Here is a 44750-nt window from a genome sequence, read left to right as displayed (position 1 = left end):
CTTGAACTGATTGGCGCGTTCACGTCCAATAAAAGAAGAAACTTGAATATACTCTTTATCTAAAGATTCCCGATAGATTTTCAGGGAATCTCGGCAAAACTGAGACTGTACCGATTCTAAATTGCTTTCACTATAATCAATTAAAACTGGGTAAAACTCAACCGGGTAAGCATCTGGATCTTCTGGTAAGCTGTCACCACAAGATTCTTTTGGGAATGACATAGATTGAAATGGGTTATTAGTTAACTGGGTATCAGTTTTTTGACGAGGATTCAAAGGCTGTAAAAATTCAAATGACTCAGCAACTTTTACGGCTTCCACAAAACTCATCGCTTCACAAGGCTCTTCGTCATAACCATAGGAAGGAGAGTTAAACATAAAATCACCAAAATCTTTATTATGTTGTTCGCCATAAAAGCCTATACTAGATACTCTATCGCCCATTTTTACTGAACTTGTATATGCAATAGGAGTCAAGCCTAATGCCCGAGAATTAGCATTTACAACTGCTGATAAACCTGCCCCACCTCCTTCTACGAGGACATGGAATCCTTGAAAGCTAAAACATTGATTATTCATTGGATTCTTATACCAAATATCATAACTGTTTCCATAATCTCCTTGTTGACGAACATCAAACCGAGTTAACTCAAATCCTTGAGGAATATAGGTTGGAACTACTACTTTGAGTGTATCTGGCTTGCTACTGACTAGAAGGCTTACTTCACTTCTATCAATTGCTAATAATTCTTGCATTTGCGCTTCACTTAACAAAGCGGCTTTGGCAATTTCTTCAGTAGTTTCAAACTTCTCTGGTGTTTCCAAATTATCTGTTCTGGATGATGGATTTTCTGATAATTCTCTAATAATTTCTGGCTCTGAAATCTGTACGTTTTCAAAATCTTGGCTGATAATTTCTTTAAATTGTTCTGCCTTTTCTCTACTGGTAAATGTAGCTAATTGCATACCGAAGCCAGGGCTTAAAAAGCCTAACACCTGTTGACAATATTTTGCTTGAATTAGTTTAAAATCGCGTTCTTCATTCCCATTAATGAAAACCGTATAAAGTTCAATGGGATATGCTTGTGGGTCTTCTGGTAGAGAATCACTACAAGACTCTAAGGGAAAATTAGTGGCATCAAACTGTTTTTTATCAGATACTGTTGAAGAACTAGATGAGCTTGGATTTTCTGGATTCGCAAGTTCTCCCCCTGGATTACACCCTGATAGCAAGAGTCCGATAAAGAGTTGAGTGGCTAAAAAGTATTTTATTTTCATGGTTTTATTGACTCCCTCAAAGCGCTTCTAATGCTGTAAAAATTAAAATGACTCAGCGACTTTTACTGCTTCCACAAAACTCATCGTTTCACAAGGTTCTTCGTCAAAGCCATAGTCTCAATTCCAATACGCGAACCCTTAAGCCGAATATCATTGGGGGCGAGAATATTAAAATAGTCTTCGAGTTGCATCGTTAGCTCCTTTTATTCAACCTTACAGCACTTTTCAGGTTTATGGAATACAAAATCATAGCTACTTGCCTGTCTGCTCAATTATGATCTGTAGTCTACTAACATGAAAACTGCTGTAAAACTAAGATGTAGCATACTACGTCTCTACAATCAAAACTCTTTCATGATTTATCCAACTTAAAATGAATGGTACTGACTTAAGTCTGGTGGGCAATGCCCACCCCACGATATATCAAGGATTTCGGCGATTCCAAACTGCAAATTTTCAGCGCCATCCAACTTAAAATTAGTCGCATTGACTTATACAAAATCTGGGTTAACGACTCCTTTTATAATCCAGTCCGCGCAGGCGAACTTGGTTTGTGTAGCAGCGATTTTAATCGCCTACTTTCCTCAATCAAACCGCCAATTAAACGGTAGACGCGCATAAATCCCTTTTGGATCATTCAGCGCCTGTAACATTGCCAAATCCTCTTTCAATTTCATGAACTCTGCCATTAATGGATCAGGCTGTCGCGTAGTATTACTATCATTCCCGACAAACTCTTCAATCAGGCGTTCTTCCAAGGTTTGGAAACGAGGATATTCTTCTAATTTCCAATCGTCGTCTAAATTTGCCTCTTTAACAGCATACTCAATCGCATCATCGAGTCCGCCAATTTCATCGACTAATCCCAACTGTTTAGCATCAATACCTGACCACACTCGCCCCTGAGCAATTTGGGCAAGTTTATCTTTGGGTAGCTGGCGAGACTCAGCAACTTTATCCAAGAATTTATAGTAAACTTGGTCAACTATTTTTTGAATCAGGGCTAACTCTTGCGGCGTTTTGGGACGAGAAACGGTTTGCAGATCAGCCAAACGTCCCGTTTTGACGACATCCCAAGTAATTCCATTCTCGTTGGCAATTTGCTGGACATTCATCAGTAGTCCAAACACACCAATCGAACCCGTGACTGTATTGGGTTCAGCGAAAATCCGGTTCCCATAGGTGGAAATCCAATATCCCCCCGATGCAGCTACATCTCCCATGGAAATAATTACAGGTTTGGAGTCGCGAGTAAGTTTAACTTCCCGTTGAATAATCTCGGACGCCGTAGCACTACCTCCCGGACTATTCACTCGTAAGACAACAGCTTTGACTGAATCATCAAGGCGCAATTTACGCATTTGTGCAGCAAAGGATTCCCCTCCCACCTCTTGGACACTTCCTTCACCATCGACGATTTCACCACTGGCATAAAGGACGGCAATTTTATTTTTAGAAGCCTGTTGATGTCTCGGTTTATCGGCAATGTCTGCATAAGTAGACATACGAATATTGCGAAAGGATTTCTCTGTTTCACTTTCACCGGTGAGTTCCTGAAGTTGGGCGATGACTTCATCGTAATAGCCTACTTTATCGACTAAGCGACGCCCGATCGCATCCGATGCTAAGACGATACCTTGAGTATCCGCGATCGCTTGTAACTCTTGGGGCGTTATTTGACGACTTTTCCCTACCGTTGTCCGAAATTCTGTCCACAAATCTCCGAGTAATGCTTGGATCTGCTGTCGGTTTTCTGGACTCAATTCTTTCAGCACAAAGGGTTCTACGGCTGACTTATATTTGCCTACCCGAATCACCTGAATTCCAATGCCAAATTTTTCTAAAGCCCCCGTGAAAAACATGGGTTGAGAACTAAAGCCATTCATTTCCACGCTTCCCATGGGATTCAGGATAATTGTATCTGCGATTGAACTCAGATAATATTCTCCTTCTCCTGAATCCACATCATAAGCAATAATTTTTTTGCCGCTTTCTTTGAACCGTTCCAAGGCTTCTCGGACTTCTTTAAGCGTGGCAAATCCTGTACCACTACTGGTGCTTGTATGTGATCCATCCAAGTAAAGCGCCACAATCCGGGAATCCTCAGCCGCCGCGTTTAAGGTATCGACAACCTTGCGTAATGTAATCGTGTCGGTTTCTTCTCCAGATATTGCTTCTTCAATCGCTCGACTGGTGCTGGATGTGGGATCAGTATCCCGAACCGTTAAGGATAAGTCAAAAACCAGTACTGATTTATCTTTGACTTGGGGTCCAGTTTCTCTGGATGCGGCGGTGATAATTAAACTAACCAGTCCAACAGTGCCAATACCGAAAAATAAGGTAAAACCAAGTAGGCTACCCAACATACTGGCAAGAGTTTGTGTAATGAATTTACGCATTTTTGGGGTTATCCGTTATTCTTTATCTGTTCTTTATGTTTAGTTGTTTTCTGAAGCGTTTCCAATGGATTTATGATAAGAGTTTAACTGAGAGTCAAGTTTCCTAGTTCATGGATTGAGTTAATTAAGCCGAAACCCTTGATATACCGTAGGGTGGGTTGAGCGAAGTCGAAACCCACCAGCATATCAGTCATTACCATTCATCCTAACTTGATTGTCAACTGAATTTAAAGTTTGTAGTAAGCGCTTTAGCGCTGATGACACTAAAGTGCCTACTACAAACATTCATTTTAGCTTTTGTAAGGCGTCAGATTGCCTGAGTTGAGACAGATTGGCATTTCCTGTACAGAAGAGTACCGTGGTTATTTCCGCGATTAATAACTCCACGAGTTCATCCACTGCCTCTGTAGACTCAGATGCGGCTTGGAGAAAGGGAAAGGCTAATCCAGCTAAATCCGCACCCAGCGCGATCGCTTTGGCAACTTCTAACCCATTGCGTAATCCACCGGAAGCGATTAGGGGAACATCAGGGGCAATGTCTCGAATACTGGTGATACAATCGGCTGTGGGTAATCCCCAGTCGGCAAAGGTTTGTCCTAAGCGACGTTGCTTGAGATTTAATGCCCGTTCACTTTCAACTTTTGCCCAAGACGTTCCCCCTGCACCCGCGACATCAATGGCGCTCACGCCTGCGTCAAGTAGTTTCTGTGTCATGGGGGCTGAGATGCCATTGCCGACTTCTTTGGCAATCACAGGTACAGGCAACTTGCAGCACAATTTGTGTATTTTGTCAAGTAAGCCGCGAAAATTGGTATCTCCGTTCGTTTGAATACATTCCTGTAAAGGATTGAGGTGCAAAATTAAGGCATCGGCGGCTAACAGTTCCACCACGCGCAAGCATTCATCCAAGCCGTAACTGTAATTAAGTTGAACCGCACCCAGATTCGCCAATAACAGGATATCCGGTGCTAGCGATCGCACGGCAAAGGTATCCGCCACTTGCGGATTCTCCACCGCGACTCGCTGGGAACCCACACCCATGGCTAATTGATACGTTTGGGCGACTTCAGCCAGACGAAAATTAATCGTTTGCGCCTGTTGGGTTCCCCCCGTCATGGAGGATATTAGCAAGGGTGCGCCTAAGGTTTTACCGAGAAACCGGGTGGAGATATCAATCTCATCGCGGTTGATTTCCGGTAAACAACAGTGGGTAAACCGATAGCGTTCTAATCCATTGGTGATTTGATTAAACTGCACATCTTCATTGAGGCAAATTCTGATGTGATCGGCTTTGCGCGTTTGGGTTTCTGTCATCGTGCTGGAAAATGAGAACAGGGTAGGAGAGTAGGAGAGTTTGCAGCAGGTTTCAGCCAACGATACACTAGAAGACTTTGATTAACTCCACAGCATCTCGTCCATCAAAATCTTGCAGGTAAACTTTCACTTGTTCGTCTCTAGAGGTGGGTAGCTGTCTCCCGGTAAAGTCGGGACATATCGGTAACTCACGATGTCCGCGATCGACCAGAACTAACAACTGAATCACTTCGGGTCTACCGTATTCATTCACCGCATTGAGGGCGGCGCGAATCGTGCGCCCACTAAAGATAACATCATCGACCAATACCACAATTTTGCCAGAAAGATCACAGGAAATCTCGGTTTTCGCTGGGGTACGAACGCCAATCTGATCTAAATCATCGCGGTAGAAGGTAATATCGATCGCGCCTACCGCTACTGATTCCTGTTCTAACATTTCAATTTGCCGTCCTAGCAGCTTGGCGAGGGGAACTCCGCGAGTATAAATGCCTAAAAGCACAAGTTTAGACACATCTCCGGCGCGTTCAATCACCTCAGATGCCAAACGAGTGACAGTGCGGCGCAGTTCTTCAGGGGAGAGAATTTCAATAGTTTGAGTTGGCATTCTCGTTGCTGGTTTGATGGCGGATGGGATAGGACTAGGGGAGAGAATTAGGGATATTGTCTAGAGTTCACGGCATATAGTTTGGAGTAGGGGCGGGTTTAGGGACTAATGTAAATTGTCTTTCCTAATTTGGTTGCAAAACCCGCCCTTTGTTTAAGTTTGGGGTTTTGTCTTTCCGAGTTGGGTAGCAAAACCCGCCCTTTGTTTAAGTTTGAGGTTTTGTCTTTCCGAGTTGGGTAGCAAAACCCGCCCTTTGTTTAAGTTTGAGGTTTTGTCTTTCCGAGTTGGGTAGCAAAACCCGCCCTTTGTTTAAGTTTGAGGTTTTGAGGTATGACCCTTCGCTGCGCTAGTGGAGAATCGGGTTTTGATGCCATATATATAAGGATGGGAATAAATGAGAAAACTCAAGTATTGCGATCGCGATAACCAGCCACATCAAACAGCAGTATCGGGTCAACTGTAACCCTTGGTCAATTTTAGTCGGTGTAATTGGCTCAACCGGATCACCTAAAAGGGGTTTATATTTGGCAACTCCCTGATACCAGTTGGTTCCCCCAAGTTGTACGCCCAGAATAGCAGCATAAGCGCATTCACTCCAACCGGAATTGGGACTAGGATCGCTGGTTGCATCTCGGTAGCATAAACTCCATACTTTTTGAGGTTTTCCTGACAAAAGCGCTAAGGTTATTACCGTGAACCGACAAGGTAGCCAGGTTAAGTAATCCTCAAGTTTAGCACTGAACCACCCTAAATCTGTATAAGGTTCGCGTCGATAACCAATCATTGAATCTAGAGTGCTAGCCGCTTTATAGGCTAAAGCCAAGGGAACGCTACCCACTATCGGAAAAAATGCGCCGATAATAGCATAGAATAAGGGCGCTGTAACACCATCCGTGGCATTTTCGGCGATAGTCTCTAGAACCGCCCGAAACATTTCAGGTGCTGTCAATTTTTCTGTATCTCGACCCACATATTGACGCAAACGAGAACGCGCTTGCTCTAACTCTCCATCAGTTAGCGGTTGTACCACATCATCAGCCGCGTTTCGCAAACTGCGACCGGCAAAACAGCTTGCCAGCAGAATACTTTCAACCCCAATCCCTACCCAAGGATGAAACCAGTTTGCTGCCAACACGATGAACCAGCCTGCCATTCCACTACCGATAATTAATCCTAACCCCAATCCAATTCCGGCGAGGCGGCGTTCCCAGGGACGATAAAGATTGTGAATTATCCATTGGCTAAAGTGAGAAATCAGCCAACCCATGACTTGGACGGGGTGAAGCCAACCCCAAGGATCACCTATCCAGTAATCTAGACTGGCGGCAAGTAATAAAACAATGGCACTTCTAGTCAATCTTGTTGCCTTTGAGCGTATCTATATTCTCTTCCCAATTCGCACCATCAAACGACACTCTGGCAAATCGAGACAGTACATCACCATCAAGACAACGTAGGTTAACATCAATCGACTGGGGATGAGAACGGGGACGATAAAAGGGGTGAATCCCACAAATACGGCAGAATGTATGTTTAGCGGTATGGGTATTAAACGTATAAGTTGTTAAAACGTCAGCCCCACTCAATAGAGTAAACCGTTCCGGGGGTACAATTAGGTGGATGAAGCCTTTTTTGTGACAAATTGAACAATTGCAATCGATTGCCTCGTGCTGGTCAACTGTCACACGGAAACGGACAGAACCACAGTGACAGCCCCCTTGATAGGTAATCAGTTGATTCATTATGGTCATTCGAGATCAAAGCCTCTATTAAATCACAAAATTGGTTTGTTCTCCTTGAGCCGCTTGCCAACTTCGAGCATCATAGTAAAGATCGGCAAGGGTTATGCTATATAGGGCATCTTTGAGTTTTTCATGAAGTCGATGCCACAAGGTTAAAGTTACCCAGTCTTCGGCTTGAGTGGCATCTGCCTGGTGGTGGTGTAACGGTTCGATTGTTTCACCAACGGCTGCTAAAATCTGACCCAGAGAAATTTTTGAAGGTTCGCGAGCTAATTGATAGCCACCTTGAGAACCCCGTACTGAATTCACTAAATTAGCACGACGCATTTCAATCAGTAGTTTCTCTAAATAGGGTGCGGGTAGATCTTGGCGCTGGGCAATCATTTTAACGGATGTTGGTCCATAACCGGGCTGTAGGCTGAGATCAAGTAGCGCTTTGACACTATAATGTCCGCGAGTTGTCAACTTCATAGGGATTGTCATCTCTCCTAGCTTGGAGTTGGTTTGAAGCTGGAGTCTAATTCAGCCAGTTTCAGGTTGGGTTGTACAGAGTTAAGAGTTGGTGCGGTTTTTTTTATTGACGTCCCCGGACGGTTGTACTGTCAACTATAACCAGGTGGGTTTTTCCTGAAGCCTGATAACGCCTCCCATCAATCCTGAGTTTTGCACATCATTGGTTTTTGTTGCTGACTCGATCAACTGGAAACGCCTCACCTTATCACTCCGTATCCATTGCTGACACGTTCTCCAGTCGGCGGTTGATTTGTTAAACAGATAAATTCAACAAATATAAGCAACTAAGTTGACAGTATCCGTGTAATATAGTTCTATAGAGGATGATACATAACCAAGATTTTGTTATCTTGGTTATGTATCAGTATAGCGAAATCGCTACCTGAGACCTCACTGTTTAGGTTTAGATTCAAGTTGATGGCTAAAAAGAAAAAAATGGAGTCCAAGATGGAACCCTTAGAGGGTCAAGCACTGCTTGAGAAAGTTAGAGAGCTAGGTAACCTCAGCAAAGAAGAAAAAGCTAGAGCCTGTGGCTACTACACCGTAACTAAAAACGATGTAGAGCGCGTTAATATGATGAAATTCCTGAATGCGCTGATTGACGCTGAGGGTATTGAATTAGATAGCAAAGCCAATGGCAATGGACGCGGGGGTAGGAGTGCGAGCTATCGCATCTCTGTGCAATCTAACGGTAATCTGCTTATTGGTTCTGCTTATACGAAACAGATGGGTTTACAACCTGGGGATGAATTTGAAATCACCTTAGGTCGTAAGCACATTCATCTCAAGCAACTTGGCGCAGAAGAGGAAATTGATGAGTAAGACTCAGGCGATGGCTAAGGAAAAGCGAAAAGCCTAAAGAGGCTGACTGTTTACCAGCATTTCAGTTGTCTTGAGTCACAGTAGCAACAACGGATAAGTCCGCGTCCCAACCATCAGGTTGGGCGATAGGATTTTTATTGGAGTTGGCAAAAAATACCCCCGTTAGAATCCAGAAGATTTAGCGGGGGATACATCGTGCTATTCATTGAAATGGCTAAGACACAATCCAATGGGGAGAGGTAATCAACAATAACAGAGACACATACATTCCCCAAAACAAAATGAAAATAAATTGTAGGTCGCGTCGAGCCACGAGGATAGCCGCGATCGCGAAGGTTAAGGCGAGGGAGCTAGAAACGACAGGTAAAAGGTTTCCAGAGGCTTCTAGTAGGAAATAAACAGTAGCGGCGATTGCCCCTAAAGACATGAGACTCAATCCCAAAACCCAGAGACGAGGATAGGACTGAGAGCGGGGCGAATTCCACACGGCGGCAAGTTGAGCGCCACCCGCTAGGGCTAAAGCGGGGTAGATGGGTAAACTATACGCCGATAAAGGAGACCCGATTAGACAAACGGCTCCTCCATAAACAGCCGTCCAAACCAATACGAATTTTGCCCAACCCCAATTACGATGAGTCCACGCCAACCCTAATCCATAAGACGCAAAGAGTAACCAGGGAACCGAGATTTTTAAGAACTCCAATACGTAATCGTAATAGCCAGTAAGAGTCCTGGGAATCTTGACAGAATGCCCAAAGGGTTGTAATGATTCTTGGATCAGATTGGCAGTGAGAAATGCTTGACCCTCAAGCCAGGGTAGAGTATACCAAACCAATCCGGGGATGATACCTAATATCCAGCCCAACCACCAATAGCCAGATCTGAGCAGTCTTGGCGTATCCCAGGCAATAAAAATCAAACCGATTGCCAGCAAAAGCAATCCGAATCCAATTCCCTGAGTCAGACAAATTAAACCGAATCCAATACCGGCTGTCAATGACCAACGCAAATCACGACGCGATCGCAATAGACATATCATCATCAGCATGACAAAGCATAACACTGCACTATCCGCGATCGCGAGACGTCCATACTGCACCACAGGTAATACAGTTAAATAAATGAAGCTCGAAAAAAGCGCATTTTGACGAGATGGGAAAATTTCTCGACCGATTCCATAGAAAAGGGGAACAGACAGAGCGCTCAGAAGGGCAGTTGGTAAGCGTGTGATCAAGGTGCTATCATTCCCTGTCTTATAAGCTAAAGCAATTAGCCAATACAGTAAGGGTGGATCTTCAACATAAGATTTGTCCCCAAACGTTGGATAAAACCATTGCCAAGATGCCAAAGGCGTGGTAGTTAATTCACCAGCGACCTGATTGATCGTTTGTTCACCCCCATTTAAGAGAGGTGGGCTATCCAGATTTAGGCAAAATAAGAGCAAAGCGGCTAAGAGTAAGCCGAACATCCACATCCGCTCAATCCAACGTTGAGTTTTGCGAATTCGACTCTCTGAGCGTCCCGAAATAAATGTTTGACGATTCATCTTTAAACGAACAAGTTAGAGTGCTGCTGGTCGCCAGTCGTTCACCTTGCTGCCATCCAACAGGTTGCCATTGCCTTCACCGTGACTCAACCCGTGGCGCGACCTAATCAAACGGTGACTTTTCAATTATGACTTTTCAGTTAAAAATAAAAAACTCTGACTACCCCGATCAGCGTAACTTTAGGAATAACTAGAGTGCGTAGTGCTATAGATAGATAGACGTAGCCGCGTTAGGATCAATGTTAGCGTCACACCCGACGGGTTAACCGAATCACTCCTGCCGCTTATTCACAGTAATATAGTTAGGCTTTATCAACTCAACTTGCTCATTTTGTTAAATAGAGCCAATCATCAGGCATCTAGACCTCAGTCGATCACCTGCGACAAGCATACCTATGGAAGGATCTTTTGAATTAACCCTACAAATGGTCATCGCTGTCTGTGCTGGAATCAGCGCTCAGGTGATTGCCGAGTACCTAAAAGTCCCCAGCATCGTCTTTCTGCTCATCTTCGGTGTTTCCCTCGGCTCCGATGGTTTGGGTTTACTACACCCCCAAGAACTGGGAGTGGGTTTAGAAGTCATTGTTGCCTTATCCGTAGCCGTGATTCTGTTTGAGGGAGGACTTAACCTCAACCTGCGCGACTTAGGCAAAGTATCCGGTTCTCTGAGAAACCTCGTCACCCTGGGAACGCTGATTACCCTGCTAGGCGGTGGGATGGCTGCCCATTGGTTAGGAGAATTTCCCTGGTCGATTGCCTTTCTCTATGCGGCTCTCGTGGTGGTGACGGGTCCGACGGTTATCGGTCCACTGCTTAAACAAGTAAAAGTAGACCGACGAGTTGCCGCCATTTTAGAAGGAGAAGGGGTGTTAATTGACCCCGTGGGGGCAATTCTATCCGTTGTTGTACTCGATACCATTCTCAACAGCGAGGCGGGCGCCTCTGCTGCCATTGTCGGTCTAGGGTTACGCCTCAGTATTGGGGGTGTGATTGGCGGTATCGGTGGCTGGCTGCTGGGTTTATTTCTCAAACGAGCCGATTTTCTCTCAGAAGACCTGAAAAACCTGGTCGTGTTAGCCGGGATGTTAGGCTTATTTGGCTTGGCACAAACTATTCGCTCCGAATCCGGATTAATGGCAACCGTCGTCGCCGGAATCGTCGTCGGTGCCTCTTCTCTACCGGAAGAACGGCTGTTGCGACGCTTTAAAGGACAATTAACCGTGCTGGGGGTTTCCGTACTCTTCGTTCTCCTCTCCGCCGATTTGTCCATTGACAGTGTTTTCGCTTTAGGTTGGGGCAGTGTCTTCACGGTTTTGGCATTAATGACACTGGTGCGCCCCGTGAGTGTCAGCTTATGTACCTGGAATAGCGGCTTAAATTGGCGACAGAAAATCTTTTTATCCTGGATTGCGCCCAAAGGGATTGTCAGCGCTTCTGTGGCATCCTTGTTTGCGATTCTCTTAACCGAACGCGGGATTAATGGGGGAGATTCGATTAAAGCCCTCGTCTTCCTGACGATTATTCTGACTGTCTTTTTACAAGGCTTAACCGCGCGTTGGGTTGCCAAATGGCTACAACTGAATCCCCAGGAAAAGGCAACAGGTGCGGTGATTGTGGGCTGTAATCCTTTGAGTCGTCTGATTGCGCGTTTGTTTCAAGAACAGGAAGAAGAGGTTGTCCTCATCGACACTGATCCCGAAGCCTGCCAAAAAGCCGAAGACGAAAATCTGCGGGTGTTCCAAAGTAGTGGTTTAGATGTTGAGGTTTTAGAAGAAGCTGGGATTGAATCGATGGGTACATTTCTGGCAATGACCAATAATGGGGAAGTGAACCTAGTCTTAGCCCAACGCGCCGTGGAAGAGTTTGCGCCGCCACGAGTGGTTGCCGTATTTCCCCGTGATCCCCAAGCCAATGCGACCAATAATAAAACCAATAAAACCAAAGTCAATCAAGCCTTTGTTCCCCAACTACCGATTAAGACGTGGAATAAGTATATTGTCGAGGGGCAAGTGAAGTTAGGTACAACCACGTTAAAAGAGTCGGGATTAGCCTTTCAGCGAGCGCATTTACAAGCGTTGATTCGGGCGGGGGAACTGGTTCCCTTATTAATCGAACGCCAAGGGAATTTACAAGTGGCTAGCGCGAATGAAACTTGGCATGCTGACGATCAAATTATTTATCTGCTGCATGATCCTAGACCTAAACTCTTGAAACGCTTATCCGGTGGCAGTTCGTCCTCTCGGCTGGCGGTAGAAAAGTTGCCAGAGGTTGAGGAGATTCCGATTTCTGAGCCTGTGGAAGAGAAAGCGGTGAAAGAAATTGCCAATAAACCTAAAGGTGAAAAAGAGGCGAAGGTTGAAGGATGAAACAGTTTTGACCCTTCGCCAAGCTTTTCGGGCATGGCGTGCGAGTGTGTAGGGGCGGGTTTAGACGCTTCCTTAGTGGGGTCTAACTTTTGTGTGTAAGCAGTGTGGATATACTCTCCATGCCGATCTAGTTGGTGCTAGGAATGTTGCACTTAGAGTGTTGCTCTCTCGCCAAGAGTGGGAGAGTACGGGGCGTCTTTCAGCCGTCCCTGATGCGTCGTCGGACGAAGCCAAAGGCGAGCGCCTCTCCAGGTACTCGCAGTTGAGGTGGACGATAGATGCAATCCCCAACTGAGCGCGAAGCGGAACCGTTAGGTGAAGCGGAGTAAGTTGGGGTAGTTGAATACTGTCTAATGATTCAGAGGAATCGCTAACTGAATAAAGGGCGCAAGCCTTGCGCCCCTACGATTTTTACCTTAAATAGGGAACCCACGATTTCATTGGTTCTGGCGAACCATACCAAAGTCCCTGTCTGCGAGGTGAATGCAGCACCCCGTCTAAGGTGAGATTCACCGCCCCCTCTAAATGAGCTGCTTCAATGGGAGTAATCCCATCTCCCCAACAATTGCCGACTCCACAGGTTTGCTGATAACTGTTATACGCTAACCATTGACCCAAGCGTCGTTGACCATAGATGGCTTTACCCGCGACACAGATATATTTAACCTGGGGATAAAACGCCCCCGGATAGTTGATTGCCACGAAATCTAGATTGCGTTTTGTCCAGCGCTCTTGGCTAGTATGAGGTGTCCCTAATGTTACCAATGTGGCAATGGTTGGATGAGCATTCCATAATCCTGAAACTGAGGGAGTCACATCGCCCTGAATATCGTAGGGTTTTTCGCCCAGGTAGATTCGGGCAATCCAGCCTCCGGCGGAATGACCAATTAGATTAACCTGATTGGCGTTGTAATCTGCCATCACCTGTTTCACGGTTTGGTCGAGTTGGCGTAAAATTGGTACAACTGAGCGACCGCCTATCGTGGGAATCCAATCGCCTTGTCGTAGCGGTACAGTAACGGTGGGAAACCCTAACTGATTTAACGCGGTTTCTAATCCTCGATATTCAGTTGCCCCGGCGAAAAAACCCGGTAAAATGACAGTCGGTAGTGGCATTTTGGATCTTATAGTTTTTAATTATTAATTAAACGTAACAAATAGTGATGGGGCAAATTGGCACGCTTTACGGTCTGAGTGTGGGTCCAGGCGATCGCGAATTAATTACGCTTAAAGCCCTGCGTATCCTCAAACAAGCACCCGTGGTGGCGTTTCCGGCGGGAGTAAGGGGAAAACTGGGTATGGCACAGCAGATTGTCGGGCAATGGTTAGACGCTCAACAGGTTCAACTGCCTTTAACATTTCCTTACGTCCAAGACCAAGACATTCTTACCCAAGCGTGGAAGAAAGCCGCCGAACAGGTGTGGCATTATCTAAACGTCGGGCAAGATGTGGCGTTTGTTTGTGAAGGGGATATCAGTTTTTACAGCACGTTTACCTATTTGGCGCAAACCTTACAACAGCAGCAATCCAGCGCCCTAGTACAAATGATTCCTGGCGTTTGTTCACCCATGGCAGCCGCCTCAGTGTTAGGATTACCGCTAACGGTACAGCGCGATCGCTTGGTGGTACTGCCAGCTCTCTATAATGTAAAGGAACTGGAAACAATTTTAGACTGGGCGGATGTCATAGTCCTGATGAAAGTGAGTTCAGTGTATGAACAGGTATGGCAAGTGTTGCATCGCCGCCAATTATTGGACACCGCCTGGGTAGTCGAACGTGCTACCCTACCGGATCAAGTGATTTATCACGATTTACGCGATCGCCCGACCCTAAAATTACCCTACTTTTCGATCATGATTGTCAACGTTACCCAGTCCCTGAGTTCCATTAGACTCTAGATTATTTTTATTAAAACCAATAGAATTCCCGACAACCCCGCAACGGAGAGCATGATAACGGCTATGTCGAATCTCTTATTTAGAACGGTTTCCGAGAAACTTAATCAGCCAACTGGAATCGCGGTGATGGCATCGGTGGGTATTCATGTCATCTTGGGGCTAACCTTACCCTCTTATGTCCCCGTTTTTTCCAATGAAGCGCCACCGACGCGGCGAACTGTACAAATGTTGGAATTAAGCGAAGCCGATTTGAGTCGCCTACCCGATTTATCGGTGCCAACGATTCCCCCCTATATTTATCAGCAAACACCATTACAATCGCCATTCCCACCACTCCCACCTCTCCCCTCTCCCCCTCCCCAAGAGTCTTTGCCTCTCGATGGCACCATCTCGGTGGCTCCTCCTTCACAATCGTTAAAAATTCCGTCATCGTCTTCGACTCGGAAACGAACCCAAACCCGAATCTCCCTGAATCAACCGAGTAGTCCATTTCCATCCATGAGGAGAAATCTAGGAATCCCAGTTTTTCCTCCCAGCCAACTTCCGCCACCGCCTCCCCCAGGAACAAGGAATCCTGAGTCGAGATCCATAGAAAAAGAGCCGACGCCGAGTATTGATGATCGTCTATTAAGGGTGTTGTCTGATCGCGACTCAGACTCGTTGACGATTCCCCACTCTAAACCACCGGAAGATCCCAAAGATAAAAAGCTTGCTTTCGATCCAGATACCGCTCCCTCCGCCAATGAAGATGAGCCAACCCCAAATCCGGAAGAATCCGCATCAGAATCCGATCAGCCCATCGCTGATCAGCCGAAGCCGGATCAAGCCGCAGATAGCACGGGCGCTCAAGCCGATAAAGTAGAACCTCCGCCTGTACTCCAAAGAACATATAGTACTGAGTATCCCAAAGCAGCTTGCCAGAAGCAGCTTAACGGAACAGCCATTTATAGTGTCGTCGTAGGTACTGATGACAAAGCGACGAATTTACAGTTAATTCAAAGTGCAGGTGACCCCATTCTTGATCGAAAGGCAGAGGGCAAAATTAACAATCAGCCTATTCTAAATCGAACAGATAAACCACAAGAGTACCAAGTATCTGTGCAGTTTTCCGGTCAAGACAAGGTGTGTCCGAAGCCAACACCTCCCGAAGCCTCGGAGCAGACTCCTGAGGGTTCTAATTCGCCAACACCCCAACCTGAGAATCCGGAGGCGGCTGAGGACTCGAATTCTCCAAGTTCTTCCTCTTCCAATCCGGAAACCTCGGATCGCGATCCAGAAAACTCTGGACAACCCTCGCCATCAGACACAACATCAGAGTCCGAACCTGAAAAAGACCAACCTGAAGAATCAGCGAATCCAGCAGAGGAAACCCCTGAAGCCTCCAATCCACCTGACGTGGTTGTACCCCCACTCTAGCCTCAGACGGGCTTTCATTATCAATTTTTGACCGGTCTCATCCTTGATCCCCAACCAGATGCTAAGATGATCGACGGTTAGAATTATCCCCCCAAGATTACAGCAAAAAGGAACCCAAGACATTATGCCTTCACGAGAACCTCGCCGCATACTCATAACAGGTGGAGCGGGGTTTATTGGCTCCAACTTCGTCCATCACTGGTGCGATCGCTACCCAGAGGATCGAGTCGTTGTTCTCGACTTGCTCAGTTACGCCGGCAATCGTCGGAATCTAGAGCCAGTCGAGGGACGAGAGAATTTGCGGTTTGTAGCGGGAGATATTTGCGATCGCACTCTTGTTGATGCCTTACTCTGTAGTGAGACGATTGATACCGTTGCCCACTTTGCAGCAGAATCCCATGTGGATCGCTCAATTTTGGGTCCTGAAGCGTTTGTGAGAACGAATGTTCTGGGTACATCAACTCTAGTCGAAGCCTTCCGCCAGCATTGGAAAAAGCGGGGATGTCAAGCGAGCGATCGCTTCCTCCATGTCTCTACGGATGAAGTATACGGCAGCTTAGGTCCTAATGACCCCCTATTTAGTGAAACGACACCGTATCAGCCAAACAGTCCCTACGCCGCTTCTAAAGCGGGTAGTGATCACATCATTCGTGCCTATCATCATACTTACGGTGTCCCCACATTAATTACCAATTGCTCCAATAACTACGGTCCCTATCAGTTTCCCGAAAAGCTGATTCCCCTGATGTGTATTAACATCATGCTGGGTCAACCCTTACCCGTTTATGGGGATGGACAGCATGTGCGGGACTGGCTTTATGTCAATGATCACTGTCAAGCTATTGATTTAGTCATTCATCAAGGAACTCCCGGCGAAACCTATAACATTGGCGGTAACAACCAAATCAAAAACCTGGATTTGGTTCAGATGGTTTGCCAGCTTATGGATGAGTTAGCCTCGGATTTACCTGTTTCTCCCAGTAAAAAGTTAATTACTTCTGTAAAAGATCGACCCGGACACGATCGCCGATACGGGATTGATGCTCGCAAAATTAAGGACCAACTGGGTTGGACGCCTCAAGAAACCATTGAAGGAGGATTACGTAGCACCGTTGAATGGTATTTGACCCATCGGGATTGGTGGGAGCCGTTGCTGTCGAAGGAGTATAAAGATTACTACCAGAAAATTTATGGTTAAATCAGCAAAGGATGTTTGCTGCCTCGTTGGGTGAGGATATAAGCTGTTCGGTATTCAAACCTGAATGTCAACCATGACGAAATCCTGGTAATGCGTTTAGCGAAGCCATGCCGCAGGCTTTGCATCTTGCTCGCTACTCATACCCAATTTACGGCAGTTTTCAAGTTAGTAGACTACAGACGATGATTGCACCCAAAAGCATCGGTTAAGTCAAAGGGCAGATCTGCACAGAGTCCTCTAACACTTTTTTTCGGAATATTGGGAGATTTTCTGCGGAGAAATTGCACAAAATCTAAAACTTCATTGTGTTGACTTGGGGGCAGTTGGCGGAGTTCTCTGAGAACGATAGATTCGATCGTGTTCATATTGTGTTCCGATACGTTTTTGCTAACGCTTGCTAACAAATATACTCCTTGAGGGAGGGTGTATTAACAAGCGAGATTAATCTCCATTATGTATGAATCAATTATCACTCGTAGGGGTACGGCATTGCCGTACCCTTACCTCATGTACCTCTTTACGGCTGAATCTGTTGAATTTGGTCAAGGGCATTTTGGTAAAGCGTCATGTCGCCCTGTTGTTTGGATAAATCTGCTGCCTTTTGGAAATCCGCGATCGCTTCTTCTTCATTACCTAATTGAACAAAGGCAGTTCCCCGATTGTAGTAGGCAGCAGCATAGTTAGGATCACGTTGAATCGACTGAGTGAAATCGGCAATCCCCTCCTGAATTTTCCCCTGTACTACACGGACAACTCCTCGATTATAGTAAGGTTGAGCATTATTAGGGTCAATCGTAATTGCCTGATTAAAGTCAGCGAGTGCTGCTTGGGTATCTCCTTGTTTAAAATAGACAGCTCCTCGGGTATAGTAAGCTTGAGCATCGTTCGGATCAACCTCAATTGCCCGATTAAAGTCGCGAATTGCCGCCTCCATGTTGCCCTGTTTCACACGGGCAACTGCGCGGTTGTGATAAGCTGGAGCGAAGTTAGGGTCAATTTCAATTGCTGTATTCCTTGTTGGATAAAATCCTCAGGAGTGGTTTGGGCAATATAATCTTTGAGCGTAACCGCATCTATTGGGCAATTTTGAACAGCACGAGCAGTTATTGGGGTGATCAGGATAGCCGTTAAACCCAATAGAGGAATTGTACGGTGAATGAATTTCATAGATGTCTCCTGAACTCGACATATTAAACGGGGAATTTATGTATGATGTAGAGTGGATTACTGCTGAAGTTCCTGGATTTGGTCAAGGGCATTTTGGTAAAATGTCATTTGACCCTGTTGTCTAAACAAATCGGCGGCTTTCTGGAAATCCGCGATCGCAGCTTCTTCATCGCCTATTTGAACAAGTGCAGTTCCCCGTTGGTAGTAAGCGGCAGCATTATTGGGAATAATCTCAATTACCTGAGTGTAATCAGCAATGGCACTCTCAATATCTCCTGTTTTTCGGTGAGCATGTCCCCGGTTTGCGTAGGCGAGAGCTAGATAGGGATTAATCTCAATTGCCTGGTTCAAATCGGCAAAAGCTTTCTGCATTTCTCCCCTTTGCAGATATGCAAATCCCCGGTTGTTGTAAGCCATAGCATAATTGGGGTTCAGTTTAATGGCTTGAGTAAAGTCGCGGATAGCATTCTGTATTTCTATGAGTTTCAGGTAAATAGTACCTCGGTTGCTGTAGGCGATAGCTAAGTTAGGTTCAATCTCAATTGCCTTACTGAAGTCAGCTAAAGCTTCCTCTAGCTTTTCCTGTTCTCGATACAAAAGTCCCCGATTATTGTAAGCTTCAGTATAATTGGGATTAAGTTCAATTGCTTGTGTGAAATCAGCAATCGACTTTTGAATATTACCTTGTAGCAGGTAGGCAACTGCCCGGTTATAGTAGGATTGATCATTGTTGGAATCAATTTCAATGGCTTGGTTGAACTCAGCAATCGCATCCTGAATATTTCCCTGTTGAAAATTAACAGCTCCTAGATGATTGTATGCTGAACTATAATTAGGTTTAATATTGAGCGCTTGGTTAAAGTCAGCTATTGCCCCTTGAATGTCTCCTTGTTGCCAGTGAACAAGTCCTAGGTTGTCATAAGCTTGAGCATAATTAGGGTCGATATTGAGCGCTTGATTAAAGTCAGCTATTGCTCCTTGAAAGTTTCCCTGTCTTAAGCGAACCAATCCCCGATTGTTGTAAGCTATAGCGGAGTTAGGGTCAAGTTGGATAGCTTGATTAAAGTCAGCAATTGCACCTTGAAGGTTACCGCGTTTCAAATGAAGCAATCCCCGATTGTTGTAGGCTAAAGCTAAGTTAGGGTCAATTTCGATGGCATGCTCGAAGTCAGCAAAAGCCTTCTGGATCTCTCCCTGTTTCAGAAAAGCAACCCCCCGGTGGTTGTAAGCTGGGGCATAGTTGGGGTTAATGTCGATCGCCTGATTGAAGTCCTTAATTGCTCCTCTAAAGTCACCTGTTTCTAATTTTTGTACTCCTTGCTGGACAAAATACTCTGTAGTGTTTTGGGCAATGTAACTGTCAGTTGTGGTAGCACGAATTTGGGAAAATTGAACTTCGCTAGCTGCAACGGGATTGATGAGAATAGCAGATAAACCCAACAGGTAAATCGTGCGGCGAATAATTTTTGGAATCCCTACAATATTTTGCCTGTGTTGATAGTTTAATACCGACTTGAGATGATTCAATTTGATATACATCAGTTCCTCCCTAAGTTTGTCATTCCTCTGTAGAGATAGGAATTCCCTATTTATTAACAGCAAGAGTATAGACCACATCAAGATATGAGAATAAGATCAATTTAGTAATCACTGTAGTGAACTATTACTAATGTCTTTTCTCTATTATGGCAGGTAGGCAAATGACTATTAGCTGATTTTAATTAAACTTAAACTTTTTAACTTATTGATAATAAATATCAATCTGCCATAGCAATTGACAATTTTTATTGATACTTGATTGGTGACTTGGTTTCCTCCTGGGAACTGATACAGTGTAAGAATGTGACAACTGAATCACTTGAATAAAAATTTTATACCGTTTGTTAGAGGAACAAACTATGTCTGTTCACTATAATTGGGAAGTCCTGATATCTTAATAGTGAGTTGATAACCTCATGCGGAAGAAGATTGGCGCTAGGGTTAGAGTTCGTAGTTGGCACTTGAGATCAGCGCTAAAACGCTTACTACAAACTCAGGTTAAGGAATGGGCTATTCATGTTAGGGTGGGATCAGGGCTTAAGGATTCCGGTGAGTTAATTAAAAAATCATGAAATCAGCCAATAAAATTATCATAGGCTTTCTATTAGTCGTAATCCTCGGCTTACCCTTTTCGCATACCTTGGTTCACATTCTCACAGAAGCCTGGTGGTTTAATTCGGTTAACTTTTCAGATGTATTCTGGACGCGGATCACCTGGAAAATTATGGCTTGGGTGGGAACGTTTATTATTTACGGACTATTCTTATGGTTTAACTACTCAATGGCGCAGCGTCTAACTCGCGATCGCGCCTTTCGTTTCTTAGACGGTAGTGATTTAGCCCCCTATACCGATACGATCGCCAATTCCGCTGTCTTAGTGGTGATCTTCCTGATCAGTCTAGCCGCCGCCACAACCAGTGCATCGGCTTGGGAGACGATATTAAAGTATCTGAATGCTACAGATTTTAATCTGACTGACCCCATTTATCAACAGGATATTGGATTTTACCTGTTTCAGTTTCCATTCTATGAGGGATTAAAAGACTGGGTATTGACTCTCTTGGGCTGGGGGTTTGTTCTAGCTGTTGCTGTTTATGTGTTAAAAGGCAAAATAAGGTTAGATCGCTACTGGCAACATTTTCTCACTAAAGACGTAAAAACCCATCTCAGTTTACTGTTAGCGGGAATTGCTGTAGTTATCGCGATCGGCTTTTGGTTAGAACGCTACGAATTACTTTACAATGCCGATGGTGTCGTCTATGGTGCAGGGTACACTGATGCTCATGCTCAGCGTCTGGCATTCTGGATTATGAGCATTGTATCCCTTCTGCTGGGCTTATCGTTTATCCTGGCAATTTGGCAAAACAATGTTACTTTACCCACCTACGGCATCGGGATTTATCTGATTGCTTTTCTCGTCTTCAGTGGTCTTTTTCCCTGGTTTCAACAACGATTTATTGTTGAACCCAATGAATTAGAAAAAGAAAAGCCCTACATTGAACATAATATCGCTTATACGCGCAAAGCTTATGATTTAGACGAAGTACCAACCCAGGACTATCCAGCGGAAGAACAATTAAGTCGTCAAGCGTTGCAAGAAAACCAATCCACGATTCGTAACATTCGTTTGTGGGACTATCGACCGTTATTAAGTACCTATCGCCAACTCCAAGAAATTCGGCTTTACTATCGATTCAATGATGTCGATGTTGATCGCTATACCATTGACGATAATTATAGACAGGTGATGCTTTCACCACGGGAATTAGTGTATTCCCAAGTACCCGATCGCGCTCAGACTTGGGTCAACGAACGGCTAAAATATACCCATGGCTATGGTTTGGTGATGAGTCCGGTTAATATAGTCACCGAGGATGGCTTACCCGAACTGTTTATCAAAGATATTCCTCCTATCTCCCAAGTCGATCTTCAGGTTAATGAATCCGCCATTTACTACGGCGAAAAAACCGACACCTATATATTTACAGGTACAAATACCCAAGAATTTGACTATCCCCGTGGTGATGAAAATGCCTTCACCACCTACGCCGGGAAAGGTGGCGTACCCATTCCTTCCCTCTGGCAACGATTAGCTTATGCTTATGATTTGGGTGATCTGAAAATTTTAATTTCTAATTACTTTATCAACACCTCCCGCATTCATTACCATCGCCAGATTGGGGAACGGGTGAACCAAGTTGCACCTTTTTTGCGGTTTGATAAAGACCCCTACATTACCCTAATTGATGGTAGATTACAGTGGATTATTGATGCCTATACGATCAGCGATCGCTATCCTTATTCTGAACCCGTTTCCAAAAGTCATAATGCCAACGCCATATTCCAAGATGGGGATATCGCCCAAATGTCCCTAGGGGATATCAATTATATTCGTAACTCGGTTAAAGTTGTCGTGGATGCGTTTAATGGTACGATGCAGTTTTTGGTTGTTGATGAAGATGACCCGATACTGCAAACCTATCGTAAAATATTCCCCACTTTATTTACCACCAACGACGCGATTCCCGCTGATGTAAAAGCGCATTTCCGCTATCCCCTGGATCTGTTCACCATTCAGGCGCAGATGTATCTGTCTTACCACATGAATAATCCTCAAGTCTTTTATAACCGAGAGGATTTGTGGCGTTTTCCGACAGAAATTTATGAAGGGAATGAGCAGATCATGCAGCCTTATTATGTGAACATGCGTTTACCCGAAGCATCGAGGGAAGAATTTATTCTAATTCTTCCTTTTACTCCCGTCAATAAAGATAACATGATTGCCTGGATGGCAGCGCGTTCTGATGGGAAAAATTACGGCAAATTGCTCTTGTATGAATTCCCTAAACAAGAACTTGTCTATGGTCCTTCTCAAATTGAAGCTCGCATTGACCAAAATCCGCAAATTTCCCAACAATTAACCCTATGGAGTCAGGAAGGATCGCGAGTGATTCGTGGCGATTTATTAGTGATTCCCATTGACCAATCATTACTGTACGTTGAACCCGTTTATCTGCGGGCGGAACAGGGCGAACTTCCAGAATTGAAGCGGGTAATTGTTGCTTATGCGAAAGAAGTGGTTATGGAAGAAACCTTAGAGGAAGCTTTAGCGACTATCTTTGGCGGAACCCAAGCAGACGTGCAACAACCTACTGCCGCTCCATCATCTGCTCCACCAAAAGAAGGGGTTTCCAAACTCGCCCAATCCGCCTTGGAAACCTATCAAAAAGCACAGGAAGCCATGCGTCAAGGCAATTGGCAAAAATACGGTCAATACCAACAAGAACTGGAGAGCCTCTTACAGCAATTGAACCAAACCCCAAAATCTGCACCCGATCTGAGAAAGTCAGCAGACGACCAAAATTAATCTTCCCTGAGCCGAACTCCAGAACCTTTGTTGTTATAGCACTACGAGGATACGTTAGGACATCAGTTAATCCCCACAGGGAACAGGGCAACGTGGGGAAAAAATCCTCAATTATTCAGAACGGCTGCAATTGGGACAAATGGCGATAACCCGATGATTTATTCTTTATCTTGCCTGACACAAGAAGTGCCAATTTTTTGTAGTGTGAGCATCTTGCTCACTACCTATCTTGCTCACTACCTATCTTGCTCACTACCTATCTTGCTCACTACCTATCTTGCTCACTACCTAAAACACAACTGAAACCCGAAAACATAAAGGTGTAGCGAACGATTAAAGGTTCAGTGCAAGATTTCAGTAAGCTATTCAGTGATATTCAGAAATAATTACGTTTTGCTTGATTTTACTCCTCTACAATCTCAACCAAATCCTCAACCATTACATCAAATGTGCGAGCCAACTTATGAATAGCCGTATAGTCTATCATAGCCAGCCCTGGTGAGCGGGCATAATGTCTAACTGTGCTGTAAACTAACCCAGAGCGATCAGAGACTTCTTTGATCGTCCATCCTTTTTCTTGTGCAAACTCTCGAATTCGCAACCTGACTAAGCCCATACACTCTTGACAAGGGATAAGATTTTATCGTTTAATCAGAGAGTCTTTAGGTAAAAGCGATCGCTCTCTCTGTCTCACAAACGCAAGAGCGATCGCCACAATGTCCCACCAAAGGCAAGACACTCACTTACTAAAGGCAAGATACTCACTTACCAAAAGCAATACCTTACCAAAAGTAATACGTTTACTATGTTATCTACACTTACCACAAAAACGCCCACTTTTGCAGCCTCAAAACTAAATTACAAATCCTCCACCCGTCATCCCCTGGCACGATTCGTCACTGTTTCGTCACTGTAGAGACAGTCGCCTTGCTGTTTAACCTGTCTCCTGACGAGATTTATCGCATCGAATGCTGGCAGCATATCGTTTATGTTCACGGTAAAGGGTTGAGCCGATTCATCAGCTACGCCGACTTTCCACCAATCCTGGAAGCCGAACCCCCTACCTCTCAAGACATGGTGCGCTGGCGCAAGCGCTGGAAATCTCCAATAGCCCCAGAGTTTTGGACAATATTCTATAGATACCAGTTCAACCGAGCAACGAGTGAATCGCAGTTGCTAGCGTGGGGACAATTTGTTGCTCACTACTGGGCAACAACTCCCGGAGTCGGATTAGCAGACAATACAACTGTACGTCTGGATACTGATAACGAACCGCAACCCGATGCGTTATTGAGGATTGAGGTAGGAGGACAATCCTGCATCAGCGATGACGATTATGTCGAAGGTGCGCCAGAATTGATTGTAGAAATTGCCGCCAGTACCGCTTCCATCGATTTACATGACAAACTTAATGTTTACCGCCGCAATCAGGTACAAGAGTATTTAGTGTGGCGAGTGTACGATCAGCAATTCGATTGGTTTAAGTTACAAGAGGGTACATATATCAAGCTAGAACCCAATGAAAATGGTATTATTTGTAGTGAAACCTTTCCTGGCTTGTGGTTAAAACAATCCGCCCTACTTGCTGGAAATTTAGCCAAGGTATTGGAGATCGTCCAACAGGGGATAACCACAGCAGAACATCAGATGTTTATTAAGTCCTTATCGAGGGAGTAATCATGGGACGAAAAGCGAAACTCAAACAACTTCGACGCCAAAGTCAAGGACAAGAACAGTCGCCAACGTCAACACAACCGAACCATTTTGAGTCAACCCAATTCGTGCAACAACTTCAAGTTGAAGGCTATAAGCTTGATCAAGCGCAGCATTCTCCAGACGTGCCATTGCCAAAGCCGTTAAAAAAACCCAATCCCCAGTTATAAGTATTTACAGCCAAATTTTAGGGTGCGTTAGCGGAGCGTAACGCACCAATAAATCCTTAACATAGCCGTACCATAGCAGGTTAGAGAAAGAGGACTTACAGTGTAACCTGTGCCGTTTCCAACCAATCAAAAATTCGGTCTAATTGCTCTAATGAAATGAGTCCGTATTGCCACAACGTCATCGGTAATAGATTAGGACTCTCTTCCTGATGGCGTAAGGCTAAGGAAATTGCTGACGATGGGATCGCCAACTCTTCTCGTAAAAAGTGAATAAACTTGTCAAGTGCTGGGGATTTCATGGTTTTGGGTGTGGGATACTGGCTCTTGTTAGTAGTAAGGTACATCTAACGGGGATCAAAAAACCTCACCCATTAGAGTTATTCTAGTGCTGCATGATAGTACCGTAGGGTGGGCATTGCCCACCAGCATACCAGTCAGTACCATTGCCTTAACTTCCATACAAACGTTCACCTGTTCCCGGTAGAAGTGTCAGCATTCTCGGATTAATACGCTCTCCCACAGTGACTTCAATATCACCATCCCACTCTTCAATCGAGAGAACCTTATTCTCAGAACCTTCATAATCAAAATATCGACAACGTTCTGCTGTGCGGTGCAATGTTGTACCTGTACGTGTCATTTCTGCCACACCAGATTCGATACAGCGATAGATGTCACCGTCAAAGGTTAACTGCTTGGGAGGTTCTCCACTCACTTCTAACTGCTGCGTTGGCTCTAATAATGCCACTTCTACTCGGTCATCTTCATCTACAGAAAGCCAACAAATACGCTCTCCATCTTGCAGTAAATACTCGTACCAAGCATAGTCGCCAACATTGTAAGTCAGTTTTCCCTCCACTACCCAATCTGTCCCCATGTACTGGACAATATCACCAACTTCCAGGGTAAAAACGGTACGTTCTTCCAAGGGTAAACGCCCACGTTCACCGAACCCTGATAACTGTCCCCGTTGCTGAAGGACTAGCAAAACCACAGCCGTAGCAATAATTATAATAATTCCAATCCAAACAAATACCATCATCTGACTTATGACTGACTACTTATGGAGAAGGGCAGGTTTTGTTTAACAGTTAGCTAAGGCGGGTTTCGTTGTTCAATTATTTTACCAATAGCTGACTGTAGTTCCTAAACCCGCCCCTACACGACGAAGGGCAGGTTTTGTTGAACAGTTAGCTAGGGCGGGTTTCATTGTTCAGTTATTTCACCAATAGCTGAGTGTAGTTCCTAAACCCGCCCCTACAATTGACTAATGATTAATAGGCTGCCCAACGGGGGTCAGATTGATAACGCACAATCACGGGATGAGAGAGGCGATTTACCTGCACATTTCCTATTTGGACATCCCCAGGCAACTCAAATAAATTCTGCAAAATCGGCTCAGTCAGATAGCGCGTTGACACCGATAATGTCAACCTATCCGCTTGAATCGAGTGCCGCGACGCCAAAACAAAACCCCAGGGTCCAAAACTGGGAACACCCACCACATAAGGATGAGTTGATAATCCCACATCCGATAGCGTTGCTACAATACAGCTTAGAACATCTGGGGCAAAAAAAGGACTCGATGCTTGAGTGACAAAAACGCCATTCTCTGCCAATCGCGGTAACAAACGCTGGTAAAACCCTTCAGAATACAACTTGGCAAGCACTTCTCGGTCAGGGTCAGGAAAATCGGCGATAATTACATCAAAGGTTTCATTTAAAGTAGGTGCTGTAACAAAAGCATCGCCGTTAATCACCTGAACACGCGAATCCGTTAACGCCCCTTCATTTAACCGCACCAACTGAGGATGAGACTGGGCTAACTTGACCACTTCCGCGTCTAACTCAATCAGCACCACCTGTTCCACCTCTTGCCACTTCAGCACTTCCCGCAGCGCCATTCCATCTCCTGCACCCATGACTAGCACACGACGCCTGTTTTGACTCGCACTCATCGCCGGATGTACTAAGGCTTCATGGTAGCGGTACTCATCCAGGGTAGAGAGTTGTAAATCCCCATCCAAGAACAATCGCAAATCTTGTCCTCGGCGCGTCAAGACAATCCGTTGATAGGGAGATTGAATCCGGGTAATCACCGGGGCTTGATACAACGTATTTTCCAGCCGATTACTGATGGGAATCGCGGCGGGTGCGGATAATGTCAGAATAACGCCTAACCCTAAGCCTAGATATCCCCAACGGCGCAGCCGAGGAAACTGCTGTCCAATAGCAAACACCATAAAGGCGGGTAATGCGCCCAGCACAAAAGCGGCGGGAAATAAGCCAATTAGCGGTAATAGCAAGACGGGAAACAGCAGCGAACCCAACAACGCGCCGACATAATCCAGCGCCAAAACCCCAGCCAGCGCCTCCCGCACTCCCTCCTCTAATTCCAGCACTCGCGTCAGTAGGGGAACTTCCAAACCCGCCAAAATGCCCAGTAATATAGTTACTAGGAATAATCCCAACCAGAGGAAACCATTAACCACAAATAGGGCAAATAGTCCTAAGGGTAATAATGCCGTCAGGGGAGCCATTAGCAGTTCAACCTGAACAAATGCCACCAGGAGTTGGCGTTGTTGGAGCCAAGCAGGGGACTTGGACGCGATAAACTGACTTAAGTAAGAGCCAATCCCCATGGCGGCTAAAAAGCCACCCACGGCTACTCCAAAAGACAGCGCTTGATTCCCTACTAAATAGCTAGCCAGGGTTCCCAGTAAAAGTTCAACCGCTAATCCACAGCTAGAGGAAACCGCCGCCGCCGCCAAAAGTAGCCGACGTTGCAGCCGATTTAATGATGAAACCGGGGGTTGAGTGACGGGTTCAACATTGGAGTTGTCTGTTGAGACTCCTTGATCTGCCATGAATTTTTAGTCAGTCATCAGTTATCAATGTGTGTCAAGGACTTGGGAACAGGGGGAAATGGGGGAGCTGGGGGAGATGAGGGAGATGGGGAAAATGAGAGAACTTTCCTTGTCTGTGTAATCAGTGTCAATAAGCTCTCACCTCCCTACCCCTATCTCTCCAATAAATCCGTGAAATCAGTGTTTTGACAAATGACCAATGACGAATCCCTATTTTCCTGCACTTGGACCGCCGCCACGAAATCCGCCATAAGATGACCGATTGGGTAAAAGAATCCATGTTCCGCCGCGATAACCGCCCGATAATCCTGTTCCATGTCGGGGCCAATAGTTATCCTGTTTCTCGGCTCGTAGGACGAGGGCAGAACGCTGAGTATATCCGGCTGTAATTGTCAAGAGGGCGATCGCGATCGCAGCCCCAGCAAAAATCTTAGTTAACATTAGTTAAACTCCTAGAATAAACAGAGTTTTGAGTTCTCACTCAGACAGTGAACGAGTGCTGGATCAGGGGTGTTTATCTTGGGGATGATCCGATAAATCCGATAAAGGAGATGGGCGAATATGAACAACCTCAACGGGAACAAGAGTGTGGTTGCGATCGCGTACTGTCAGCTTGGTCTGATCCACGGGTGCATCTGGCGTCACCTCGACATGAAACCCATAAGAACTGCGAGGGTCTAAGGTGAAAAAACATTGGAGTTGATGCCTCCTGGTATCTTCTGTTCCCAAGATGAAATGCATAGGCATAGCACGGGCATAGACTTGTTCCCCATAAGCATCATTAATCACCAGACGGGCGGTGAGTTGTCGGGGGAAGGTTTCGTCAGCTTTAACATTGATCTTGACCCGCACGAGTTGATCAGCCCCTCCCACCGTAGCGCGTCCACTGGGATCGCTATCCTGAATTGTTTTCGCGATCGCGGTTTTCCCAGAAATGGGTGTGGCAATGACCGCGATAATTCCCAGAATTGCCGAACCGATTAAACCTGACCACAAATAGCGGGTATCTACAACCCCATTTTCCACCGTCACCTTAAATCCCACAGGTTGTTCGAGTTCTTGTCCAGAGGTGTTACCATACTCCAACACGGCAATTGCCACGGTTATTTGCTCATTTTTCTTTGCCTGAACGTCGAGTCCTCCCTGCAAATCGGATTCCGACCAACTCCCTGACTCTCCATCCTCGTACCACGTCCCCGACTCACTCCAGGCTTCCTTCATCGCAGAGGCGATCACTTCTCCATTTTGGTCAAGAATTTGAATTTCGTAGATCACCCAGGTATTTGCTGGCAGCAATGCTCTCACATCAATCCGCAACGCACCAACCAGCCGAGGTTCGAGTTGTATCGACTCGAGTTCAACCGATGCCTCTGGCTCAACAGATACCCTCTCCGATACCAGCTTTTTATAGAAAAACTGAGACCCCATCAATGCCAGTAGCACCAACCCTGATGCTCCCAAAGCAATATAAGACCAGGGATCGATAAAACGACTAGTTCGCTGAGTTTTGGTAGTAACTGGCATTGGCTTGAAGTTCAATTCAAATCGTCTAGAGAACTGAAACACGTCGTCTCAGTCTATTGCTGCTTCTGTTTAATCGGAGAAACTAGCGTAAGTACCTGGATATAAAGTTCGTTGGGCTGAGTTAAGAATTGTAAAAAACCTCAAGTCCTTATTCCTGTTCCCTGCCCGTGAGTTCCCTAATCTTAACCGTAAACTTTAATGAAAGTCCGACTACTTAGTACAATTCTATCGTTAGGAATGATTACCGAATCCGAATCCGGATTCCCGAAGAGCGATCAATCACCTCTGAGCGTTGGATGCGGACTCTACCGGATCGCGATCGGCGTCTGGTAGACCGGGGTGTATCAATAATCACAGGGTCAACCAGGACAGAATCGGAAATCGTGGAATCGATAATCGTGGGGTTAATTAGCGTAGAATCACGAATGGTTCCCCGAATCGGTTTTTTATATCGACGATAGTCGCGATCGCGATAATTGCGATAGGATGAACCTCCAGAGGAAAAAGTACAAGGTCGTCCGGTGACTGGATTAACTGGCACTGGCGCTGGAATTGGGCTACCGTAAATCACCGAAGAACAGCGCGATGACTGAATCGGTCTAGCCTCTACAGCGCTATCCCCCACTATCATCCAAGCGACTCCCACGGTTAAAGGCGTGAGCATAATGTTCAGCCAACGGTGTTGCAGGAGAGAAAATTTCAGCATTATTTCACCTCAAAATAGGTTATATAGCGAGTCAGCGATTTAGTGAAGCGCAAAATTTATCCTGTATCCGGCAATCCTATTCCCTTATCAGTGTACCTATATTACTGAATACGGCTGTCAGTCTAACCTTACGTGAATATCAGGTTGACCCGTTAGTTCCTTAGCACTTTAATTCTTTCAGGTTTTCGTGTAATTTCAAGATACAACCCAACAGCTAGATACAACTTCACCCAATGGCACGAATAAGTGTCTCGATCATGTCAAGTTTTTGACCAATGACCAATGACCAATGACAAAGAACAGTTCCGCATCGAATACCAAACCGGACAAGCTACCTTTGAGCGAGGGGACTATCGCACGGCGGTGAAGCATCTCGAAAAAGCCTGCACCTTGATCAACCGCAATTCTCGCGTCGGCGGAGAGGCGCAAATGTGGCTAGTTACAGCTTATGAAGCCGCCGGACAGCAAACTGAAGCGATCGCCCTCGGTCAGCAATTAACCAAGCATCCTGACCTGGAGATTCGCAAACAGTCTACAGGCTTACTCTACATCCTCCAAGCCCCCCAACTCAAGCGACCCGAAGAATGGATGACCAAGATTCCTGATTTAGGTGCTATTTCTGAAAGTGATCCTAGAGATCGCCGAGGTAGTGGGGTGACTAGAAGCAATCCCAGTTTGAAAAAGTCAGTTGAACCGGAGGCGATCGATCTGAGTACGGTTAATACCAAAGATAATCAGTTTATCTGGGTGGCTCTGGTTGTTATTGCTGCATTAGTGGGTGGACTCTTATGGTGGGGAATTTAACCCTAAAACTGTTCCCTGTTCCCAGACGTGCCATGGCACGTCTCTACATTGCTTCCCCTGCTTCCCCTGCTCCCTACCCTCCCACAAGACTTATTCAGCAGACCCTACTTATTTACCATGGACTACCAATCATCGTAAACGCTGACCAAAAGTAGGGATGAGACAACTCTTTATCCCCTATCTGTGCCAATTCTGGGGGTAAGGTAATACTCTCCCCACTCCCCAATAATTTCCCCTCTTCTAACCGCACCTCTCCCCGAATCATTTCTAGTTGCGCTTGTCACAGTGCTTCTGATTTAATCGGTGCTGTCTCTAACTGACGATAAAATTCGGTCATTAATCCCAATGTCGCTTCATCGCTGACATACCAGAGACTCCCCAGTGCCGATTTTACCCCCGCTTGTACCGCTAATCCCGCAAAGCCTAATTCCGCTTCTTCATCCCCCACGGCGGTGCGACAAGCACTTAGAACTAATAATTCTACTGTGGGTTCATACAACTTTAACTCACGCAGTTGATCAAGGCGTAGTTTGGTATCCCATAACTGAATATAAGAGTTTTCCGGGCGTCCCGATTTAAATTCACCATGAGTGGCTAAGTGGACAATCCCAAAGGGTTGTAGTTGACGCTCTTGTTTTAGGTTTTCCAGGGTAAACTCTTGGTTGAGGAAGGATTCTCCTTGCCATAGTTCTTGGGTAATCGCGGCTAATTCTACCGGGACAGCTTTTAAGGGGTTAGCGTCGGTAAATTCAGAGGCTCCCATTGCCAAAACTTGGAAGTCATTAATATCGCGATAGCGGGTATCGGTTAAGCTGATGCTGGGCATTAAACCCGCACTGTATTTTTCAATCAGGAATTGTTCCCCATCGTGGAGAGCCAGTAAGGGAATGGAACGCAATCCCCCATCCATGATAAAGCTGAGATTTTGAATCCCTTGGGTTTGTAATTGGTCTTCAATGGGGGCAATTATCCATTGATACAGTTGTTGGGCTGGGGCTAAATAACGGTTGGTACTGCGGGTAATCGGATTAGTAATCGCACGGCGTAATTTCTGGGCTTCTGCTAGAACAGTAGCGCGAGTTGCACCGGGAATGGGCATAAAAATCGGTTCCCCAGTGGGTGTAACTACAACCAGTTGCAGTTGGTCATTATCTTGGGGTATGGGATTAGTTAAAGAACCGGAGTTTGGCGTAATTTGGGTGGGGTAAAAGACGGTATAAACCAGAGCAGGTTTTTGACCTGTGGCGGATTCAATATTACTCAAGGTTATCCGAATTTGTCCTAATGTGCTAATGGAAGGATTAAAGAATCCTAGATATTTCTCAAATTCACGGGTAAATAATTCTTCTAAGGGAAAACCACGACTATTGAGTGTAACGGTTAGGGATGAAGGAGGATCAGCTTGGGGTAATAAGTCTTGGAATTGTTGGACAAAGTCGAGAGTGGTAATAATTGAAATAGCGCCTTGGCTGTAGGGACCCGGAAAGGATTGAAAGGGTAAAATTGAGTTATTGGCGCTGGTTGTTAAGGCTCCCGCCGTACCGTTTATCGTAGCATTACCGACATCAAAGGATATTCCTCTGGCTCCACCATCATGGCGAATTGTAATCGTTCCTTCACCAGCGCCACCCGCCGTAGAACCCGCCGTAGAAATGCTGGCAATGATATTATTTTGGTCGGTAAATGTGCCAGTCGCCTGGAAGAATTGTTCGGTGGTAATATCAACGGTTCCGCCTGTTCCTTCTGTACCCCCTTGGGCGTTAATTAGGGTAACTTGAATTCCATTTTCCGGGTCTAACTTGACAGTTCCGCCATTTCCTGATAAAGAACTGGTATTGATTTCTTGGGTAATAATGCGATCGCGTGCTGTAACGGTAACGTCTCCCCCCCCTGTTTCTCCCGTCGCCATCAAGTTACCGCTTTCGACTACACCTGTTTGACTTTCCAGGTTAATATCACCGCCAACACTCGTGGTACTTGAAGCGTCGAGGGTTCCCGCCAATAGGTTATTCTCCGCCATCAGGGAAATATTACCGCCTGCGCCAGTGGTAGAAGAGGAATCCAGAGTGGCTGCGATCGCGTCGATAGTATTTCCGGTTATCGTAATCGTACCACCATCCGTATCGATGGGAGATTGGAGTGCGATCGCGCCTCTTCCCGTTACGCTCAAATCGCCGCCTGTAGTGGAGATGGCGTTATTTAAGCTGAAACCATCAGCGAAGGTAAGAGAAAGACTTCCCCCCTCGGTGTTGAGACTCTCATCTGAAGAGAAAACAAGATTACTCAGAGGATTAATATTTCCCGCGACAATATCCGCACCGCCGATAGAAAGGGTTTCGGGGAGGGTAATTTCTCCCGGAGTATTCAGGGTTAGACTATCGCCACCCTTGTCAGTCGAACCGAATCGTATCGCCTCACTAATCGTGATCTGATTCCCAGCCGAGAGGTCAATTTTACCGCCACTCCCATTCGTGGAACTCGAATCAATTTCACTGGTGTTAATCTCGTCAGCCGCGTCAAGAAGTATCGCGCCACTCGCGCCATTTTCTGAGGATGAGTTAATGGTTCCAGCGCTAGTATCAATACTTCCATCGCGGCTAGTTAAATTAATCTCACCACCTGCCAATATACCGGAAGAATTAATATTCCCCATCAGGATATCGCCATCAACATTGAGGGTAATAGAACCTCCTGTACCATTGCCGGGAGTACACTGATCATTTGGGCTAGAACAGGAAAGTATTCCACCTATAGTATTGTTAAAGGGATCTTTTTGACTATTATCAACTGTACCGCCAACTGTGAGATTGATATCACCACCATTGACAAAACCCAATGTGCCTATATCATCAAATGTTAGGTCGCCACCCGCCTGAATCTTGATCGTGCCACCATTTCCAGTATTAGCCGTTGAGCTAGCATCAGTAAACTGAATATTTTCACCCGCTTCCAGACTTATATTGCCGCCATTTCCATTGCTAGATTCTGAACCAACGTCAAACTCAATCTCGATACTTCCCTCTGTGCTAGTCAAGTTAATATCTCCACCGCCTAATTGACCCGATGCATCAGCAAAACCGATGATGATATTATCAGTAGCGTTAACGGTAATAGTACCTCCCGTGCCATTCCCTTGCTCACATTGATCATTTATGCTGGAGCAAGACAGTATTCCACCTATAGTGTTGTCAGCAGGATCAGTACCCGAGGCGTCAAATGTACCGCCAATAGTAAGATTGACATCCCCACCATCTAAAGCGCCAAATGAATGTATGTCATCGGATTTGAGATTTCCACCAGCCTGAATAGTGATATTGCCACCATTCCCACCGTTGGAATTGGCTAAGATATCAATTACTTCAATATTTCTATCTGCTTCCAGAGTAATATCACCACCGTTACCATTGGTAGCGCTGGAGTTAGCGGAATTCACATTAGCAGCAATATTAATAGAGCCAGTTTCACTGATTATAGTAATCGAACCACCGTCAACTCCAGTATTGGCGTTTGCTCCAAGTCTTGTCGCAATATCTCGAAGAGAAATGTTACCTTTGGCACTGATAGTAACATTTCCAGGATTATTAGTACCATTAGTAGCATTGATCAAGGCTTCACCAGCATTAATTGATCCCTCCTCACTGATAAATGTAACGTTACCACTATTGCCCCTAGATTCTACTCCTGGTATTCCTCCAGAAAAAGTCTCTACGCAAAATGCTGTGTTTGTACAATTAATTGAAATATCGCCTGTAGCCGTGAAAGTAATATCACTACCATTTTGGGGAGACCAAGACCTGAGAACGTCTCCTGTTAAAGTAATGCTACCACCTGCGGTTAGGCTAATTTCACCACCATCACCATTCATGTTGCCTGCTATAGTAGAAATCCCACCTGTGGAAATGTTACCTCCAGCCTCTAAATTTACGAAACCCCCATCACCAACCAAGTTGTCTGTTGTCAGCCTTCCTGTCTGAATGTTGCCTGTAGCATTTAAAATGACTGTAACACCATTCCTATCTTGCTCTGAATTATTAACATCACCTATCTGAATGCTTCCTGGAGTTAGGAATGATGGATTTCCAGGTGGGTCAAAAGTTGTTCCTTCTGCTGATGTTGGTACATTGGGAGCATAAAGTAAGGTATCTAATCCAGCCCTTAAAATAAGCGCTGGACTATTTCGTAAAATTTCAACATCTGGATCATTAGGATTTGGAGCTAACCCTATATCTGGATTATTGATTATTATCTCACCCCCAATGATACTTCCTGTTGCTTCTATCTTGAGAGAAGCTCCGGTGTAATCCCTGAATTCCACATCTCCATTAGCACTAATAATTGGGTCATTGATACTTCTAAACGTTCCAGCTTCTCCAGCTAAATTAAGTATTGAAAAGCCACCCCCACTAGCAAAGTGAGCATCCCCCGAAATAATTCCATCACTGACTAAACTCAGATTTCCCCCACTCACAAACGGGGTTTCTGGATGATTCAGCGCCAGAATATCAATTCCATTATTCCCCTGAATATAAAGATTCCCCCCGGCTTGGGCTAAAAAAGGACTGGTTTGGTTATCCCTTACCAATACCGTATCCTTCGCCAACAGATTTAAATCCCCGGTTGTTACCAAAGAAGGTGCAACGCCTTCCCCAACCGGAACTAAGGTTATATCCCCTTCAGCCGATAACGTTGCTGTGTATCCTGTTACCTGATTAACAACAATATCTCCAGCTTCAGCTTCCACATCCGCCGCCGCGATTCCCGTCGCTTCAACCACACCGCCATTCGTCAACAATTCCGGTAACATTAACGGTTCAATCGCCAACAAATTCCCCTGATTATCCGTCGGTAATTCAACCTCCAAACTCAGAAGCTGTCCCTCTTGAGTCAACCGTACCCGACTCGTTCCCGGTACTGTCATCACTGAAATATTACCGTCTGGTGCTGTCAAACTCCCCGTACTCAGCACCCCGCCACCAATCAGCGAAAGATTCTGTCCTTCTGATACCTCTAAATCACCCGCATTAATAATCGCTCCGGGCTGCACTGTCTCAAACTTAAATCCATTCGGATTCCCAACTAAATTGCTGTAACTTAGGGTGCGCTTTTTCACCGTAGGTTGGGTTGAGCGTAAGCGAAACCCAACAGTCTAACCCGTTAGTGGTCTTACTTTTAAAACCTCTCTCCCACGCCAGCCCTCACTCCCAGCCCCTCTCCCAAGCTTGGGAGAGGGGAGCAAGAGGCTGACAGGTGTAGGTTTTTTATTTAAGGGTGGAGACTAGACTTGGGGACAAGGAAGGAAAGAAGACAAGGAGGAAAAACCGTACAGAATTCGGTTCGGTCAAACACACTATAAAAAGCCGAAACGTCCTATTTTTCGTTAAAACTCTTCCTTGTCTACGGTCGCTGAGCGAAGTCGAAGTGATGGTCTACTTGTCCTCCTTGTCTTACCTGAACCCCAACCTTAAAAAACCTACCCTTGTGAGGGAGCAAGAGGGGAGCAAGAGAGTCCGGTTCCCCTTCTCCCCAGGGTGGGAGAAGGGGTTAGGGGATGAGGGGGAAATGTTGAGAAGTAGATAGACACGGTTTAAAACCTTGCCAGCATTGGTTTTCTCGCCTGTAGTTGACACGGATGAAACCTTGCATCCCAAAACTTGAACATCTGTTGTGTTCATTTGTCTATTGGACAAACCTCAAAAGCTAACTCATGGCGATAAAAACACACATTAAATTCCGCCAAAAAGTTTGTATGTCCCAGGATTACAGGCGCATCTCTTGATTGAGTCCAAGCAAATGCCAATAAGACAGGCGAAAACGGCACAACGATACCCGATACCACCAAACCTCGTGCTTCGTGATCAGCTAAATTTCCACTTAACTGAATCGGAACAGTTTGCTCTTCCCAGACTGCCCCTAACTGTACACCAATTTCGTAAGGTAGAACATTGACACTTGCACCCGTATCTACAAGTGCCATTACCTCGACAGTACAGCTTCCATTGACAAGAGTGATCGGCAAATATGGCATGACACTCGAAAGTCCAAGGCTATTCATTCGCTCAATGAACGGGAATCGTTGACCATTAAGCATTAGTTTCTCTCCGCGCCGCCACCAAAAGATCCGACAAGGCTTGAACACTTGCTTGATCTGCTTGAGGAGACCAGACAACGGCTTCTGTTGATGCCAATTGATTCAACAGTGCATTAGCTGAATCACTATTGCCCGCAGGTTCTAGGCTGCATCCTTCCTCTTTAGCAACGGCAAGAAGCAGAAAATGGATAAGTCGAAGTTTATCTTGATGAGAGAGTTGACTAACAGTAGGTAAAAGTTCGCTGAGAGACATATTGTTTGTTTGAGAGGTTCAATACAGTTCTAGTCTAGTTGAAAGTAACCAAAGAGCGATATTGACATATCTTAGATTCAATGGTGGTGAAATAAGCATTTTGGGATCACCGAAATCTTTGATATACCGTAGGGTGGGCATTGCCCACCCATCTTAAGCTGGGTTCGTAGTAGGCACTTTAGTGCCAGAAGTGAAGACAGCACTTACTACAAACTCTAAAGTCAGTGCCATTTGTCTTTAGCTGTCATACATTTAAATCGGCTGGCGATACTCCCCCTTCGTGACAGCGATGATACCGGGGAGGTATTCATCCATCATGTTCACATTGGTGTAAACAAACTGTTTAATTGTCTCTGAATCAAGAGAGTCGTAAATCCTGCTATTGTTAAGCCACTGAAAGTTCATAGTGCAGTATTAAAACCTCGTCTCGTTTCAATGTAGCCATTGCATATTCCCGCCCCTGTAAATCAGCAAACTCAACTAAATAGTGAGGTTCTTCCTGCTGATCATAAATATTGACAACCGTACCCACCTGTCCGACTGGTAAGTTTTCAAGCATTACATAGTCAGATTCAACTAAATGCAACCGCTTCAAGGGAATCGGTTTTAACGTTGCAATTGTATCCAGCAAATTCAGATTTTCCATATCACTTGATAAATGCAGATATTAAACGCGGCTGTTGGTTTTTATACCAAGTTGCAGTCTAAGGTAGAATCTGTCATGCTGAGCAGAACGCAGTGAAACGGAGTGACGCGAAGCATCTGTCCAGATTCTTCGCTTCGCTCAGAATGACATGATAGAACGCAACTTGGTATTAGCTGTGATTTCCCAAAGGGTTTGGAGTGTTACCTGATCTCGTCAACTAGGGTAAATCGTGAATCGCATCGGCTGGCGACACTCCCCCCTTCGTCACCGCTATGATACCAGGGAGGTATTCATCCATCATGTTCACATTAGTGTAAACCAACTGTTTAATGGTGTCTGAATCAAGCGAGTGATTTTTGACAGCCGTGCTAGTCTTGTAACGAATCTCCCCATCATCGAAATTTAACTCAAAATTGCCGATAATCATGCCATAATTGGCTCTCGATAGAAACTCTCCTACAGCTCGACGCTTAGATTTGGGAATTTTAATCGGGCATAAGGAGTAGAAGATAAACTGCTGCTGTGTTTCTAGCGCTTGGGCATAACAGTCGTATTGGTCATTTTTGCCCTTGAACGCTAGGCGTAAAGCTGATTGTTTTTCAAGCTGGGCATAGTGCCAATTGTCTTCTGTGAAGAAATTGACGATGGCGGTAAAAATGGGTTGTGTTGAGGGAATGTCTTCAGGTGTCACATTGGGAGTTTTCCTGTAATTGCATCGCCAAAAGACTAATCCAAGGGTTTATGGATTGCCAATTTAGTTGATTTTACAAGTAACCCTTAAGGATTGTCCTTGTTTTCTTTAAAGTTAACAATTTCTTCCGGGGCGGAGTGAATTATTTTTATCACCTCCAAAGCGACATCAACCATTTCTTTAGCACGGGGATCTGGCATTAATTTTAACTCAATTAACTCATTGAGTAGTTTAGCGGCTTGAATACCAGATTTTAACAAGGCTTCTTGGTATTCTTGTTGTAAACTTGAAGATGAAGGTGGGGTTAAATTTTCCATGTTTTATCCAAATTTATTTATGTATTAAACTTTTTCAAATAGCAATTCCAATAATAATTAATTATTATTGGAATCATGCCATAGATGAACAACTCGTCTATATCCAAAAACCATTTTCTCAACAATTGAGGTAATATGATCTTCTTCAAGAATATCTATATCATCAGTTTCTGTTAAAATAGAAAATATACTTTTTTTCTCGCTATCAAAAAACTTGACAGCTACTAAAAGTAATTGACTTGAACCTGCCCATATTTCTGTAATACCATGTATAGTGAATGGAGTTTTAATATCTTCGGCAATATTAGATATTCTAAGAGATTCACCATCTTCAAGAGGAAAGCTGGCAATATATCCTTCATTTTGAGTAATTTCTTTAAGTAAAATATTTTCCTGGTTAACTAAGGCTTGAAAAGTTTGACCAGTAGATAATGTAAATACAAAAGTATCTGTTAATTCATCAATAGAATTATCGATATTTACTAGACATACTCTGGATAACTTAACAACTTTTTTTCCTATTAATGTGCCAAAAATATTAGCTTCATTCATGTTTATTTCCAGACTTCTAAAGGTTTGCCTTTTGTGGCATCTAAAAATGTTACAAACTCACCATTAGATTGGCGAATGACAATAGCATCACCTTTTCTACTCCAAAGCGCATCTGTATATTTACCCCAAGGAATTTGTCTAGTTTCTCCATTTTTGACTATATCCTCTATCATTCTATAAATCTGTTGTTGTCCTTCTGGAGAAGAAACTTTACCTATTTCTGTACCAGTTAATCTTCGCATTTGTTCTACATGTTTACGGAATTTTGTAAATGCATTTTTTCCATAGGTAGTTTCAAGAGGGATTTTATCACTTTTTAGAGGGATATTATCAGGAACTTTCTCTGAATAATCGTCGTCAACTGGAGTTCGCGAGATCATGTGGATTGAATAATGACCCACAATTGGCTTAGGACGTGCTTCAAAGCGCTTAATCCAAGGATGTTGACGCTTAACACCAGTGTTAAGTAAACGGATTAGGGCAAGGACAGGAGTATCAATAGCATCGTTAAATTCTGTGATAGATTTAGCTTTTCCAAGGGCAATGGGGAAATCAGCCAGTTCTGTAGCATCATCAGCTCCCTTGAGTCCAGTTTCGCCAATCTCTCGTTTTGACTTATTCCCAAGCCAGTCATCTAACTTGCCTTTACCAAAATCTGAGACTTTATCTCCTTGTTTCTTCAACCACTTCAGAGCATTATCACCATGCTTTAAAAATAATTCTACTGCTTCATCACCATACTTGGCAAATACCTGGATAACTTCATCACCATACTTGACAAATAACTCAGCAATCTTACTGCCATACTTCCTAAACAAGTTTATGACATCATCGCCATATTTACGCACCAATCCAATAATGTCATCTACATACTTCAGACCTTTATTGACATACTTACCGCCTTTAGCCGCCGTACCAATATAAGGAATAATAGCAATAGCTGATAATCCAGCATTAACCCAGTCACCTTCTGCGGCATACCAAATCGTATTGAGAATATCAGCCACAGCAGCTACAATATTTCCTACTCCTGGGAAGGCATCTCCAACCATTCCGACAACATCTAAAATACCATGTCCCCAAGCACTAATTGCTGGATAGGTTTCGTTCCACCATTTAACAACCATCTCAGCTTTTTGTTGCAGATACCCGCTAAAGACGGTGCTATATTCTTGGAAAACTTTCCAACAACGAGTTAAACCCGGAAAAGTAGATTCCATCCAACCTTGAAGCCTACCCCATTGTTCCTGTACCCAACCAGCAGCAGGCTGAATAACATTCTCATCAACCTTTCCAGCTACCCAATCAACTTGATTTTTTGACCAATCTGCTACTTGACCTGCTTTTTCCTTAGACCATTCCCATCCAGCTTGAATCCCTTCACCCGCTTGGTTCAGGAGTTTTTCCCCTTCCTGTTTAGGATTCTTGATGAAATCAATCGCGTAAGTTCCGGCGGTATCTACAACATCAACGGCTTTATGTCCATAGTTGTCTACGAATTCAGACGCTTTGTTTCCATTGTCTTCAATAAAGATAGACGCATCGCTACTCTTGTCATCTATAAACGTTGCTGCACTATTCCCTTTCTCCTCAACCAAGTTAGACGCACCGCTACTCTTGTCATCTATAAACGTTGCTGTATTATTACCCGCCGTTTCGACAAGATTAGCCGCCGTAGCGTTTTTATCCTCTAACCAGTTGGAAACATCGCTACTCTTCTCGTCTATAAATGTAGCTGTCTGGTTTCCTTTGTCTTCAATAAAGTTAGAAACATGAGTGCTTCCCTCATTTATCAAATCTGCCGCACTGTTTCCTTTCTCTTCCACAAAAGTGGCAACACTACTACTCTTTTGCTCCAACCATTGTGAGCTATTATCAACTTCACTCCGTAAACCAGAGACGGCGGAATTTTTAGCTCGTTCCAAGCCAGAGATAGTTGAATTAACTTTTCCGGAAAACCATTTTAAAATGGCACTTCCTTTTTCGCGAACACTCGATGCAAATGCCTGACCTTTTTCCTGGACAGAGGATAAGAAAGCACTGCCTTTATCCGTTAACCAATTAACCGCAGGGGTGACATTTTCACCGACCCAGGCTTTAGCGCCATCAACCTTCTCACCAACCCACGCCCTTGCACCTGCTGTCTTCTCGTCAACCCAATTCCAAGCCGTTTCTGCTTTACCACCTATCCATTCACGCGCCGAATTAACCTTATCAGCGACAAACTCTTGAGCTTGACCCGCTTTATCTTGGATAAAGTTCCAGCCTTCCTTGGCTTTACCACTTAAAACCGACCATTTTTCGTTAACCCATTGACCAACTGCACCGACTTGTTCTTGTACCCATTGTGTAGCTGTGCCAATCTTTTGAGTCAGAGGATTCCAAACATCCTCCTGCACCCAATTACTAAATTGATTCCATTTTTCGCTAACCACCTTAATCACAGGGTTAGCCTTGAGCATGAAATTAAGCCATGCTTCCTGTGCTTCTTGCTTCAGACTTTCCCAAGCTTGACCTAATTGTTTAGCTGCATTACTTGGGAAATTGTCAAGATTGTTGACAAACTCTTGGGCTTTACCTTGATAGCGAGCGCATAATTCCCCAGCTTCACCATCTAAAGAGGAGATTGTGTCTTTGGCATCTTTCTCTAATTTTGACCAACCTTGTTCAACTTCACCCGCCGAATCCGTGGCTTGAGTTTGAATCCCTTGTACTTCTTGACTAACTTGATTCTCTAGATTTTCTTGTTCAGCAATTGTTTCATTTTGCAGGCTGGCTTCATCCGTTTGTAATCCTTGGACAGTGCTTTGAGTCTCAGCTTGCAGTTCATCGCCCTTAGTTTTACTCTCAGAGGTTAACTCGTCACCTTTGGTTTTACTCTCAGCGGTTAACTCGTCTCCCTTAGTTTTACCGTCAGAGTTTAGCTCATCGCCCTTAGTTTTGCTCTCAGACGTTACCTCATTCCCCTTAGTTTTACTCTCAGCGTTTAACTCATCCCCCTTAGCTTTACTCTCAGAGTTTAATTCATCCCCCTTGGTTTTACTCTCAGAGTTTAACTCATCTCCCTTGGTTTTACTCTCAGACGTTACCTCATTCGCCTTGGTTTTACCGTCAGAACTTAACTCGTCTCCTTTATTTCTTGCTTCCTTATCAACGTCTGACTTTTTACCCTCAGACTCCGCTTGTAAATCACCCTTCTTACTATTAGCCTCCCCTTCAAGGGAATCTAAAAGCCCTTTTGCCCAATCAAGGGAATCTCCAGCTACATCGCCAATGGCATTACCAACATCTTGAATGACATTTCTTTGAACAACTTGACCGGATTTAACTTGTTGTTCATCAACTGGCTTAACGGATGCATGACGTTCAGCATCTTTTACCGCTACAGCTTCTTCCCCAGGTGGAACCTCTTCCTTAACATTTGGTTCTACCGCTTTTTTCTCGACTTCAGCAGGTTCACTCTCTTTAGCTTTCGGTTCAGGCGTTTCCTTAACCTCTGCGTCAGATGGAGGTTTAGTTTCAGGCGGTGCTTTCTCCTCTGATTGTACTTGGGGTTTTTCCGGTTCCGCTGGTTCTGGAGGTTCAGTCGCAGGCTCAGGCGTTGCGTCTTGTTTCGGTTCAGCCGGAGTAACATCTGCTGCTTTGTCTTCTACTTGAGGCGTTTGTGTAGCACCCTCTTTAATGTCTGGATTTGCGGTAACTTGAGGAGTTTCTGTCGCCGGAGGAGTTTCTTTGGCGGGTTTGTTAATTTGCTCAACTTGCGGTTTAGGTAAAGGTTCAGAGGTGGGACTATCTTTACCCGATTGGGGAGTCGCCGCAAATTTTTGTTTAGCTTGTTGTAGGGCTTGTTGTAAAGCCGCTTGGGGTTCCTGACTCGGATCAATAGTTTGAGCAACATTTTGATCAGTATTATCCATCTGATCCTGCTGCTGTTGCCACATAGCCGTTAAAAATGTCCCCTGATTGGCTTGACTTAAATCAGGGGTTTGGATACCTCCAGCACCCGTATTGGCTGTTTCTGTATTAGCCGGAGTTTCCGCCGCTTTTCGGTGGGGTTGAGTTTTCCCTTCAGTTTCAGTTGCTGCGGATTCGGCTTCCGGTTGAGGCGCAGTACCTTCTGTCTCTGGTTTAGCGTCTTTTGTGGGTGCTGGGGATTCAGTTGAACTATCTTGTGCTTTGGATTTAGCTTCGGGTTTCGGTGCTGGCGCAACTTCAGGTTTATTTGTACCCCCTTGTGCTTCCGGTTGGGTTTCTGTTGTGGGTGCTGGGGTAGCTGGGGATTCAGTTGAACTATCTTGTGCTTTGGATTTGGCTTCAGGTTTGGGTGCTGGCGCAACTTCCGGTTGAGTTTCAGTACCTTGTGCTTGCGGTTTCGCGTCTTTTGCGAGTGCAGGTTGAGCAGGTGGCTCGATTTTTGCTTGGGGTTGATTTGACGATTGGGGTTGAGCCGGAGCAGGTTTTTGTACTTCTTGAGTCTCTGTCTCTGTGACTAACGGCTTCTTGGCTTCTGCAACATCTGGTGAAGTTTCCGTTGGCTGAGATTCTGCGCCTGTCGCTGTTTGAGAATTAGGCGGTGGAACTTCTTTAGCTGGAAGTGGTGGTGCTTTCTTGTCTACGGATATTTTATACGGATTTTTGTTAGATGTAGTTAGAAACTCCTGCTGCTCAATTGTCTTAGCTTGTAGCGTAGGAGTGAGATTATCTCCCCGTAACGATAATGGGTTTTTATTCAAACCCTTTGCACCCGCTATATCAGCTTTCGCCTGGATGGTTCCTGTGTGCTTTTCCTCTTCTTCTTTCTCCTTCTGTTCCTGCTCACAGGCGGAACATGAGCGCTGAACGGTTTCTGACTGATTCGATGGTTGAACGTTAAACCGATTCAACCCATTAAAGACAGAATGAGTTCTCTGTTCTATTTTGGGGTGATACTGTTCTAACCCATTCTGAAGTACATTCCTCTGCACTGGAGGAGACTCTTTCCCCTTGGTGTTGACAGGAATATTCAGCAAATTAGAACTCAAACGAGATACTCTTTCTTTTTGAGCTTGTAAATTCGGTTTTTGGGATGGCTGTTTTCCACTGTCTGCTGCTGATGGTTCAGAAGGCGTGACAGCAACTCCGTCTACTTCTTCTTTCTCAGGGGATTCGGGATTCTGTGATACATTTTCTTCTGGAACTTCCTCTCGCTGAATCCTCTCCTCTCCCTGCTCTGAAGTTGTCTCAGCCTCTGGCATTGACGGTGGTTCT

The 44750-nt window shown here is 44.9% G+C and carries 37 protein-coding genes and 3 pseudogenes; 10 read left to right on the top strand and 30 right to left on the bottom strand.

Translation table 11 applies throughout. The features are described from left to right. From RIB93_RS25105 to RIB93_RS25070, 8 genes and pseudogenes are all read right to left on the bottom strand, one after another. Nucleotides 1-1278, bottom strand: a pseudogene (locus RIB93_RS25105) (hypothetical protein); the annotation flags it as partial. Nucleotides 1279-1388: 110 nt separating this feature from the next. Then, a pseudogene (locus RIB93_RS25100) lies at nucleotides 1389-1469 on the bottom strand (DUF433 domain-containing protein); the annotation flags it as partial. Nucleotides 1470-1862: 393 nt separating this feature from the next. Continuing rightward, nucleotides 1863-3677 carry a signal peptide peptidase SppA gene (gene sppA, locus RIB93_RS25095; RefSeq protein WP_446376779.1) on the bottom strand — a complete coding sequence of 605 codons (1815 nt, stop codon included), beginning with the start codon at nucleotides 3675-3677 and terminating at the stop codon, nucleotides 1863-1865. 285 nt (nucleotides 3678-3962) lie between these two features. Beyond that, nucleotides 3963-4991, bottom strand: a complete 1029-nt coding sequence (gene fni, locus RIB93_RS25090) for a type 2 isopentenyl-diphosphate Delta-isomerase (RefSeq protein WP_446376777.1) — start codon at nucleotides 4989-4991, stop codon at nucleotides 3963-3965. 67 nt (nucleotides 4992-5058) lie between these two features. Beyond that, complete coding sequence (gene pyrR / locus RIB93_RS25085; protein WP_446376775.1) at nucleotides 5059-5598, bottom strand: bifunctional pyr operon transcriptional regulator/uracil phosphoribosyltransferase PyrR; 540 nt, start codon at nucleotides 5596-5598, stop codon at nucleotides 5059-5061. A 346-nt stretch (nucleotides 5599-5944) separates the two neighbouring features. Next, nucleotides 5945-6955: an adenosylcobinamide-phosphate synthase CbiB gene (cbiB, locus tag RIB93_RS25080; protein ID WP_446376773.1), complete on the bottom strand. Its 1011-nt coding sequence runs from the start codon at nucleotides 6953-6955 to the stop codon at nucleotides 5945-5947. After that, on the bottom strand, nucleotides 6948-7340 hold the full coding sequence (locus tag RIB93_RS25075) for a GFA family protein (RefSeq protein ID WP_446376771.1): 393 nt from the start codon (nucleotides 7338-7340) through the stop codon (nucleotides 6948-6950). Before RIB93_RS25075 ends, cbiB begins: the two co-directional genes overlap by 8 nt. Nucleotides 7341-7367: 27 nt before the next feature. After that, nucleotides 7368-7811, bottom strand: coding sequence for an Rrf2 family transcriptional regulator (locus tag RIB93_RS25070; protein WP_446376769.1), 444 nt, complete (start codon nucleotides 7809-7811; stop codon nucleotides 7368-7370). A gap of 459 nt (nucleotides 7812-8270) precedes the next feature. Here RIB93_RS25070 and RIB93_RS25065 point away from each other — a divergent pair, with 459 nt between their 5' ends. Further along, entirely contained in the window at nucleotides 8271-8675 is a 405-nt protein-coding gene (locus tag RIB93_RS25065) for an AbrB family transcriptional regulator (RefSeq protein ID WP_006099102.1), read from the top strand. Nucleotides 8676-8889: 214 nt separating this feature from the next. Here the strand turns inward: RIB93_RS25065 and RIB93_RS25060 are convergent, their stop codons facing one another. Then, nucleotides 8890-10221 (bottom strand): ArnT family glycosyltransferase, encoded by a 1332-nt coding sequence (locus RIB93_RS25060; protein ID WP_446376767.1) that lies wholly within the window; start codon nucleotides 10219-10221, stop codon nucleotides 8890-8892. Between the two features lie 395 nt (nucleotides 10222-10616). Here RIB93_RS25060 and RIB93_RS25055 point away from each other — a divergent pair, with 395 nt between their 5' ends. Together RIB93_RS25055 and RIB93_RS25050 are read left to right on the top strand one after the other, a co-directional pair. Then, complete coding sequence (locus RIB93_RS25055; RefSeq protein WP_446376765.1) at nucleotides 10617-12587, top strand: cation:proton antiporter; 1971 nt, start codon at nucleotides 10617-10619, stop codon at nucleotides 12585-12587. Nucleotides 12588-12666: 79 nt separating this feature from the next. After that, nucleotides 12667-12882 (top strand): annotated as a pseudogene (locus tag RIB93_RS25050) (RNA-guided endonuclease InsQ/TnpB family protein); the annotation flags it as partial. A 116-nt stretch (nucleotides 12883-12998) separates the two neighbouring features. Here RIB93_RS25050 and RIB93_RS25045 read toward each other — a convergent pair. After that, the gene (locus RIB93_RS25045; RefSeq protein WP_446376763.1) at nucleotides 12999-13703 is read right to left on the bottom strand and encodes an esterase/lipase family protein; all 705 of its coding nucleotides are present in this window, start codon (nucleotides 13701-13703) and stop codon (nucleotides 12999-13001) included. A 47-nt stretch (nucleotides 13704-13750) separates the two neighbouring features. On the opposite strand from RIB93_RS25045, the gene RIB93_RS25040 reads away from it, so the two are divergent. From RIB93_RS25040 to rfbB, 3 genes are all read left to right on the top strand, one after another. Further along, entirely contained in the window at nucleotides 13751-14485 is a 735-nt protein-coding gene (locus RIB93_RS25040) for a precorrin-2 C(20)-methyltransferase (RefSeq protein WP_446376761.1), read from the top strand. A 63-nt stretch (nucleotides 14486-14548) separates the two neighbouring features. Beyond that, the gene (locus RIB93_RS25035) at nucleotides 14549-15901 is read left to right on the top strand and encodes an energy transducer TonB (protein WP_446376759.1); all 1353 of its coding nucleotides are present in this window, start codon (nucleotides 14549-14551) and stop codon (nucleotides 15899-15901) included. Between the two features lie 124 nt (nucleotides 15902-16025). Beyond that, nucleotides 16026-17099 carry a dTDP-glucose 4,6-dehydratase gene (rfbB, locus tag RIB93_RS25030; RefSeq protein WP_446376757.1) on the top strand — a complete coding sequence of 358 codons (1074 nt, stop codon included), beginning with the start codon at nucleotides 16026-16028 and terminating at the stop codon, nucleotides 17097-17099. Nucleotides 17100-17272: 173 nt separating this feature from the next. On the opposite strand, the gene RIB93_RS25025 is transcribed toward rfbB, so the two are convergent. The 4 genes from RIB93_RS25025 to RIB93_RS25010 all read right to left on the bottom strand — a co-directional run bounded on the left by RIB93_RS25025 (nucleotide 17273) and on the right by RIB93_RS25010 (nucleotide 19805). After that, complete coding sequence (locus RIB93_RS25025; protein WP_446376755.1) at nucleotides 17273-17464, bottom strand: hypothetical protein; 192 nt, start codon at nucleotides 17462-17464, stop codon at nucleotides 17273-17275. A gap of 152 nt (nucleotides 17465-17616) precedes the next feature. Continuing rightward, entirely contained in the window at nucleotides 17617-18096 is a 480-nt protein-coding gene (locus RIB93_RS25020) for a tetratricopeptide repeat protein (RefSeq protein WP_446376783.1), read from the bottom strand. After that, nucleotides 18045-18266, bottom strand: coding sequence for a hypothetical protein (locus RIB93_RS25015; protein ID WP_446376753.1), 222 nt, complete (start codon nucleotides 18264-18266; stop codon nucleotides 18045-18047). The genes RIB93_RS25020 and RIB93_RS25015 overlap by 52 nt, the downstream gene beginning before the upstream one ends. Nucleotides 18267-18323: 57 nt before the next feature. Beyond that, nucleotides 18324-19805, bottom strand: coding sequence for a tetratricopeptide repeat protein (locus RIB93_RS25010; protein ID WP_446376751.1), 1482 nt, complete (start codon nucleotides 19803-19805; stop codon nucleotides 18324-18326). A 568-nt stretch (nucleotides 19806-20373) separates the two neighbouring features. Between RIB93_RS25010 and RIB93_RS25005 the strand changes: the two genes are divergently transcribed. After that, entirely contained in the window at nucleotides 20374-23172 is a 2799-nt protein-coding gene (locus RIB93_RS25005) for a UPF0182 family membrane protein (protein WP_446376749.1), read from the top strand. Nucleotides 23173-23575: 403 nt separating this feature from the next. Here RIB93_RS25005 and RIB93_RS25000 read toward each other — a convergent pair whose 3' ends face one another. Further along, nucleotides 23576-23788, bottom strand: coding sequence for a helix-turn-helix domain-containing protein (locus RIB93_RS25000; RefSeq protein ID WP_446376747.1), 213 nt, complete (start codon nucleotides 23786-23788; stop codon nucleotides 23576-23578). 311 nt (nucleotides 23789-24099) lie between these two features. On the opposite strand from RIB93_RS25000, the gene RIB93_RS24995 reads away from it, so the two are divergent. After that, nucleotides 24100-24849 carry a Uma2 family endonuclease gene (locus RIB93_RS24995; protein WP_446376745.1) on the top strand — a complete coding sequence of 250 codons (750 nt, stop codon included), beginning with the start codon at nucleotides 24100-24102 and terminating at the stop codon, nucleotides 24847-24849. Nucleotides 24850-24851: 2 nt separating this feature from the next. Beyond that, nucleotides 24852-25055: a hypothetical protein gene (locus RIB93_RS24990; RefSeq protein ID WP_446376743.1), complete on the top strand. Its 204-nt coding sequence runs from the start codon at nucleotides 24852-24854 to the stop codon at nucleotides 25053-25055. 95 nt (nucleotides 25056-25150) lie between these two features. Here the strand turns inward: RIB93_RS24990 and RIB93_RS24985 are convergent, their stop codons facing one another. The 6 genes from RIB93_RS24985 to RIB93_RS24960 all read right to left on the bottom strand — a co-directional run bounded on the left by RIB93_RS24985 (nucleotide 25151) and on the right by RIB93_RS24960 (nucleotide 30152). Then, nucleotides 25151-25354 carry a DUF2949 domain-containing protein gene (locus RIB93_RS24985; RefSeq protein ID WP_446376741.1) on the bottom strand — a complete coding sequence of 68 codons (204 nt, stop codon included), beginning with the start codon at nucleotides 25352-25354 and terminating at the stop codon, nucleotides 25151-25153. Nucleotides 25355-25503: 149 nt separating this feature from the next. Beyond that, complete coding sequence (locus tag RIB93_RS24980) at nucleotides 25504-26094, bottom strand: DUF4178 domain-containing protein (protein WP_446376781.1); 591 nt, start codon at nucleotides 26092-26094, stop codon at nucleotides 25504-25506. A gap of 235 nt (nucleotides 26095-26329) precedes the next feature. Beyond that, nucleotides 26330-27922, bottom strand: coding sequence for a polyamine aminopropyltransferase (locus tag RIB93_RS24975; RefSeq protein ID WP_446376739.1), 1593 nt, complete (start codon nucleotides 27920-27922; stop codon nucleotides 26330-26332). A 210-nt stretch (nucleotides 27923-28132) separates the two neighbouring features. Continuing rightward, complete coding sequence (locus RIB93_RS24970) at nucleotides 28133-28363, bottom strand: hypothetical protein (RefSeq protein ID WP_446376737.1); 231 nt, start codon at nucleotides 28361-28363, stop codon at nucleotides 28133-28135. A 63-nt stretch (nucleotides 28364-28426) separates the two neighbouring features. After that, nucleotides 28427-29446: a hypothetical protein gene (locus tag RIB93_RS24965; protein WP_446376735.1), complete on the bottom strand. Its 1020-nt coding sequence runs from the start codon at nucleotides 29444-29446 to the stop codon at nucleotides 28427-28429. Between the two features lie 241 nt (nucleotides 29447-29687). Then, the gene (locus RIB93_RS24960) at nucleotides 29688-30152 is read right to left on the bottom strand and encodes a hypothetical protein (RefSeq protein ID WP_446376733.1); all 465 of its coding nucleotides are present in this window, start codon (nucleotides 30150-30152) and stop codon (nucleotides 29688-29690) included. A gap of 282 nt (nucleotides 30153-30434) precedes the next feature. On the opposite strand from RIB93_RS24960, the gene RIB93_RS24955 reads away from it, so the two are divergent. Then, complete coding sequence (locus tag RIB93_RS24955) at nucleotides 30435-30956, top strand: hypothetical protein (RefSeq protein WP_446376731.1); 522 nt, start codon at nucleotides 30435-30437, stop codon at nucleotides 30954-30956. 112 nt (nucleotides 30957-31068) lie between these two features. Here RIB93_RS24955 and RIB93_RS24950 read toward each other — a convergent pair whose 3' ends face one another. The 9 genes from RIB93_RS24950 to RIB93_RS24910 form a co-directional block, all read right to left on the bottom strand. Next, the gene (locus tag RIB93_RS24950; RefSeq protein WP_446376729.1) at nucleotides 31069-31221 is read right to left on the bottom strand and encodes a hypothetical protein; all 153 of its coding nucleotides are present in this window, start codon (nucleotides 31219-31221) and stop codon (nucleotides 31069-31071) included. A 15-nt stretch (nucleotides 31222-31236) separates the two neighbouring features. After that, on the bottom strand, nucleotides 31237-36066 hold the full coding sequence (locus RIB93_RS24945) for a CHAT domain-containing protein (RefSeq protein WP_446376727.1): 4830 nt from the start codon (nucleotides 36064-36066) through the stop codon (nucleotides 31237-31239). 558 nt (nucleotides 36067-36624) lie between these two features. Continuing rightward, complete coding sequence (locus RIB93_RS24940) at nucleotides 36625-37044, bottom strand: hypothetical protein (protein ID WP_446376725.1); 420 nt, start codon at nucleotides 37042-37044, stop codon at nucleotides 36625-36627. Further along, the gene (locus RIB93_RS24935) at nucleotides 37037-37297 is read right to left on the bottom strand and encodes a hypothetical protein (protein ID WP_006099458.1); all 261 of its coding nucleotides are present in this window, start codon (nucleotides 37295-37297) and stop codon (nucleotides 37037-37039) included. Before RIB93_RS24935 ends, RIB93_RS24940 begins: the two co-directional genes overlap by 8 nt. Nucleotides 37298-37682: 385 nt before the next feature. Beyond that, nucleotides 37683-37943 carry a DUF4926 domain-containing protein gene (locus RIB93_RS24930; protein ID WP_446376723.1) on the bottom strand — a complete coding sequence of 87 codons (261 nt, stop codon included), beginning with the start codon at nucleotides 37941-37943 and terminating at the stop codon, nucleotides 37683-37685. Between the two features lie 217 nt (nucleotides 37944-38160). Beyond that, nucleotides 38161-38634 carry a YbjN domain-containing protein gene (locus RIB93_RS24925; protein ID WP_446376721.1) on the bottom strand — a complete coding sequence of 158 codons (474 nt, stop codon included), beginning with the start codon at nucleotides 38632-38634 and terminating at the stop codon, nucleotides 38161-38163. A gap of 86 nt (nucleotides 38635-38720) precedes the next feature. Then, nucleotides 38721-38951 carry a hypothetical protein gene (locus RIB93_RS24920; protein ID WP_446376719.1) on the bottom strand — a complete coding sequence of 77 codons (231 nt, stop codon included), beginning with the start codon at nucleotides 38949-38951 and terminating at the stop codon, nucleotides 38721-38723. Between the two features lie 57 nt (nucleotides 38952-39008). Next, entirely contained in the window at nucleotides 39009-39503 is a 495-nt protein-coding gene (locus tag RIB93_RS24915) for a hypothetical protein (protein WP_446376717.1), read from the bottom strand. A gap of 2 nt (nucleotides 39504-39505) precedes the next feature. Beyond that, complete coding sequence (locus RIB93_RS24910; RefSeq protein WP_446376715.1) at nucleotides 39506-44737, bottom strand: hypothetical protein; 5232 nt, start codon at nucleotides 44735-44737, stop codon at nucleotides 39506-39508. Nucleotides 44738-44750: the final 13 nt, after the last annotated feature.

The organism is Coleofasciculus sp. D1-CHI-01, assembly GCF_040218875.1.
Classification (GTDB): domain Bacteria; phylum Cyanobacteriota; class Cyanobacteriia; order Cyanobacteriales; family Coleofasciculaceae; genus Coleofasciculus.
The sequence above is the reverse complement of the archived record's forward strand: the minus strand, read 5'-3'. Positions and strand labels throughout refer to the sequence as shown.

Coding starts and splice junctions, on each gene's coding strand:
- RIB93_RS25025 (WP_446376755.1), bottom strand. CDS start 17,464: ATGAACACGATCGAATCTATCGTTCTCAGAGAACTCCGCCAACTGCCC.
- RIB93_RS25010 (WP_446376751.1), bottom strand. CDS start 19,805: ATGTATATCAAATTGAATCATCTCAAGTCGGTATTAAACTATCAACAC.
- RIB93_RS24955 (WP_446376731.1), top strand. CDS start 30,435: ATGACCAATGACAAAGAACAGTTCCGCATCGAATACCAAACCGGACAA.
- RIB93_RS24960 (WP_446376733.1), bottom strand. CDS start 30,152: ATGCTGAAATTTTCTCTCCTGCAACACCGTTGGCTGAACATTATGCTC.
- RIB93_RS24990 (WP_446376743.1), top strand. CDS start 24,852: ATGGGACGAAAAGCGAAACTCAAACAACTTCGACGCCAAAGTCAAGGA.
- RIB93_RS24920 (WP_446376719.1), bottom strand. CDS start 38,951: ATGGAAAATTTAACCCCACCTTCATCTTCAAGTTTACAACAAGAATAC.
- RIB93_RS24930 (WP_446376723.1), bottom strand. CDS start 37,943: ATGGAAAATCTGAATTTGCTGGATACAATTGCAACGTTAAAACCGATT.
- RIB93_RS24970 (WP_446376737.1), bottom strand. CDS start 28,363: ATGTTAACTAAGATTTTTGCTGGGGCTGCGATCGCGATCGCCCTCTTG.
- RIB93_RS25045 (WP_446376763.1), bottom strand. CDS start 13,703: ATGCCACTACCGACTGTCATTTTACCGGGTTTTTTCGCCGGGGCAACT.
- RIB93_RS24935 (WP_006099458.1), bottom strand. CDS start 37,297: ATGTCTCTCAGCGAACTTTTACCTACTGTTAGTCAACTCTCTCATCAA.
- RIB93_RS24950 (WP_446376729.1), bottom strand. CDS start 31,221: ATGATTCGGGGAGAGGTGCGGTTAGAAGAGGGGAAATTATTGGGGAGT.
- sppA (WP_446376779.1), bottom strand. CDS start 3,677: ATGCGTAAATTCATTACACAAACTCTTGCCAGTATGTTGGGTAGCCTA.
- RIB93_RS25015 (WP_446376753.1), bottom strand. CDS start 18,266: ATGAAATTCATTCACCGTACAATTCCTCTATTGGGTTTAACGGCTATC.
- fni (WP_446376777.1), bottom strand. CDS start 4,991: ATGACAGAAACCCAAACGCGCAAAGCCGATCACATCAGAATTTGCCTC.
- RIB93_RS24985 (WP_446376741.1), bottom strand. CDS start 25,354: ATGAAATCCCCAGCACTTGACAAGTTTATTCACTTTTTACGAGAAGAG.
- RIB93_RS25070 (WP_446376769.1), bottom strand. CDS start 7,811: ATGAAGTTGACAACTCGCGGACATTATAGTGTCAAAGCGCTACTTGAT.
- pyrR (WP_446376775.1), bottom strand. CDS start 5,598: ATGCCAACTCAAACTATTGAAATTCTCTCCCCTGAAGAACTGCGCCGC.
- RIB93_RS24980 (WP_446376781.1), bottom strand. CDS start 26,094: ATGGTATTTGTTTGGATTGGAATTATTATAATTATTGCTACGGCTGTG.
- RIB93_RS24940 (WP_446376725.1), bottom strand. CDS start 37,044: ATGCTTAATGGTCAACGATTCCCGTTCATTGAGCGAATGAATAGCCTT.
- rfbB (WP_446376757.1), top strand. CDS start 16,026: ATGCCTTCACGAGAACCTCGCCGCATACTCATAACAGGTGGAGCGGGG.
- RIB93_RS25000 (WP_446376747.1), bottom strand. CDS start 23,788: ATGGGCTTAGTCAGGTTGCGAATTCGAGAGTTTGCACAAGAAAAAGGA.
- RIB93_RS24975 (WP_446376739.1), bottom strand. CDS start 27,922: ATGGCAGATCAAGGAGTCTCAACAGACAACTCCAATGTTGAACCCGTC.
- RIB93_RS25055 (WP_446376765.1), top strand. CDS start 10,617: ATGGAAGGATCTTTTGAATTAACCCTACAAATGGTCATCGCTGTCTGT.
- RIB93_RS25075 (WP_446376771.1), bottom strand. CDS start 7,340: ATGAATCAACTGATTACCTATCAAGGGGGCTGTCACTGTGGTTCTGTC.
- RIB93_RS24915 (WP_446376717.1), bottom strand. CDS start 39,503: ATGAATGAAGCTAATATTTTTGGCACATTAATAGGAAAAAAAGTTGTT.
- RIB93_RS24965 (WP_446376735.1), bottom strand. CDS start 29,446: ATGCCAGTTACTACCAAAACTCAGCGAACTAGTCGTTTTATCGATCCC.
- RIB93_RS25005 (WP_446376749.1), top strand. CDS start 20,374: ATGAAATCAGCCAATAAAATTATCATAGGCTTTCTATTAGTCGTAATC.
- RIB93_RS25060 (WP_446376767.1), bottom strand. CDS start 10,221: ATGAATCGTCAAACATTTATTTCGGGACGCTCAGAGAGTCGAATTCGC.
- RIB93_RS24910 (WP_446376715.1), bottom strand. CDS start 44,737: ATGCCAGAGGCTGAGACAACTTCAGAGCAGGGAGAGGAGAGGATTCAG.
- RIB93_RS25065 (WP_006099102.1), top strand. CDS start 8,271: ATGGCTAAAAAGAAAAAAATGGAGTCCAAGATGGAACCCTTAGAGGGT.
- RIB93_RS25040 (WP_446376761.1), top strand. CDS start 13,751: ATGGGGCAAATTGGCACGCTTTACGGTCTGAGTGTGGGTCCAGGCGAT.
- RIB93_RS25035 (WP_446376759.1), top strand. CDS start 14,549: ATGTCGAATCTCTTATTTAGAACGGTTTCCGAGAAACTTAATCAGCCA.